Annotated in this window: 45 protein-coding genes (2 of these 45 cut by a window edge); 10 read left to right on the top strand and 35 right to left on the bottom strand. The window is 60.6% G+C overall.

All coding sequences use genetic code 11. The annotated features are described in order from the left end of the window. Positions 1 to 390: the final stretch of an SGNH/GDSL hydrolase family protein gene (locus tag ACFOTD_RS21185; protein WP_378121928.1), read on the top strand. Its footprint begins 915 nt before the window's first position; the window shows 390 of its 1,305 coding nt (coding positions 916–1,305); its start codon lies beyond the left edge, outside the window; it ends in the stop codon at positions 388 to 390. Positions 391 to 547: 157 nt separating this feature from the next. Here ACFOTD_RS21185 and ACFOTD_RS21190 read toward each other — a convergent pair whose 3' ends face one another. The 4 genes from ACFOTD_RS21190 to kapB all read right to left on the bottom strand — a co-directional run bounded on the left by ACFOTD_RS21190 (position 548) and on the right by kapB (position 6,670). Beyond that, positions 548 to 2,791: an Ig-like domain-containing protein gene (locus ACFOTD_RS21190; protein ID WP_378121929.1), complete on the bottom strand. Its 2,244-nt coding sequence runs from the start codon at positions 2,789 to 2,791 to the stop codon at positions 548 to 550. Positions 2,792 to 3,376: 585 nt separating this feature from the next. Continuing rightward, positions 3,377 to 5,482: a YhgE/Pip family protein gene (locus ACFOTD_RS21195; RefSeq protein ID WP_378121930.1), complete on the bottom strand. Its 2,106-nt coding sequence runs from the start codon at positions 5,480 to 5,482 to the stop codon at positions 3,377 to 3,379. Positions 5,483 to 5,570: 88 nt separating this feature from the next. Further along, positions 5,571 to 6,164: a TetR/AcrR family transcriptional regulator gene (locus tag ACFOTD_RS21200; protein WP_378121931.1), complete on the bottom strand. Its 594-nt coding sequence runs from the start codon at positions 6,162 to 6,164 to the stop codon at positions 5,571 to 5,573. Between the two features lie 122 nt (positions 6,165 to 6,286). Next, positions 6,287 to 6,670, bottom strand: coding sequence for a sporulation phosphorelay system protein KapB (kapB, locus tag ACFOTD_RS21205; RefSeq protein WP_378121932.1), 384 nt, complete (start codon positions 6,668 to 6,670; stop codon positions 6,287 to 6,289). Positions 6,671 to 6,851: 181 nt separating this feature from the next. Here kapB and ACFOTD_RS21210 point away from each other — a divergent pair, with 181 nt between their 5' ends. Continuing rightward, positions 6,852 to 7,991, top strand: coding sequence for an MGDG synthase family glycosyltransferase (locus ACFOTD_RS21210; RefSeq protein ID WP_378121933.1), 1,140 nt, complete (start codon positions 6,852 to 6,854; stop codon positions 7,989 to 7,991). A 62-nt stretch (positions 7,992 to 8,053) separates the two neighbouring features. On the opposite strand, the gene ACFOTD_RS21215 is transcribed toward ACFOTD_RS21210, so the two are convergent. From ACFOTD_RS21215 to ACFOTD_RS21240, 6 genes are all read right to left on the bottom strand, one after another. After that, positions 8,054 to 9,424 (bottom strand): SH3 domain-containing protein, encoded by a 1,371-nt coding sequence (locus ACFOTD_RS21215; protein WP_378121934.1) that lies wholly within the window; start codon positions 9,422 to 9,424, stop codon positions 8,054 to 8,056. A 310-nt stretch (positions 9,425 to 9,734) separates the two neighbouring features. Further along, positions 9,735 to 10,631 carry a glycoside hydrolase family 43 protein gene (locus ACFOTD_RS21220; RefSeq protein WP_378121994.1) on the bottom strand — a complete coding sequence of 299 codons (897 nt, stop codon included), beginning with the start codon at positions 10,629 to 10,631 and terminating at the stop codon, positions 9,735 to 9,737. A 15-nt stretch (positions 10,632 to 10,646) separates the two neighbouring features. Then, positions 10,647 to 12,302 (bottom strand): MGH1-like glycoside hydrolase domain-containing protein, encoded by a 1,656-nt coding sequence (locus ACFOTD_RS21225; protein ID WP_378121935.1) that lies wholly within the window; start codon positions 12,300 to 12,302, stop codon positions 10,647 to 10,649. Positions 12,303 to 12,499: 197 nt separating this feature from the next. Further along, positions 12,500 to 13,852, bottom strand: coding sequence for an ABC transporter substrate-binding protein (locus tag ACFOTD_RS21230; protein ID WP_378121936.1), 1,353 nt, complete (start codon positions 13,850 to 13,852; stop codon positions 12,500 to 12,502). A gap of 139 nt (positions 13,853 to 13,991) precedes the next feature. Continuing rightward, complete coding sequence (locus ACFOTD_RS21235; RefSeq protein ID WP_378121937.1) at positions 13,992 to 14,834, bottom strand: carbohydrate ABC transporter permease; 843 nt, start codon at positions 14,832 to 14,834, stop codon at positions 13,992 to 13,994. A 6-nt stretch (positions 14,835 to 14,840) separates the two neighbouring features. Next, positions 14,841 to 15,755, bottom strand: a complete 915-nt coding sequence (locus ACFOTD_RS21240) for a carbohydrate ABC transporter permease (RefSeq protein WP_378121938.1) — start codon at positions 15,753 to 15,755, stop codon at positions 14,841 to 14,843. Positions 15,756 to 16,043: 288 nt separating this feature from the next. On the opposite strand from ACFOTD_RS21240, the gene ACFOTD_RS21245 reads away from it, so the two are divergent. Then, entirely contained in the window at positions 16,044 to 16,355 is a 312-nt protein-coding gene (locus ACFOTD_RS21245) for a hypothetical protein (protein WP_378121995.1), read from the top strand. A gap of 72 nt (positions 16,356 to 16,427) precedes the next feature. Here ACFOTD_RS21245 and ACFOTD_RS21250 read toward each other — a convergent pair whose 3' ends face one another. The 4 genes from ACFOTD_RS21250 to ACFOTD_RS21265 form a co-directional block, all read right to left on the bottom strand. After that, positions 16,428 to 18,002 (bottom strand): response regulator, encoded by a 1,575-nt coding sequence (locus tag ACFOTD_RS21250; RefSeq protein WP_378121939.1) that lies wholly within the window; start codon positions 18,000 to 18,002, stop codon positions 16,428 to 16,430. Further along, positions 17,977 to 19,800 (bottom strand): cache domain-containing sensor histidine kinase, encoded by a 1,824-nt coding sequence (locus tag ACFOTD_RS21255; protein WP_378121940.1) that lies wholly within the window; start codon positions 19,798 to 19,800, stop codon positions 17,977 to 17,979. Before ACFOTD_RS21255 ends, ACFOTD_RS21250 begins: the two co-directional genes overlap by 26 nt. A 199-nt stretch (positions 19,801 to 19,999) precedes the next feature. After that, positions 20,000 to 21,619 (bottom strand): ABC-F family ATP-binding cassette domain-containing protein, encoded by a 1,620-nt coding sequence (locus ACFOTD_RS21260; protein ID WP_378121941.1) that lies wholly within the window; start codon positions 21,617 to 21,619, stop codon positions 20,000 to 20,002. Beyond that, complete coding sequence (locus tag ACFOTD_RS21265) at positions 21,616 to 22,587, bottom strand: MBL fold metallo-hydrolase (protein ID WP_378121942.1); 972 nt, start codon at positions 22,585 to 22,587, stop codon at positions 21,616 to 21,618. The genes ACFOTD_RS21260 and ACFOTD_RS21265 overlap by 4 nt, the downstream gene beginning before the upstream one ends. Before the next feature lie 167 nt (positions 22,588 to 22,754). Between ACFOTD_RS21265 and ACFOTD_RS21270 the strand changes: the two genes are divergently transcribed. From ACFOTD_RS21270 to ACFOTD_RS21280, 3 genes are all read left to right on the top strand, one after another. Further along, positions 22,755 to 23,945, top strand: a complete 1,191-nt coding sequence (locus ACFOTD_RS21270) for a conserved virulence factor C family protein (RefSeq protein WP_378121943.1) — start codon at positions 22,755 to 22,757, stop codon at positions 23,943 to 23,945. Between the two features lie 372 nt (positions 23,946 to 24,317). After that, positions 24,318 to 24,743 carry an SRPBCC family protein gene (locus tag ACFOTD_RS21275; RefSeq protein WP_378121944.1) on the top strand — a complete coding sequence of 142 codons (426 nt, stop codon included), beginning with the start codon at positions 24,318 to 24,320 and terminating at the stop codon, positions 24,741 to 24,743. After that, positions 24,743 to 25,075, top strand: coding sequence for an ArsR/SmtB family transcription factor (locus ACFOTD_RS21280; protein ID WP_378121945.1), 333 nt, complete (start codon positions 24,743 to 24,745; stop codon positions 25,073 to 25,075). The genes ACFOTD_RS21275 and ACFOTD_RS21280 overlap by 1 nt, the downstream gene beginning before the upstream one ends. A gap of 97 nt (positions 25,076 to 25,172) precedes the next feature. On the opposite strand, the gene ACFOTD_RS21285 is transcribed toward ACFOTD_RS21280, so the two are convergent. The 10 genes from ACFOTD_RS21285 to ACFOTD_RS21330 form a co-directional block, all read right to left on the bottom strand. After that, positions 25,173 to 27,491, bottom strand: coding sequence for a putative bifunctional diguanylate cyclase/phosphodiesterase (locus ACFOTD_RS21285; protein ID WP_378121946.1), 2,319 nt, complete (start codon positions 27,489 to 27,491; stop codon positions 25,173 to 25,175). A gap of 128 nt (positions 27,492 to 27,619) precedes the next feature. Further along, positions 27,620 to 28,243, bottom strand: coding sequence for a molybdenum cofactor guanylyltransferase (gene mobA / locus ACFOTD_RS21290; protein WP_378121947.1), 624 nt, complete (start codon positions 28,241 to 28,243; stop codon positions 27,620 to 27,622). A gap of 77 nt (positions 28,244 to 28,320) precedes the next feature. Continuing rightward, the gene (pflA, locus tag ACFOTD_RS21295) at positions 28,321 to 29,073 is read right to left on the bottom strand and encodes a pyruvate formate-lyase-activating protein (protein ID WP_378121948.1); all 753 of its coding nucleotides are present in this window, start codon (positions 29,071 to 29,073) and stop codon (positions 28,321 to 28,323) included. A gap of 71 nt (positions 29,074 to 29,144) precedes the next feature. Then, a complete protein-coding gene (pflB, locus tag ACFOTD_RS21300) occupies positions 29,145 to 31,415 on the bottom strand; it encodes a formate C-acetyltransferase (RefSeq protein WP_378121949.1) in 2,271 nt (756 codons plus the stop codon). Positions 31,416 to 31,445: 30 nt separating this feature from the next. Beyond that, positions 31,446 to 34,052, bottom strand: coding sequence for a bifunctional acetaldehyde-CoA/alcohol dehydrogenase (gene adhE / locus ACFOTD_RS21305; RefSeq protein ID WP_378121950.1), 2,607 nt, complete (start codon positions 34,050 to 34,052; stop codon positions 31,446 to 31,448). 112 nt (positions 34,053 to 34,164) lie between these two features. Beyond that, complete coding sequence (locus tag ACFOTD_RS21310; protein ID WP_378121951.1) at positions 34,165 to 34,713, bottom strand: DoxX family protein; 549 nt, start codon at positions 34,711 to 34,713, stop codon at positions 34,165 to 34,167. 162 nt (positions 34,714 to 34,875) lie between these two features. Then, the gene (locus ACFOTD_RS21315) at positions 34,876 to 35,403 is read right to left on the bottom strand and encodes a hemerythrin domain-containing protein (RefSeq protein ID WP_378121952.1); all 528 of its coding nucleotides are present in this window, start codon (positions 35,401 to 35,403) and stop codon (positions 34,876 to 34,878) included. A gap of 536 nt (positions 35,404 to 35,939) precedes the next feature. After that, a complete protein-coding gene (locus ACFOTD_RS21320) occupies positions 35,940 to 37,013 on the bottom strand; it encodes a PAS domain-containing sensor histidine kinase (RefSeq protein ID WP_378121996.1) in 1,074 nt (357 codons plus the stop codon). Between the two features lie 37 nt (positions 37,014 to 37,050). Beyond that, the gene (locus tag ACFOTD_RS21325) at positions 37,051 to 37,704 is read right to left on the bottom strand and encodes a response regulator transcription factor (RefSeq protein WP_378121953.1); all 654 of its coding nucleotides are present in this window, start codon (positions 37,702 to 37,704) and stop codon (positions 37,051 to 37,053) included. A gap of 84 nt (positions 37,705 to 37,788) precedes the next feature. Then, entirely contained in the window at positions 37,789 to 38,250 is a 462-nt protein-coding gene (locus tag ACFOTD_RS21330; RefSeq protein ID WP_378121954.1) for a hypothetical protein, read from the bottom strand. Positions 38,251 to 38,499: 249 nt separating this feature from the next. On the opposite strand from ACFOTD_RS21330, the gene ACFOTD_RS21335 reads away from it, so the two are divergent. Together ACFOTD_RS21335 and ACFOTD_RS21340 are read left to right on the top strand one after the other, a co-directional pair. Further along, a complete protein-coding gene (locus ACFOTD_RS21335; protein ID WP_378121955.1) occupies positions 38,500 to 39,249 on the top strand; it encodes a Crp/Fnr family transcriptional regulator in 750 nt (249 codons plus the stop codon). A gap of 888 nt (positions 39,250 to 40,137) precedes the next feature. Beyond that, on the top strand, positions 40,138 to 40,407 hold the full coding sequence (locus ACFOTD_RS21340) for a hypothetical protein (protein WP_378121956.1): 270 nt from the start codon (positions 40,138 to 40,140) through the stop codon (positions 40,405 to 40,407). An 85-nt stretch (positions 40,408 to 40,492) separates the two neighbouring features. Here the strand turns inward: ACFOTD_RS21340 and ACFOTD_RS21345 are convergent, their stop codons facing one another. Continuing rightward, positions 40,493 to 41,134 carry a TVP38/TMEM64 family protein gene (locus ACFOTD_RS21345; RefSeq protein ID WP_378121957.1) on the bottom strand — a complete coding sequence of 214 codons (642 nt, stop codon included), beginning with the start codon at positions 41,132 to 41,134 and terminating at the stop codon, positions 40,493 to 40,495. A 74-nt stretch (positions 41,135 to 41,208) separates the two neighbouring features. Next, entirely contained in the window at positions 41,209 to 42,330 is a 1,122-nt protein-coding gene (locus ACFOTD_RS21350; protein ID WP_378121958.1) for a transglutaminase domain-containing protein, read from the bottom strand. Between the two features lie 115 nt (positions 42,331 to 42,445). Between ACFOTD_RS21350 and ACFOTD_RS21355 the strand changes: the two genes are divergently transcribed. Beyond that, the gene (locus tag ACFOTD_RS21355; protein WP_378121959.1) at positions 42,446 to 43,330 is read left to right on the top strand and encodes a helix-turn-helix transcriptional regulator; all 885 of its coding nucleotides are present in this window, start codon (positions 42,446 to 42,448) and stop codon (positions 43,328 to 43,330) included. A 107-nt stretch (positions 43,331 to 43,437) separates the two neighbouring features. Next, complete coding sequence (locus ACFOTD_RS21360; protein ID WP_378121960.1) at positions 43,438 to 44,571, top strand: glycoside hydrolase family 88 protein; 1,134 nt, start codon at positions 43,438 to 43,440, stop codon at positions 44,569 to 44,571. 69 nt (positions 44,572 to 44,640) lie between these two features. On the opposite strand, the gene ACFOTD_RS21365 is transcribed toward ACFOTD_RS21360, so the two are convergent. The 9 genes from ACFOTD_RS21365 to ACFOTD_RS21405 all read right to left on the bottom strand — a co-directional run. After that, positions 44,641 to 45,303 carry an SGNH/GDSL hydrolase family protein gene (locus ACFOTD_RS21365; RefSeq protein ID WP_378121961.1) on the bottom strand — a complete coding sequence of 221 codons (663 nt, stop codon included), beginning with the start codon at positions 45,301 to 45,303 and terminating at the stop codon, positions 44,641 to 44,643. A gap of 97 nt (positions 45,304 to 45,400) precedes the next feature. Beyond that, positions 45,401 to 46,312: an aldose epimerase family protein gene (locus ACFOTD_RS21370; protein WP_378121962.1), complete on the bottom strand. Its 912-nt coding sequence runs from the start codon at positions 46,310 to 46,312 to the stop codon at positions 45,401 to 45,403. A 6-nt stretch (positions 46,313 to 46,318) separates the two neighbouring features. Then, positions 46,319 to 48,064 carry a hypothetical protein gene (locus ACFOTD_RS21375; protein WP_378121963.1) on the bottom strand — a complete coding sequence of 582 codons (1,746 nt, stop codon included), beginning with the start codon at positions 48,062 to 48,064 and terminating at the stop codon, positions 46,319 to 46,321. An 87-nt stretch (positions 48,065 to 48,151) separates the two neighbouring features. Continuing rightward, positions 48,152 to 49,033 carry a carbohydrate ABC transporter permease gene (locus ACFOTD_RS21380; RefSeq protein ID WP_378121964.1) on the bottom strand — a complete coding sequence of 294 codons (882 nt, stop codon included), beginning with the start codon at positions 49,031 to 49,033 and terminating at the stop codon, positions 48,152 to 48,154. 25 nt (positions 49,034 to 49,058) lie between these two features. Beyond that, positions 49,059 to 49,991 (bottom strand): ABC transporter permease, encoded by a 933-nt coding sequence (locus ACFOTD_RS21385; protein ID WP_378121965.1) that lies wholly within the window; start codon positions 49,989 to 49,991, stop codon positions 49,059 to 49,061. A 239-nt stretch (positions 49,992 to 50,230) separates the two neighbouring features. Further along, entirely contained in the window at positions 50,231 to 51,283 is a 1,053-nt protein-coding gene (locus ACFOTD_RS21390; RefSeq protein ID WP_378121966.1) for a response regulator transcription factor, read from the bottom strand. Continuing rightward, a complete protein-coding gene (locus ACFOTD_RS21395) occupies positions 51,276 to 53,030 on the bottom strand; it encodes a sensor histidine kinase (protein ID WP_378121967.1) in 1,755 nt (584 codons plus the stop codon). Before ACFOTD_RS21395 ends, ACFOTD_RS21390 begins: the two co-directional genes overlap by 8 nt. A gap of 115 nt (positions 53,031 to 53,145) precedes the next feature. Beyond that, complete coding sequence (locus ACFOTD_RS21400; protein ID WP_378121968.1) at positions 53,146 to 55,380, bottom strand: hypothetical protein; 2,235 nt, start codon at positions 55,378 to 55,380, stop codon at positions 53,146 to 53,148. A gap of 46 nt (positions 55,381 to 55,426) precedes the next feature. Continuing rightward, a protein-coding gene (locus tag ACFOTD_RS21405) for a glycoside hydrolase family 2 protein (protein WP_378121969.1) crosses the window boundary here: on the bottom strand, positions 55,427 to 57,671 show its 3' portion. The gene runs 458 nt beyond the window's last position; only the last 2,245 of its 2,703 coding nucleotides appear in the window; its start codon lies off the right edge, out of view — the gene reads right to left on this strand; its stop codon occupies positions 55,427 to 55,429.

Here is a 57,671-nt window from a genome sequence, read left to right on the forward strand (position 1 = left end):
GAGGTTGTTCCTTCGGACAAAGCGGCGAATCCCGCGCCGACCGTCCACATTAAAGGCAAGCTGCTCGCGACGCAGAACAAGCCTCAACTGAAGAGCAACACGACCTTCCTCGCCTTGAGCGACATCGCCGCAGCGACCGGCGCCGAGCTGCAGTGGGACAACAAGACCAAGACCGCCACGTTTAAGCAAAACGGCCGCGAAGTGAAGCTCGCCATCGGCGCGAAGACGATCGTCGTGGACGGCGTGAAGCAGCCGCTAAACGTGCCCGCCTATTTGCAGACGGTCGGCAAAGTAAGCAAAACCTACGTGCCGCTCGCCGCAATCACGCAAGGCCTTGATTATCAGGTGGTCTACCAGGCCAAGCTGCATACGGCATTCATTAATTCCTGATTTCTTCCTTTTAAAAGAGCTTTGCCGTAAACCTTCATATCTTAAAGGATGGCATTTGCAGCGAGTAACTATGCAAGCTAGACGTTTTGTAGCAGACTGAAGGCCGCCTCGCGTCCACCCGGACGTAAGGCGGCCTTTTTTTTCATAGCCGACGCTTTTATTTTACTTTTACGCGCACGTTAACCGTTTTTCCGCCATAAGCGGCTTTGACTGTCACGCTGCCTTTGCCGACCGCCGTCACGACGCCTCCGGTCACCTTGGCGACCTTGGTGGACGAAGCCGTCCAGGCGGAGTATGCGGTAACGTCAAGCGTCCTGCCGTTTTCGTACACCGCCGTCACCTTGACCGAGTCGGTCGCGCCGACAGCCAGATCCAGCGACGTATCCGAGACAGTCAGCTTGGTCAGCTTCGCCTTTACATTCACGGGCACGGACAACGACTTGCCTTGGTAAGTAGCCGTCAGCTTGGTAGAGCCCTCAGCCAGCAGCGACTTCGCGGAGCTGCCCTTCACCGTAGCGATCGTCTCGTCTTCGGACGCCCACACCATGCGGGAGCTCAGGTTGATGAGCTTGCCGGACTTGGTCTTGCCGGTTACCTTGACGCTCTGCGACTTGTTCAGCGTGAGCGACACGGCGGACGGCTCGATCGTGTAGCTCACATACTCTTCCTCGACGGTAGCCGTTACCTTCACCGTCTTGTTCAGGTACGTGCCGGTCAGCGTCGTCTTGACCGCCAGCAGTCCCTTCAGCGTCGCGTCCTTGACGAGCACGCTCGTGGAGGCTGACTTCCAGACGATGTTCGCGCTGATATCGGACTCGTCGCCGTCTTCATACACGGCGGTTACCTTCGGAAGCGATACCGTTTGCCCGATAATCAGGCTGACGTTGTCTTGCTCCGGCAGCAGCGTGAGCAGCTTTTTGCTCACCGTTACTTCGATTGTGTCCGTGTAGGTGGAGCCCGACGTCACCGTCGCGGTCAACGTCACCTTGCCGGCCTTCAGCGCGGTCCACTTGCCGTCTTCTCCGATGCTGACGATCGAGGTGTCCGAGGACGTCCACTTGGCCAGCTTGGTGACGTCGGCCGAGCTTTCGTCCAGGGCCGTACCCTTGACCTGAGGCAGATCGGCGGTATCGTCTACGTACGCTTCGAGCTTGTCCTTGACAATCTCGATCTTGCTGACCGTCGGATAGACCGTTACGGTCAGTTCCTTGACCACGCTCTTGTACGTCAGCTTGACCGTTGCCGTTCCTTTGCCGCGCGGCGTGACGGTCGCCGTTGCGCCTGTGCCGCTGACGGAGATCACATTCAGGTTCGTGGATTCCCATTGGGCGCCCTCGAGCACGGAGTCCGTCGCGGCGCCGTTAACCGTCTTCGCCGTAATTGTCACCGGCGCGCTGGACAGCGCGAGATGCTGCGCCGTGCTTGGCGTGAAGAGAATGGCTTCGAACGGCGTGCGCACGGCGACCGTGGCTGTAGCCGTTACGCCCAGGTAGGTTGCGGTGATCGTCGCAGTGCCTGCGGCTACCGGCGTGAGCGTGCCGTCTTCGTCTACGGTCGCCACGGCTTCGTTGCTGCTCTTCCATGTGGCCTTGTCGGTTATCGAATCAGTCGGTCCGGAAGCGCTCAGCGCCTTTGCGACAAGCGACCGGGCAGCTTCGCCGACCTGCATTTCGAAAGGTCCTTTGGCGCCTTCGGAATCGGCGATCGACATCGACTTATAAGGCGACGTCACCGTCAGGTCGATCGTATCCGTGCGGCCCTGGTACTTGGCCGTAATCGTCGTCTTGCCGGCTACGTTAATGGTAAGCTTGCCTGCGCTGACGCTGGCGACGGACGTATCCGAGGAGGTCCAGGTCGCTTTGTCGGTCAGCTCGTCCAGCGCGCTGCCGTTAACGCCGAACGCTTGAAGCGAGATTTCGTCTCCTACCTTCACTTCAAGTTTGTCTCCGGCGTCGGTAGAAGATCCCTTGGTCCGGAGCTTTAGCTCGGAGTAATGATACTTGGCGTTAAGCGTCACGCTCGCCGAATATCCTTGGTATTTGCCTGTAATGACGACGTTGTTCGCTTCGCCCGTCGCGGTCACGATGCCCTTGGAAACGGAGACGGCCGAATTGGAGGATACCCATGTCGCGTCGTTCGTCACGTTGCTCGTCGAACTCCCGCCGGTCGTGCTATCCGTGGTCGTGGCCCATAGCAGCAGAACCAGCGTCCCGTCGTCGACATATATCGTTTTTTCGTTGTCGCTCAGCTCGTCCAGCTTGACGGACGTAATCGTCGTAGCAGCCTTGACAGCTCCCGTGGTGCCCAACACTCCCGAAAACAATAGCGCGGCCAGAAGCGCCGCCGTCAGCCGTCCCAGTCTTCCGATCCGGCTTCGCGGCGGTCTTTGGGTCATCATCATCTTGTGTTCGTGCCTCCTAATCTTGAATTCCGGTATTGGCAAAATGGACAGTCTTATTTTCATTAACGGCTTGCGCGCGGCAGAAATGAATAAAAACGCCGAAAATCGGGACATAAGTCTCAAAAATCGAGCAAAAATCAAACGTGATTTGAAAATAAAAAACGCAACTCTTGGCCAGCTCAAAAAGAAACCGTCAGGGTAGAATTGCCCTGACGGTCGCTTTAGATTGGAACGATATCTCAAACTTGATTCGGGCGTAACGCTGTCGATGGCTCATCCGCCAGCCTTTCCGACAGGTTGGGCTATCGGCGCCTGCACTTGATCTCTTGCCGCCCGCGTTGTTCTCTCGACGTAATGCCTGCAAATATACATCTTTTTTCGCTGATGTCGGTCCTTTTAACCACGATAACTGCAAAAGCGCAGTTATTTTCCTCCATCAATCCCATCTCCGGCTCGCGCTTCGAATTTACCTGCACATTTGCATGTATTTAATTAAATGTCGTTCGTCGACCGAAAATACATGTACATACGCAGGTTTTTTTAATGCGCAACAACCCGCAAAACGTCCCCCGCCAGCCCCCGGCACTAGGCCTGCAGCGTCCCAAGCTCCGCCTGCGCCGGCCGGATCTTGCGGCTGCGAAGCGCGAACAACCCGAGCGTCAGCGCGACGAACACCGCGGCAAACGCAGCCAGATCGAGCAGCTGCTCGCCGATCAGCGAGGCGGAACGGCCCGCGAGCGCGAGGCGAAGCGCTTCGATCGCATGCGTCATCGGCATCCATTCGCCGATCGCTTGCAGCCAGTGCGGCAGCAGCTCCTTGGGATACGTACCCTCGCTCGCAGCCAGCTGCAAAGTAAGCAGGACGACGGCGACGAAGCGCCCGACCGTATCCGCCAGCGAGACGAGAAATTGCACGATCGTCATGTAGGTCAAGGCGATGACCGCGCTGATGCCGTAAAAGGCGGCGACGTTCGGCACCTTTAATCCAATGCCGTAGATCAGCACCGTATCCGCCAGCGCCACCTGCAGCAGCACGACCGGCGCGAACAGCAGCAGCTTGGACGCGTACCAGGTCCAGCCGTTTTTCACCTTGCCCGCGGCGTCGCGAAGCGGCAAAATGACGGTGGACATAAGCACGCCTACGTAGAGGCCCAGCGCCAGGAAGTAAGGCGCCATACCCGTGCCGTAGTTCGGCACGTCCGTCAGCTTGTGCTCGGAGACGGCGACCGGATCGGCGAACATCGCCGCCTGATCGTCCCCGCTCTTCACGCCCCCCGCTTCGGCGGAAGCATCCTGCAGCTTGGCGCCCAGCTCGCTGGAGCCGCTCTCCAGCTTCTGCAGCCCGTCCTCGAGCGATGCCGAGCCGTCCGCCAATTGCGTCGCGCCGCTCTTCACCGTACCGGCGCCCGAGCCGGCGCTCTCGATGCCGCTAGCGAGCGTGCCCGCGCCTGCGGCCAGCTTGCCCGCGCCATCGGTCAGGCTAGCCGCGCCGGACTCCGCCGCGCCTAGCTTCGCGCCGAATTGCCCCAGCCCCTTGCTAAGCGCGGCCGTGCCCGCCTGCAGCTGATTGGCGCCTTCAACCAGCTGTCGCTGTCCGGCCGACAACTGCTCGGCGCCCGCCGCTGCGGACGCCGCCCCCTGCTGCGCCTGCGTCGCGCCGTCCGCCACGCGCTGCGAGGCGGCGACCAGCTGCTGCAGCGCTTCGTCGTCGGGATGCGCCGCCGCGTACTGCTTCAGCCCGTCGGCTAGCTGTCCCGCGCCGTCGGCGACCTGGGCCGCGCCTTTTTCCGCCTGACCGGCGCCCGAGGCCAGCTTGGCAGAGCTGTCGGCGAGCTTGCCGGCGCCCGCAGCCAGCTTGCCGGCGGCCGAATCCGCCTGCGAAGCGCCCGCAGCCAGCTTGCCTTGCGCCGCGGCCAACTGCTTGAGGCCGCCGTCCAGCTCCGCGGAGCCGCTGGCCAGCGCGCTCGCTCCGCTCTCGAGGCTCGCCGCGCCGCCGGCCAGCTTGCCGAATCCTTGCTGCAGCTTGATCGTGCCGTCCGCCAGCTTCGCCAGATTATCGTGAAGCGTTTTTACGCCTCCCGCCGCGTCTTTGGCGCCGTCCGCGAGCTGCTGCGCGCCTTCCGCCGCGTCGCCGAATCCGCTCGCCGCCTGGCCTACGGACTCGAGCGTCGCCTTGGCATAAGCCTTCGTCACCTCGCGGCCGACGTCGGTCTTGAGCTTTTCCGCCGCGGATTCGCCGATCCGGCTCGTCAGATAGTTCCAGCCGTCGTCGACGTAATACTGAACGTTCGCCTGCTGCGGGGCTTCATCCTGCAGCGTCGCGGTTTTCGCCGAGAAGTCCGCCGGCACGACGAACGCCAGCGAGTAGCGGTGATCCGCCAGCCCGTCCATGGCGTCCTTCTCGTCCGTGAACACCCACTTGAATGCCGTACTCCCCTTTAACTCCCCAACCAGATCGCTGCCGACCGTCAGCTTCTCGCCGTTCAGCTCGGCACCCCGATCTTCGTTAACGACCGCGACCGGCATGGCGTCCAGCTTGCCGTAAGGATCCCAGAAAGCGCCGATCAACATGCCGCTGTACATGAGCGGAATCAGCGCAAGGCCCAGAATCGAGATCATGGCCATTTTGCTGCCCGTCAGCCTCTTGAATTCGCCGGCGATAACGCCGCCGGCCGCTTTGATTTTTCCCACGATACATCTCTCCCGATCTTAGATTAACGCACTTGAACAAAATGACCATATTCCTCATTTGGTCATTATTAACCAAAAAAAGAAGCGATCAATCGACCGCCAATCCTTCCAGGCAGTAAAACCGAAAACTCGCAAGCACCTGCTCCGCGTCGAGCGCCTCGTGCAGATGGTCGCCCTCGGCAGCCAGCGCCAGGTACATTTTCAGCATCATGTACGCCGTCAGAGCCGGATCGGAGCGCCGTACCTCTCCTTTGGAGATCGCGGCCTTCACATGACCGGCGATATAATCGACGATCGAGCGCTCTACGGCCTCGAGACCGCCGCTGGCCATCGGCGTGCCGAACTCCTTGACCTCCTGAGAGAGCTTGACGACCAGCCCGTGCCGATCGCGATAAGCCAGCACCTGCTGAAGAATGCGCAGCAAGTTGTCCGCGAAAGGGAGCGCGGGATCGAGCGTCCGCTCCGCGACCGCCTTCAGCTCGGCGATCAGATCCTTCACGATCTGCTCGAACAGCTCTTCTTTGTTGGAGAAAAAGGTATAAATCGTCCCTTTGCCCACGCCGGCGGCCTTAGCGACCTGATCCATCGTCGTCGCCTTATAGCCGAATGCGGCAAACGAACGCGAAGCCGCCTCGAGCACTTGCTTGCGCCGGTCCGTCGGCTTGCGGTCGGTCGTCTCCACTGCGCTCCCTCCTTTGCGCGTTTCAATATTGACCAAATTAACGTTTTGGTCAGTTCGTTCTGAACCAACATTATCACACTCGCCGCTAGGTTTCAATCCCTCATTCCGGCTCGGCGCTTCCCTTATGCCTTGTCCTTCAGGCCATAATCCGTCCCGAGCGTATCCAGGCACGCCAGACACTGCTCCGCCCAGCGCCGCATCCGGTCGATCCTGCGGATCTCGGCCTCCCACGCGGCAGCGAGCGATTCCCGATAAGTCGGCACCTCTCCGGCAAAAGGGACGGCATCCCGCAGCATGACCCATACTTTTTCCCGCTCCGCCGAAGCTCTCCGCTCGTGAAACAGCGCCGCGTCCGGATCGTAGGCGCTATGCAGGTCCCCCTGCTGCGGATGCCGCAGCACAGCCATGATCTCCACCAGTACCCGGCGCTCGTCTGCGCTCGCAATCTTTCCTATATATTGTCCCGTCTTGTGCTCCGCCTTCACGATTTGTCCGACGTCCAGCATCTCGTCCAGCCTCCCGAATTCTTATTGCAACCATTGTACAGGAGAAGACGCCGGAATGCATGGCTGGCGATGTCTATTTTTGTCTAATGCGCGTAATTGTTGTAAACGTTATCCGACGGACTTGTACGAGAGCTTCCATATCGCGTAATATGGTAGTAGGTAAAGTGGGGGATCTCTTCCGATGCGCAAAAAACGAATTCTACTGCTCTCCGAGGGCTTCGGCACCGGACATACGCAGGCGGCTTACGCTCTATCCGTAGGGCTCAGACAATTGTCGCCCCGCGTGCAGACGAGGGTCATCGAGCTGGGGACTTTCCTGAACCCCGTCATCGGACCGCTCATCCTGTCCGCCTACCGCAAGACCGTCAGCAAGCAGCCCAAGCTGGTCGGCAAGCTGTATCGCGGCCACTATCACAAATCGCTGAACAGACTGACCCGCTTCGCATTGCATCGCCTGTTCTACAATCATGTTTCGGACGTCGTACGTCAGCTTAAGCCCGATATGATCGTATGCACGCATCCATTTCCAAACGCGGTCGTCAGCCGGCTCAAGCGCCTCGGTCTCGACGTGCCGCTCTATACATTGATCACGGACTACGACGCGCACGCCACCTGGACCAATCCCGAGGTGACCGCCTATCTCGTCAGTTCTCCGACCGTGCGCAGCCGGCTCATCTCGCAAGGCGTGGCGCCTTCGCAGGTGGTGGTCACCGGCATTCCGGTGCACCCGAACTTCTGGCATCCGCACGACCGCGCGGAGATCCTGTCCCAGTTCAAGCTGTCGGACATGCCGACGGTTCTGGTGATGGGCGGCGGCTGGGGACTGATGGCGGAGGAACAGAGCGTCGAATACATGACCTCGTTCGCCGATCGGGTACAACTGATCATCTGCATGGGCAGCAACGACAAGGCCAGGGAAAAGCTGCTCGCGGACCCCAGGTTCCAGCATCCGAACATCAAGCTGCTTGGCTTTACCAAGGAAGTATCCAAGCTGATGGACGTATCGGACCTGCTCGTCACGAAGCCGGGCGGCATGACATGCACCGAAGGCATGTCGAAGGGCATCCCGATGCTGTTCTACGAACCGATTCCGGGCCAGGAGGAAGAAAACCTGGAGTACTTCGTGACCCACGGCTTCGGCGAGCCGCTCACGTCCACGGATTCGATCGACCGCTGGTTCCGCCTGATTCAGGAGCCCTACGCTTCCGATCAGCACCGAGGCAACCTGCTTGCGCTTCGCAACGCGGAGTACAACCCCGCCAAGTGCTCGGAGGCGGTCCTGTCCTTGCTGCTGGAGGACGTCGCGCCGGCGGCGGAATGACATACCGGCTTGTACGACAAACAGCCTGCGTCCAATGGACGCAGGCTGTTTTTGTTTTGGATCTAGAGCGCGCTGCCGCCGAAAAGGAAGCGGTACTCCCAGTGTTTGCCCGCGATGGAGTCGATGCGTACGCCGCCCGATTCTACGGAGTACGTCTGCAGCACCTGCCCGTTCCCGAGATAGATTCCCGTATGGGTAACGGTCTCGCCGAACGGCTGCTTGCCGTCGTAGAGCGAAGCTTTGGAGCCCTTGTAGCTCATGAAAAACATGATATCCCCGCGCTTCAGTTGATGCCAGTCGGTCGTGACGCCTTTCGCGTTGTCCCTTACATAGGCCGCCTGCTTGCGGGAATCGGCCGGCAGCATGAGACCGAGCGCGTCCTTGAACGCCTGCCTGACGAAGTCGGAGCAGTCGAACGTCAGCGTGTTGTTCCTGTCCGAACCGTATTCGTAAGGCGTGCCGAGGTACTTCAACCCGGCTGCGATCACCGCTTCGACCTTCGCCGAATTGGAAGCCGACGGCGTCGGTGTTGGCGTCGGTGTCGGCGTCGGTGTCGGCGTCGGTGTCGGTGTCGGTGTCGGTGTCGGCGTCGGTGTCGGTGTCGGTGTCGGTGTCGGTGTCGGTGTCGGTGTCGGCGCCGTCGCGTTCAAACGAAGGTACGCGTCGGAGGAGCTGACATACCCGGAGACGCTGCCGGCGTCGCGGACTGCGTACCAGTAGCCGTTGGGCTGTCCGGTCACGACAACGGTCTCGCCCGCCTTCAGCATGCGGATCTTATCTCCGGAAGTGGACGGCTGCGTCCGGAACGTAACCGTAGCCACGATCGTAGCCGTCCGCGAAGCAGCAGCCGTCGGTGTCGGTGTCGGTGTCGGTGTCGGCGTCGGCGTCGGTGTCGGCGTCGGTGTCGGCGTCGGTGTCGGCGTCGTCACGGCGCCGTTCAAGCTTATGTATTCTTCGGAGGCGCTGACGTAACCTTCGGCGCCGCTTGCGTCGCGAACCGCGAACCAGTAGCTGTTCGGCACGCCGGTTACGACCACGGTTTCGCCCGGCTTCAGCATGCGGATCTTGTCGCCCGACGTGGAGGGCTGCGTCCGGAACGTTACGGACGCCTTAACGATCGCCGTCTGCGCGGAGGCAGCAGGCGCGTTCGAGGTTTTCACGTACTTTTCGTTCGACGATACGTACCCGATCTTGCCGCCGGCATCCTTCACCTGCAGCCAATAATCGTTTACTTCCCGAAGCAGCGTCACGGATTCTCCCGCCTTCAGATACCTGACCAGATCGCCGCTCGTGCTCGGCGCATCCCGCAGGCTAACCGTCGCTACGACCTCGACCGTCGCCGCCTGCGCCGGTGCAGCCGAAGCCATCCCCGGCACGGCCGTCATCAGCATCGTCGCCAACATCAACCCTGCAGCCCAACGTTTTCTGTTCATGCCAACGCCTCCCATGTTGCTTTTTGGAGAAAGATGTCGAATCCCTCTCCGCTTCATTATAGAAGGCGTCCCGATTCCCTCCCATCATGCGGAGTGCTCAGGCCGGGCTGGATATGTAGGAAGACAGTTCCATGGGTGCATAGGAAAAAAGATGCAAGGCCTAGGCCGCCCAACATCTTCCGATTTCCAATTTCATTAATTTACCAGATTTAAAATGAGAGCAATTGGGTATAAGCGCATTTGTATTCGGTTGCAAAACGCGAAAAGACGCCCCCGCATGATGCGAAAGCGCCTGTTTCTCACTCTCCGCCTAATCGTTCAGCAGCTGGCCGATCTTGATCGTCCCCTCGCTTTCGGTCAGCTCCAGAAATAAAGGCCGTTCCTCCGGCGTCCGGTTGGGCGCATGGATCGCAAGCGCGCGCCGTCCGTCGAACAGGCGGAACACCATCCCATGCCCGCCGTCGTTGCGATAGAGCGCCTCCGGCTGATGCGTCCACGGGCCCAGGATCCCGCCGCTCTCCGACCTGGCTACGCCGAGAGCGTACTTGTTGTCGATGAAGCTGGCCCAGAGCATGTACAAGCCGCCTTTATTCCCCCGGATTAAATACGGTCCGTCGGTCACGTAGTTAGCCGTATCCGGATAACGCGGCGACACGTACGGCGTCGTCCACGGCGCCTCCGAAGCGCGAAACAGCGTGACCGGATCGCCTGCGGCACGCGACAGGTCGGCGGTCAGCCGAACCGCGCATACTTCCCCGTCCCCGATCTGCTGCCACTCGTGGCAGAACGCCATCCATGGCTCGCCCGCGTCATCGACGAACAAGCTGCCGTCCAGCGAGCTCCAGGCTTCCGGCGTGACAGGGCCCTCGCTCACCGGCTCGAACGGTCCCAGCGGCCGTTCTGCGGCGAGCGTCGCCGTGCCGAGCCGGCCGTTGTCCTTGCGGCGAAACGTCGCAAACATATAGTAGCGTCCGGCATACGCATAGACCTCGGGCGCCCAGAAGTTCGTGTCCGCAAAGAAGTCCGCGGACGGTCGAAATACGGGATGCGGCCCCTCCCAACTCGACAGATCTTCGCTGACGTACGCGTCGAAGCCGGTTCCCGGTCCCCAGATGTTTTTGTCGGTGCTGCCGAACAAATAATAGAGGCCCTCCGCCTCCAAGGGGAGTACGAAAGGATCCCGAATCTGAATGTCCCTGCCGTTCAGCACAGCCACTCCTCCTTAATCGTAAGTCGGATAAACGAGCCCGATATCGAGCACGCTCTCGAAACTCCCATCCGCAAAAGCGAGCAACTCGTTGCCCTTAACGCTGAAGGGCACGGCCTGCCCGTCCCATAGCAGCTCGCCCGCGACCTTGCGCGCGCTCATGCCGAGCAAGCCGGTCAGCCGGCCCGTACGGTCCGTGATCGCGCGGACGCCGGACGGGAAGGTCAGCCACGGACGCTCGTCGCGGTATACATGCGAGACTTCGCGCGTGTTGACCAATTCATAGACAATGCCGTCCACCGTCCGGCTATAAGCCGTTTCCCCCGTCGCCTCTTCCCCGTGGTCTCTGGCGTCGGGCAGCAGCCCCGTGAACCAGAGCTCGCCTTCGGGCGTCGGCAGGATGCCGCACAGCCTCTCTACATAGTCGAGCAGGCATAGGATCGAAGGCGAATAGGCTTCGGTGAAGCCCGCCTCACCGGTCCAGGGGCTCACCGTCTGCGCGAAGCGCGGCGCGCGGGCGAACGACGACAAAATCGGCTGCAGCGCCCAAGTCAGCTCCGTATGGCGGCCATGATGCTCGAACGCATGCGGCGCACGGATCAGGCTGAGATAGTTGGACGGTCCGGCCCAGCTGTTGTAATCGGAAAAGGGATCGAACCGCGGATCGTCCATCGCAAGCGAAGTGAACGGGTATTTGGCGAAAAACTTCCTCGCGTTCAGCAAATACCGCTTCAGCATCTCGTCGAAGAAAGCCCGGTCGCCCACCTCGCACGCCATGACGCGGAGCAGAATGTCGGACTGCACGCGCACCAGTCGCCCGTGCCGGTCGCGGTCGTAGAAGAAGTGGTCCCCTTCGTCGAAGCACGCCCGGAACAAGCTTTGCAGGCTCGCGCCGGCCTTCTCCCGCCATGCGTCGCCCGGCTCGCCCAGCTCCTCCGCGATCCTCGCCAGGTACAGGCGCTGGCAGTAGACGTTGGCCGTCAAGTCCGGCGCGAGAAACGGCAGCACCGGCGAATCCGGATCCCAGCGGGAGGCGTCGCCCCGGTAAGGCGCATCCGGCGCATGCCAAAAGCGCGGCGACAGATCGTGCCCCGTATCGAAGGCGCTGAACGCCTCCACGCAGCCGGTGCCGCGCGTGTCGCGGTTCTCGGCGAGCCAGCCGTCATACCGGGCCATCGCGTCGTACATTTCCCGCAAAAACGTCTTGTCCCCACCCCTGCTTCCGCCGTGGAGCGCATAATGGTTCCATACGCTGCGGGCGAGCGGCGTGACGAGCTGGATCTGCCTGAAGGACGGGCCGTTGTCCGTCAGCTTGTAGGGGAATAAGCCGTCGGCGCGCTGATGCCGCGCGAACGACAGGTAGGTCGCCTCCGACACCTCCGGCAGGAAACGGGAAAGCAGCTCCGCGTTGATCGTCCCCGTGCTCTCCAGCCAGCAGCCGAAGTAGATGCCGCCCTCCTGCAGGATCGGATCGCCGGCTTCCGTGGGCTTGATGCATTCCATAAGCTGACGCATCGCAAGGTAGTAGACGCCTTCGAGCCGTCCCTCCGAAGCCGCGAACCCGACGCCGGATCGCCGCAGCGCTTCGGGAATGAGGCGTTCCCGCCCGTCGCCGTTCTCCTGTCGCAACCTCCTTAACTTGTCGAGCAACCGCTCCGCTTGTATGACCATCCTGCTACCGCCCCGCTTTCATCAAATAAGAATCCCCCGCGATCGCGAGCCGGCGATGAAGGCCGAACCGCAATGACGGGGGATGATTCGTGCATCTAGGCACTAGGCCCGCGTCCTCACCATCGTGGCCTGCAGTCGCGGCAGCGACGGACCGTATCCGGTCCGTCGCTGCCGCGGCTCGGAACGCCATTTCGCCATCAAGAATTGTTGTTGCTGTTAAAAATCTTGACCGTGCCGCTATAGAACTCGGCGACCGCCTTCTCCACGCCTTCCTTGCCGAAGCCGATCTTCTGTACCGTGTTATCCGACAGCTTGATGAACTCCGCGTTCCCCGGCGGGTTGTAGCTGATCGCGAACGGCTCCTTCTTGTTCGCCTCTGAGACGCGGCTCGTGAAGTCGTACACGATCTTGTCCGCAGCGGTCGCGTCCGCTTCCAGCGCCGCGCGGCTCGAAGCCGTCACCGGCACGCCGCGGTTGCTGCCCAGAATTTTCGCCGCCTCGGGATCGTTGATCCAGAAATCCATGAACTTGGCGACTTCGGCCGGATGCTCGGTCTTGCCGTAGCCCGAGATACCCTGGCTCGATTCGAAGACGACGCCCGTCCCCTTAGGACCGCGAGGCACCTGCAACATCGTCAGCTCGTCCTTCGTCGTGCTCTGGAACGAAGCCAGCATGTTGGACGGGAGCAGCGTCATCGCGACCTTGCCGGTAATGATCAGCGATTTACTGGCATCCGTCGGCGGATTGGACACTTGCAGGTCCGGCGTCACCACGCCGCCGGCCTTGGACGCTTTATCCCAGAATTGGAACCACGGCAGCAGGTCGGCTTCCTCGAAGCCCAGCTTGTTGTTCGCCATGTCGTACAACTGCTTGCCGTTTTGCTTCAGATAGATGTCCAGGCTGTCGGTCGTGAAGTTGTAGGAGCCGTAATAGCCCTTGCCCAGCTTATCCGAGATTTCCTTGCTGATGCGGGCGTAGTCATCCCAGTTCCAGCCGTCCTGCGGCACCTCGATGCCGGCCTTCTCGAACATCGTTTTGTTGACGACGATGCCGCGGGCGTTCGCGCCGGCCGAGATGTGCACCAGCTTGCCGTCTAGCGTGCCGTACTGCACCATCGTCGTGTCCATATCGGACAGGTTCAGTTCCTTGTCCTTGTACGGTCCCAGATCGAGGAGCACGCCCTTGCTGGCGTAATCGACCACGTTGCCGCCCAGGAAGAAGATGTCTGGCGCGGTGCCGGAGGCGAGCTGGGTGTTCAGCTTGTCGAAGTAACCGTCCGCCGGACCGAATTCGCCGGTAATCGCGATGCCCGGATTTTTCTGCTCGAACAGCTCGATCGCCTTGTTCGTCAGATCGGCGCGTTTCTGGTCGCCCCACCACATCATGCGGAGCTCGACCTGCTTTTGCTCTCCGCTTGCGCCGCCCGCATTCGTCGAGCCTGCCGTCGAACCGGAACCTGCCGCGTCTTTGCCGGCCCCTCCCGAATTGCCGCAAGCGCTGAGCGCTACCGCCATGGCGGTCACCGCGATCGAAAGCCATCTTTTTTTCATCGTGAGCTCTCCCCTAATCGTATTGAGATGAGAAGCGTTTACATTGCTCATCCTACTTGGAATCGCAAGCCGCTTGAATGTCATTCCTTCGGCTGTTCGCTATCAATTTTTTCAGGCGGCTTCCGGAGCGCGCCTCGATTCACTTCAGCCCCGTCGTCGCGATGCCTTCCAGGAAGTAGCGCTGGAAGATCAGGAAGATCAGCGTGATCGGGACGAGCGACAGGACGGAGATGGCCATCAGCGCCCCCCAGTCCGAGGTGCCCGACGGATCGAACAGCGCCCGGATGCCGAGCTGCACCGTGAACAGCTTGATATCGCTCAGGTAGATCATTTGGCTGAAAAAGTCGTCCCACGTCCAGATGAAGGTGAAGATCGCGGTCGTGATGAGCGCGGGCGCCAGCAGCGGCATGATGATGCGGAAGTACAGCTTCTGCTGGCTGCAACCGTCGATCGTCGCGCTCTCGTCGAGCTCCTTGGGAATGCCGCGGATAAACTGGACCATGAGCAGGATAAAAAACGAATCGTGCGCCAGCCACTTCGGCAGAAACAGCGGCAGGTACGTATTGATCCAGTGCAGCTCGCTGAAAATGATGTATTGCGGCACGAGCGTGACGTGGTACGGCAGCATGATCGTCACCAGCATCATGGCGAACCATACCTTTTTGAACCGGAACTCCAGCCGCGCGAACGCGTAGGCCGCGAACGAACACGTAACGATGTTGCCGAGCACGGCCAGCACGGACACCAGCGCCGAATTGCCGAAGAAGCGGGCGAACGTAATGCCCTGGAATCCTTTCCACCCGTTGCGGTAGTTATCCAGCGTCCATGTGCTCGGCCAGAGACCGGTATTCGTGAAAATATCCTGGTTGGGCTTGAACGAGCTTGCGAGCAGCCACAACACCGGGTAGAGCATCGCCAGGCCGATCAAAATGATGAGCAGATGCCGCAGGCCGCGGCCGGAATAGCGTCTAAGCGTCAGCATGCCCGATTACCTCCCTTCCTTGCCGTCGCCGTAGAACACCCAGAACCGGGACGTGGCGAAGACAATGCCCGTGAAGGCGGCGATAATGACGAGCATGATCCAGGCCAAGGCGCTGGCATAGCCCATATCGAAGTAAGAGAAGCCCTTCAGGTACAGATACAGCGTGTAGAACATCGACGCGTCGAGCGGCCCGCCGTGTCCGTCGCCGATGACGTAAGCCGGCGTGAACGCCTGGAAGGAATTGATGATGCTCATGATCAGGTTGAAAAAAAGAACGGGCGTCAGCATCGGCAGCGAGATTTTGAAAAACTGGCGGACCTTGCCCGCGCCATCCACCTGCGAGGCTTCGTACAGGTCGGCCGGAATCTGCTTGAGTCCCGCGAGGAAGATGACCATCGCGGAGCCGAACTGCCAGATCGACAGCGACACGATCGGGTAGATCAGGTAATCGGGGTGGGCGATCCAGGCGGGACCGTGGATACCGAACCAGCCGAGGAAGCCGTTGATCAGGCCGTCGGTGTCGAAGATCTGGCGCCAGACGATCGAGATGGCAACGCTGCCTCCGAGCAGCGACGGAATGTAGTAGACGGTGCGGTAGATGCCGAGCGCCCGGATCCCCTTGTTGAGCGCCATAGCCACGAGCAGCGCGAAGATCAGGCGCAGCGGCACCGACAGGATGACGTATTTGAACGTCAGCTTCAGCGAGCCCGTGAAGGTTGAGTCGTCGGTAAAAATGGTTTTGTAATTCGCGAAGCCGATCCACTCCGGCGCGCTGAGCAGATTGTACTTCGTCAGCGACAGATACAGCGAGCCGAGCATCGGCCCGAGCGTCAGGCAGAATAGGCCGATCAGCCAGGGCAGCAAAAATAAATAGGCCGTACGGTTGTGGGGGTAAAGCCGTTGCCGGCGCGCAGTACGCATATCGCGACGCCTCCTTTGCGATGATGATAAATTCATCATAAGCATCGGAGGCGGCAGGATGAATTCTATTTCTTCGGCAATTCGCTATCAATTTTTCCGGATGCGGAGGCACGCTGCCTGTAGTCGGACGGCGTCACGCGCATGTAAAAATGATTTTACACCAGGTATACAAATTAAACCTCAATTGGTTATACCTATTTCTATCGCCAAATAACGCCAATTGTTGTAGAATTGTAGCACATACATAGGAGCAAATACCTCATCCGATGAGGACTTTTTACGGTGATCATGATGAGAATAAGTCTTAGGCACTCCTCCGGAGTTACCAAGCAAGTAAAGCTTGGATTCTCTTGGACCTTCTTTTTCTTCGGGCTTTGGGTTCCGCTGTTCCGTGGCGACTTTCGCAACTTTTTCCGTATTTGGGGTCTTAGCATCGTAACGCTAGGAATTTACGGAATCATTTCCTGGTGGGCTTACAATGGGCATTATGTGAGATCCCTCCTTGAAAAGGGTTATGGCCCTGCCGACGAATGGGCTAAAACAGCCCTCGTCGATCGCCGCATCATCACTTCCAATGCGCCGCTCGGCAACGCTGTATAATTATCTTTCCCCGGCGATAGTCGCCGGGGATTTTTATATTCTCTTCCGGCATGGGGGAGTTTTCTTGCCCATTTACTTGAAGCCCTTCCGATAATCCGACGGCGTCACGCCGTACATGCGTTTGAACTTCGCACTAAAGTAGCTGGCATTGGAGAAGCCCGTCAGCTCCGCGATATCCCACAGGCTCAGCTGCGTCCCTTCCAGCAGCCGGATTGCCTGCGCCATCCGGGCGTCGGTGACGTATTGGATAAACGTCTTGCCGACCTTGCTCTTGAACATCTCCGAGAAATAGGACGGATTGTAATTGAAGCGTTCGGCCAGGTCGGTCAGGTTCAGATCCGTCATATAGTTTTCGTCGATATATCGCAGCACGGCATCGATGAGCGCATGGTCGTTTTCTTCGGCTTCGTGACGATGCTGCCGTGCCACTTTATCGGCGATCCGCGTTAAAAATTCGATGGCCTTGTCCGCCGAATCCAGCGCGAGCGCCAGCTCGGGGCGCAGCCACAGCTGTTCCGCATGATCGATCGCGATATGCAACTCGAATGCCTGAGACTCCAGCGCCAGATACAGCTGAAAAATGACCTTGACGAAGCCGGCCTGGGATGCCGCGAACGCTTCGTCCAACGGCTGCCGGATCGCGCGCTCGAACGCATTGAGCTCGCCACGCGCCAGATAGCGCTCGAGCACCTTGAGCTCCTCGCCGGTCAGCGCGGTCCGGCCGGCTGGCGTCCGGCGGTCCTCCTCGGCGAGCCCACTCTCGGACAGGTTCCAGGCGAGCAGCGCGGAGAGATAGCCTTCCTTCCACTGTCCGAAGCCTGTCGCCGGCCGTCCCAAGCCGACGGCCAGCTCGAAGCCGAGCAGCGCGGCCGCCTGCTCCGCGAGCCGCTCCGCGAAGTCCCGCTGCCAAGCCTCGCTCTCCGCGGTCGCGAAGTGCACGAGACCGGGATAGCTCGCGTCGCGAAACGCCTCGCAAGCCCCGCCGCTCTCCTGCGCCCGCTCCCTGCAAATCAGCTCAAGGGCCAGGCGGAACTGGTCCGGGCTGCGATCGGGCGTCCTGGCCGCCGTCCGCCGGCGCAGCCCGACGGTCAGGAAGCGAACTTCCATCCCGGACCACGCGTCCAGCCCGAACTTGCGCGCCCGCTCCAAGGCCGCCGCCTCCCGGTCCGCCTCGCCTTTAATCAGGCGGACGATGAAGTGCTCCTTCATCTCTTGATAGTATTGCGAGAGCTCCCACTTGGTCCGCTCCTCGCGCGCCGTTTCCTGCCGCTCGCCGTCCAGCTCGGCGGTCACCTTCGCGAGCACGTCGGCCAGCTCGTCCGCGGCGACGGGCTTGAGCAGATAATCGCTGGCCTGATGCCGGAGCGCGGCTCTGGCATACTGAAAATCCTCGTAGCCGGTAATAACGACGAGACGGATGTCCGGGTGACGCTCGCGGCACGCTTCGAGGAACGATACGCCGTCCATGACCGGCATGTTCATATCCGTAATGACGATGTCGAAGGCTTCGTCCTCCAGGCGTTCCAGCGCCTCGACGCCGTTCGAAGCTTCACCGGCCAGCTCGAGTCCCAGCTTGTCCGCGTCAATTTTCAGCTTAAGGCCTTGCCGGATCTCCGGTTCGTCATCCACGATCAATACTAGGTACATCGCTGGACGCCTCCTGTAAGGGAATGATGAGTTCGATGCGCGTGCCGGTGCCGTCAGCTGCATTGATGCGCACTTCGAATAGAGAGCCGTAATACAAGCGGCAGCGCGCGAGCACGTTGCCCAGTCCGATTTGCCGTTCCCGGCTGCTCAAGATCTCGTCGAGCCTGGACGAGGCGGTCCCCTCGATCAGTTGCAACCGCAGCTGCTCCGGCATGCCGGGTCCATTGTCGGCTACGCACAGATGCAGACGCCCGTCCGACCGGAACACCCGCACTTCCACGATCGCCTCCGGATGCTGCCTGAAGCCGTATTTTACGGCATTTTCGATGAGCGGCTGCAAAATGAATTTCACGACGGTCAGCGATGACAGGTCGCCTTCTTCCACGACCTGTAGCCGCAGCTTGTCGCCGAAGCGCACCTGCAGGATGGACGCGTAGTCCCGCACGTACTTCATCTCTTCCTTCAGACCGACGAGGTCGTCGCTCAGGCGAAGCGAGAAGCGCAGCATTTTGCCCAGCGACACGATGACCTTGACCGTGTCGTCCGTCCGCTTCTGCATGGCCAGGCTGCTCAGCAGCTCTAACGTATTGAACAGAAAATGCGGATTGATCTGCATGAGCAGCGCCTTATATTCGGCTTGCTGACGCAGCAGCTTCAGCTCGAATTCGCTCTGGATATGCTGGCGGAGGCGTACGATCATGTTGCGGAAGGTCGCCGTGGCGAAGCCGACTTCGCTTCGGACGCGCCTTGCGGGCGGCAGCCGGCTCTCGGCGCTGTCGAAGTCGCCCCGCTGCACGTGGCGCATCGCGGACACGAGCCGCGAAAGCGGCTTGGTGACGCCGTGCGACAGCCAGAAGGCAAGGAACAGGGAGACGGCCAGCAGCAGCGCGAACAGGAATAAGATGCTGTTGCGCAGCTTGAGCAACTGCGCGTACAGGTCTTTCTCGGATACGAAGCCCACCAGCATCCAGTCCGTCAGCGCCAGCTTTTTGTAAACGAGGATTTGAGGCTGCCCCTGCTCGTTTTTGAAGTAGAGGACGCCTTGCTTGCGCCAGCCTTCCCGCGCGGCTTCGACTTGGCTTTGCGCTTCGCCGTGCGAGCCGTACTCGCTCTGGGAGAGCATCGGGCTGCCGCCGCGGTCGAGCAGGTAGATCGTGCCGTTCTCTCCGAGGTGAATCCGGTTCAGCGGCTCGAGGAAATAGTCTGCGCTTACATTAACCTTCAGCACGTTGCGCGCCTGCGAAGGCTCGAATACGCCGAGCGGCATCAGCATGCTGACGACCGGAAGCGAGCTGCCGCGGATCTGCAGTTCGACGTCGTCGGTGTGCGCCGGCAGCCAGCGCTCGTTCGCGGTCTTGAAGCTGCGGTACCATTCCTGGTCGAGAAACGCTTTGTCGCGGACGACCTGATTGCCCATGCTGACCCACATTCCCTCCTGGCGATAGATCGCAACGGAAGAGACGCTCGAGTAACTATTGTTCGTCTGCGACAGATATTTGCTCATCTGCAGATGCGCCAGCATCTTTTCGCCTTCCGGCAGATTCGGGTCCGACGCAGCCTCGTCCCACTCGTCCGTCAAGTCGCTGTTGAAGACAAGCGATGCGAGGTCGTAGATCTGCGTCTGAACCATATCGACGTAAGAGCCGTACTCGTCCATTTTTTCCAACGCCGACGATTCGATGTAGGAGCGGATGATCGAGCGGGATTCGTTGAAGATCAGCACGGACAGCGCGCCGAACGACAGGACGAACAACAGGACGAAAAAAGCGATCAGCCGGTTTCTCAGCGAATAGAACATAGGCGTCCCCTTCATCGCGGTATAAGTTTAAACATCATACCACAAAAAAAGAGAGCCTCCGGTATCCGACCGGAAGGCTCTTAAGAAAGATATATTGAAAAGGGGGGTCACTCATACATTGTACAAAACGACCGCCATTGAAACGGAAACGCACATTACAATTGTATTACAGAAATGTCGAAGCTTTTTTCAAGCCCGATCAGGCCGGCAGCATGCGCGCGCGCAGCGCGGCGATCTCCGGATTCTCCAGGTATTCGTCGTACGTCGTCATCCGGTCGATCAAGCCGTTCGGCGTAATCTCGATTATGCGGTTGGCGATCGTCTGGATGAACTGATGGTCATGCGACGTGAAGATCATCGTCTCGTCGGTGTCGACGAGCGCATTGTTCAGCGCCGTGATGGACTCGAGGTCCAAGTGGTTGGTCGGCTCGTCGAGCAGCAGCGTGTTGGCGCTGGTCAGCATCATCTTGGACAGCATGCAGCGGACCTTCTCGCCCCCCGACAGCACGGAAGCCTTCTTCAGCGCTTCGTCGCCGGAGAACAGCATGCGGCCGAGGAAGCCGCGGATGAACGATTCGTCCTGATCCTTGGAATACTGGCGCAGCCAATCGACGAGCGAGTCGTCGTTGCCTTCGAAGTAAGCCGAGTTGTCCTTGGGAAAATACGCCGGCGTGATCGTAACGCCCCATTGCACGGAACCTTCGTCCGGCTGGATCTCGTTCATCATCACCTGGAACAGCGCGGACTTCGCTTGGCCGTAAGGACCGACCAGCGCGATCTTGTCGCCTTTGTTCACGACGAAGGACACGCCGTCGAGCAGCTTCTCGCCGTCGACCGTCAGGCTGACGTTGTCGACCGTGACGATCTGCTTGCCCGCTTCGCGCTCCGGCTTGAATTGGATGAACGGATATTTGCGGCTCGACGGACGGATGTCGTCCAGCGAGATCTTGTCGAGCATCTTGCGGCGGCTGGTCGCTTGCTTGGCCTTGGACTTGTTCGCCGAGAAGCGCTGGATGAACGCCTGCAGCTCCTTGATCTTGTCTTCCTTCTTCTTGTTCTGGTCGCGCATCAGCTGCGTGGCGAGCTGGCTCGACTCGTACCAGAAGTCGTAGTTGCCCACGTACATCTGGATCTTGGCGAAGTCGATGTCCGCGATATTCGTGCAAACCTGGTTCAGGAAGTGCCGGTCATGCGATACGACGATGACAGTACCCGTATAACGGGACAGGAACTCTTCGAGCCAGTTGATCGATTCGAGGTCCAAGTGGTTGGTCGGCTCGTCGAGCAGCAGGATGTTCGGCTGGCCGAACAAAGCCTGCGCCAACAGGACGCGAACCTTCTCGTTGCCGCCCAGTTCGGACATCTGCTTGTCGTGCAGGTCGGTCGTGATGCCGAGGCCGTTCAGCATTTCCGCCGCGTCGCTCTCGGCTTCCCAGCCGTTCATTTCGGCGAAATCGGCCTCGAGCTCGCCCGCGCGCATGCCGTCCTCGTCGGTGAAGTCGGCCTTCGCATAGATGGCGTCCTTCTCCTTCATGACTTGGTACAAGCGCTCGTAGCCCATAATAACGGTATCGAGCACCTTGAATTCGTCGTACTCGAAGTGGTTCTGCTTGAGCACCGCGAGGCGCTCGCCCGGCGTGATGAACACTTCGCCGCTCGAAGGCTCCACTTCGCCCGACAGAATCTTAAGGAACGTCGACTTGCCCGCTCCGTTCGCGCCGATCAGGCCGTAGCAGTTGCCCGGCGTGAACTTGATGTTGACATCCTCAAAAAGCGGACGCTTGCCGAATCTGAGGCTGACGTTATTAACTGTGATCAATCCAATCCATCCTTTGCTTCGTTATCGATGACATGGCTCTGCGAGAAGCGCATGGTCTCTCCGTGCTGGAGCAGGAAGATCTTCTCCTGCGGAATGCCGAGGCGCGCGCGCTCCGCCTCAAGCCTCTCCAGCGCCTCCATCGGCGTGTCGTCCGACAGCTTGAAGGCGCCGTAATGCATAGGAACGAAAATATCTGCTTTCAGGTCCTGATAGGCCCTGAGCGCCTCTTCGGGGCTCACGTGCTGCGCAGCCATGAACCATTCGGGATCATAGGCCCCGATCGGCATCAGCGCCACATCGATCTTGAAGCGGCGGCCGATCTCCTCGAATCCCCTGAAGTAGCCGCTGTCCCCCGCGAAGTAGATCGTGGGACCGTGATGCGTCTCCATCACCCAGCCGCCCCAGTGGGAGTTGTTCATGTCCCAGGGATTGCGACGGGTCCAGTGCTGGGCCGGCACGAAGGTGAACTTCACGCCGTGCACGGTACAATTCTCCCACCAGTGCATCTCGTGAACCTCGCCGAATCCCCTGATCGCCATCTTGCGCTTCAGGCCGGCCGGTACGTACAGCCGCTTGGGTCCCCGCAAGCGACGCAGCGATCCGAAGTGAAGATGGTCGTAGTGGGAATGAGAGACGAGCACGAGGTCGACGGACGGCATATCGGACAGCTCGACGCCGGGCGGCGCCAGCCGCTTCTGCAGCGCCATGCGGCGCGCCCATACCGGGTCGGTGACGATATTAAGGCCGCCCATCTGCAGCAAAAACGTAGAATGCCCAATCCAGGTAACGGACGGCTCTTGACGGTTATGATGGAGGAACGGCAGATCCGGCTTCACGTTCGGGACGCATTCCAGATAGCCTTTGTTCCTCATCTTCTGCAGGCGTTCCTGACGCCATCGCGCGAACTGGTCCTTCCCCGCGGCGCCCGCGCGAATGGCATCCAGGTTGCCGAAGCGGCTCTTAGGCATGGTACCCCTCCGTTGACGTACTAATCTTACTATAGCAGGAATCAGGCCAATGTACCAAGACCGATATGTCACTTAAATACCCTTCCTTTGGCAATACGGAACGCGGTGCGGTATTGTATAGAGAGAGAACGGCGAGATCACCATATGCAAAGCGAGGTCGTGTGTACATGAAGCTGCTGTCAATTGAGCCGACGCCCAGCCCGAATTCAATGAAGCTGAACGTGGACGAGGCGCTGCCGGCCGGCGAACGCCATACCTATACGATGGACAAAAAGGACCAGCTGCCGCCTTTCGTGGCGAAGATGCTGGAGATTCCCGGCGTGAAGTCGGCGTTCCGGACGGCCGACTTCTTCGCGCTGGACCGCCGCCCGAGCGCGGACTGGGCCGGCATCCTTGCGGCCGTGCGCGAGCTGTTCGGCGCCGCCGCGGACGGCGGAGGCGCCGGTGCGGGCGACGACGCGCTGGCATACAGCTTCGGCGAAGCCCGCGTGCTCGTGCAGATGTACCGCGGCATCCCGATGCAGATCCGCGTGCAAAGCGGCGGCCAGGAATCGCGGGCCGCGCTCGGCCAGCGGTTCACGGATGCCGTGAACGAAGCCGCGGCCGGCACGTTCATCCGCGAGCGCCGGCTCGCGGAGTTCGGCGTCCGCTACGGCGAGCCGCAGGAGATCTTGGAGGAGGTCGCGCGCGAGCTGGACGCGGCATACCCGGACGAGCGGCTGCGCGAGCTGATCGCAGCCGCGCAAGCTGCTGGCGCGGGCGAAGGCGCGGCCGGGGCGGACGGGCCCGAGGGCGTCGCCGCGGCGAGCCGGGCGACGACGCCGGACGAGCTCGAGGCGGCGCTGCGCGCGCCGGACTGGCAGACGCGCTATGCGGCGCTGTCGCGGGCGAAGCCCGACGCGGAGCTGCTGCCGCTGCTCGCGCAGGCCGCGCGCGACCCGCAGGTATCGGTGCGCCGGCTCGCCGTAGTTTACCTCGGCGATCTGCGCGTTCCCGAAGCGCTGCCGCCGCTGCTGGCCGCGCTCAAGGATTCGTCGGCGGCCGTGCGCCGCACGGCGGGGGACACGCTCTCGGACATCGGCGATCCCGCCGCAGGTCCGGCGATGGCGGAGTCGCTCGGCGACGCCAACAAGCTCGTGCGCTGGCGCGCCGCGCGCTTCCTGTACGAGGCCGGCAACGAGTCCGCGCTTGAGGCGTTGGAGCGCGTGGCCGCAGCCGAGCCGGAGTTCGAGGTGAAGCTGCAGGCCGAGATCGCCATCGCTCGCATTCGCAGCGGCGAGGAAGCCGCCGGCTCGGTCTGGCAGCAGATGACGCGCATGCGCGAGCAGCAACAAGGCGAGAACGAAGCGCAAAAATAGACCGCAGCGTTACAAGCGGTGCATGCGCAAAAATGGAAGTTTCGGCTGAAGCAACGGTATTTTCGCGCGCTTGAACAATATCCCCTTCGGTCAGGATCACTTTCAAACCTCCAGCATCGAAGTCCCGGCAAGCTCACCATTTTAAACGCAGCAAAGCCTGTGGACTGCAGGTTAGGCCAACAAAGAAAGCGAATGCGGACAATACCCGCATTCGCTTTCCTGTTTGAAGGGGATACTGTTAAAACGGGAAAAACGACGTTGTACCCGCATGGACATATTTCTCCATTGACATGAAACCATTTGGTTTCGTATGATGATCATGCGAAAGAGAAACCAGATGGTTTCCTATTTATTTTGAGGAGGTCCAATGACATGAGCAATTCCCGCAAACTCCCCGATATCGTACGTACCCTTGAGCTCAACGCGCCCATCGAGAAGGTCTGGAACATGGTATCCACGGCCGAAGGCATCTCCGCCTGGTTCATGCCGCCGATCGGTTTCGAACCGGTCGTCGGCCATGAATTTACGCTCAATGCCGGACAGTTCGGCATGTCGCCGTGCAAAGTGACCGTATTCGATCCGCCGGAGCGGTTCTCTATGAACTGGGGCAAGGACTGGACGCTGTCGTTCGAACTCAATGAGCTGCCGGACGCGCGCACCGCGTTCACGCTCACGCACGGAGGCTGGGACGAGGACACGCTGACAGAGTTCGGACAACCGCACGGCATCATCCGCGAACATATGGCAGGCGGCTGGGACGGCATCGCCGCCAAGCTGCAGCGGCTGCTCGAAGCCTGATGGGACAGCCGCTGCCGCAGCACGACGTCTACCAGGCGATCGCGGACCCGAGCCGGCGGCGCCTGCTGCGCCTGCTGACGCAGGGCGAGCAGCCGTTGTCGGCGCTCAGCGGACAGTTCGAGATGAGCCGGACCGCCGTCTCCAAGCATTTGCGGGTCCTGCGGGAAGCGGGGCTCGTCACCGAGCGGCGTGCCGGACGCGAGACGCGTTACGCCTTTCGCCCCGAGCCGCTGACGGAGCTTAAGGATTGGCTCTCTTACTTCGAGCAGTTCTGGGACAACAAGCTGGCGATGCTGAAGCATTTGGTGGAAGAACAAGACAACGACGCATAATGAGCTGCGAAAAATCCCCCCGCGCACGAGCAGCGCGGAGGGATTTTTGGCGTGCGCAACGGCAGGAAGTTACTTGCTGCGTCTTCAATTCATTGCATTATGCCTTCCAATGCTCGAGCAGGATTTTCCGGATGAGCTCCGCCGGCTGCGGTCGGTAGAACAGGAAGCCCTGAATATCGTCGCACTCGTGTTCGGCGAGGAAGCGGTATTGCGCCTCCGTCTCGACGCCCTCGGCCACGACGGACAGCTTCAGGCGCCGGGCCACGAGCATCATCGCGTGAATGATCGCCTCGTCCCGTTCGTCTTTGCCGATGCCGCTGACGAAGGAACGGTCGATCTTGATGCGGCTGATCGGCAGCGTCTTCAGGTAGCCGAGCGACGAATGCTGGGTGCCGAAGTCGTCGATCGACAGCGTGATTCCCATATCCCGCAGCAGCTCGAGCGTCGGGAGATTCTCGTTTTTCATGGCCATATTCTCCGTGATCTCAAGCTCCAGATATTGCGGATCGAGTCCCGACGATTCCAATGCGCCGCGGACGGACGCAGCCACGTCGCCCGAAGCGAACTGGCGTGCCGACAGGTTAACCGCGATTCGCAGCTCGGGGAATCCCGCCTCCTGCCACGCTTTGTTCTGCGCGCAGGCGACGCGGAGCACCCACTCGCCGATCTCGACGATAAGCCCCGTCTCCTCGGCGAGCGGAATAAATTGCTGGGGCGAGACCGGTCCCAATTTGGGATGATTCCAGCGCAGCAACGCCTCCATACCGACGAGGTTGCCGCTCCCTGCTTGAATCTGCGGCTGATAATACAGCTCAAGCTCGCCGCGCGACAGCGCCTTGCGCAGGTAGCTCCGCAGCTCCATCAGCTCGCCGGCGCCCGACTGATCCGCGCCGTCATAGCATTTATACCGGTTTTTCCCGGCTTCCTTGGCCGCGTACATCGCTTTGTCGGCGTTTTTGATAAGCGTCGGCGCATCGGCGCCATGGTCGGGATAGATCGCGATGCCGACGCTCGCGGTCAAGTAATATTCGGCTCCTTTGAGGAAGAAGGGTTGACGGAACAGCTCGATTACCTGCTCCGCAAGCTGCTTGCCGGCTTCCGGATCCTCGATGAGCGGAAGAATAATCGTGAACTCATCCCCGCCTATTCTGTAGAATGCCAGCCCGGGGTAAGTTTCGTTCTGAATGCCTTGCAGACGCGTCGCGGCTTCTTTCAGCAAGATATCTCCGAAAGTATGGCCGAGCGTATCGTTCACCAGTTTAAACTGGTCCAAGTCCAGATACAGAAGCGCCAGTTTTCTTGACATACGTTCGGCTGCGGACCGTTGTTCCTCGAGGTGCTGGTTAAAATAGGTCCGGTTGTACGCACCCGTTACCGCATCGTGATAAGCCATATAACGAAGCGCCTGCTCCTTGCTCTCGAGCACCCGGTTCTGCTCGCGCAGCTCCTCTTCGATCGCGATCAATTCCTCGTTCGAGGCTTCGATCATCTCGTTCGCCCGCTGGAGCTCGCTCGTCCGCTCGCGAACCTTGACGTCCAGCTTGGCTTTGCCTGTAAGTTGCACGTAGAGCAAATACAGGATGAGCGCCACGCAAATCATGCAGATCGCCCGGATCAAGAGAACCTTGCCCTCGATCTCGCGCAGCCTGCTCTCCTTCAGCTTGCCGGCGAGCGCCCATTCGCCCTCCGGAAGCCTGACCATCTCTCTCAAGCCTTCTACGTCGAAAAGCTTTTCGTCGCCCAGCAGGAGCCGGCCGTTGGCCCTTAAGGCGATGTCCAGTTCGCCGGTATCCGTAGGACGGATGCCTTCCCGGATCAGCGCCGGCACGTCCAGAACGACTGAGGCAAAGCCCCAAAAGCGGCCGTTTACGAAGATCGACTGCCGCGTCAACAGTCCGAGTCCGCCCTGCGTTAGTTCCAGCGGCCCCATGAGCGTGACTTCTTCGATCTTCATCGTGCGCGTGGCATTATCCCGGACCGCCTGATCCTTGTGCTCGAACAGATTAAGCCCGAGCAGCGCTTCGTTCCCCTTTAAAGGATATACGTAACGCGCGATGCCGGCCGGGTACAAGGATATATTGCGAACGTCCGGAATTTTAGGCACGAAATGAGACGCGAATTCGTTGAAGCGCGCGTCGTCGATTTCTTTGCCGTCCATGAGCTCCGTATCCGCAAACGCCTTGAGACTCTCCGCCAGAAGCAGTCGTCGCTCGACTGCGAGCCTGAGTGAATTGGCTTGCGAGGCAAGCTCCGCTTCGGCATCCTGGTCGGCCTTGCGCACGATTCTGTCCTCGTAGAGAGACGTGCTCCAGGCGATCGGAACGGAGAGAAGAACAAAAATGACAAGAAGCAGCGCCCAAACGCCCAGCGCTGCTTTTCTGGCGGATGTATAATGGATCGGTTCAGCTGAATGCATAAAATGACTTTCCCCCGGAGTCGGACTGTACATAGCTATTTCAACATAAAACGACATAATCCTGCACGGGCGTCGAACGTCGTCTTGATTCGTTTCGAAATAGCGTTTCCAGTGAAGAGCAGGCCCGCTTAGCCGGTAGAGCGCGCGACGTGCAGCAGGCTCTTGGCGCGCTCGTAGTCGGCCTCGCCCTGAATCTCGAACGAGAACATGGGCGTATCTTGTCCCGCTTCTCCCTCCGACGGCACGCCAAGCCAGGGCATCCGTCCAAGCAAGCTCTCCATGCTCTCTCCTCCGGCTGACAACAGCGCAGCGACCGTCTCCGAGCAGCGGCTGTCGTACAGCCCATGCAGCGGGACCGGCCGCTCGCAGGCGATCGGGATGACGGCTTGAACGCCGTCCGAGAAGCCCGTCATCAGCCGGCGGGCTTCCTCGGCCGAGACGAACGGCATGTCCGAGCCGACGATCCATACCAGCGGATTGCGCGCGAGGCGCAGCGCCGAGTGCATGCCGCCAAGCGGTCCCCGACCCGGATAATAGTCCGTAATGATGCGAACTGACGAATCCAATACGTCAAAAAAAGGCTTCGGCGTATCGGTAACGACAATGATTTCTTTGCACAGCTTGCGCATTTCGCGCACTTGCCTGACGATCAAGGCCTCCTCCTGCAGCGGCAGAAGCGCTTTCAGAGTTCCTCCGAACATTGCCTTGGTGCCGCCTGCAAGAATCGCGCCGGTAACGGATGTAGTGGACATGTCATGGTCTCCTTTCTCGATGGAACGCACGAGGACGCACCTCCCCGGTCCTCGCCGGGAAGAAGCGTCCGTCCGCTTTACTTTGAAGCCTTTGAAGCCTTTGCAGCTTGCATGCCTTGCTCGATCAATCGATAAGCCCGCATGACCTCTTCAGGCGACGGCTCCGGCACGCCTTCCAGCCTGTAGGCTCTGCCCAGCTGCTCCCATTTGTACACGCCCATCCGGTGATAAGGCAGCACTTCGATCTTGTCGACGCCGCGCAGCTCGCCGATAAACTCGCCTAGCGCCAGCAGCTCCGTCATCCCGTCGGTCCAGTACGGCAAGAGCACGCGTCGGATCCACATCTTGATGCCTGCATCCGACAGATGCCTTGCAAAGGCCAGGATGCGATCGTTGGGCTGCGAAGTCAGATGCTCGTGGCCGGCGCGATCGATCATTTTCAGATCGAGCAGCACGAGGTCCGTAGCGTCGAGCAGCCGCTTCGCATGGTGCGGATCGCAGAAGCCCGACGAATCGAGCGCCGTGTGCAAACCCCACCGCTCCTTGCATTTTTCGAACAGCTCGGCGACGAATGGCGCCTGCAGCGTGGGTTCCCCTCCCGTAACGGTGATCCCTCCGCCCGACCTTTTATAGAAAGGAACGTACGGTTCGATCTCGGCCAATATGTCGTCGACCGTTCGCAGCTGTCCGGCTTTGGTATCCCAGGAATCGGGATTGTGGCAATAGGCGCATTGGAGCGCGCAGCCCTGCATGAAGAGCACGAAGCGGATGCCCGGACCGTCGACCGTCCCGAACGTCTCCAGAGAATGTATCCTTCCGGCATGATGCATCGTCGAGTCCCCCTCTGAAGTATCGATTGACCGAAGCTAGGTCGAAAGCATCCGGGCTCGCCGCCGTCCGGTCAGATCGAGCCGTGGAATGTCCGATTGATGACGTCGAGCTGCTGCTCCCGGGTCAGCTTGATGAAGTTGACGGCATAGCCCGAGACGCGGATCGTCAGCTGCGGGTATTGCTCCGGATGCTCCATCGCGTCGAGCAGCTGCTCCCGGTTGAACACATTGATGTTTAAGTGGTGCCCGCCCTTGTCGGCATAGCCGTCGAGCAGCGACACGAGATTGCCGACGCGCGTATCCTCCTCGCGGCCAAGCGCCTTCGGCACGATCGAGAACGTGTTCGAGATGCCGTCGAGGCAGTTGTAGTACGGCAGCTTGGCGACCGAGCTGAGCGAGGCGAGCGCGCCTTTGCGGTCGCGGCCGTGCATCGGGTTCGCGCCTGGCGCGAACGGCTCGCCGGCCTTGCGGCCATCGGGCGTGCTGCCGGTTTTCTTGCCATAGACGACGTTCGACGTAATCGTCAGCACCGACAGCGTCGGCATCGAGCCGCGGTACGTCTCGCGCTTGCGCAGCTTCGACATGAACGCGTCGGTCAGGTCGACCGCAATATCGTCGACGCGCGAATCGTTGTTGCCGAACTGCGGATATTCGCCTTCGATCTCAAAGTCGACGGCCAGCCCCTTTTCGTTGCGAATCGGCTTCACCCTGGCGAATTTGATCGCGGACAGCGAGTCGGCGACGACCGAGAGGCCTGCGATGCCGGTGGCCATCGTGCGCAAGATTTCCGTATCGTGCAGCGCCATCTCGATGCGCTCGTAGCTGTACTTGTCATGCATGTAGTGAATGACGTTCAGCGTGTTGATATACAGCTTCGAGAGCCATTCCAGCACCTCGTCGTACCTCGCCATAACCTGGTCGTAATCGAGATACTCGCCGGTCAGCGGAGCGAGCTCGGGACCGACCTGCACGCCCAGCTTTTCGTCCTTGCCGCCGTTGATCGCGTACAGCAGCGCTTTGGCAAGGTTGGCGCGGGCGCCGAAGAATTGCATTTGCTTGCCGATCCGCATGGCCGAGACGCAGCAGGCAATACCGTAGTCGTCGCCGTAGATCGGACGCATGAGGTCGTCGTTTTCATATTGGATCGAGCTCGTGTCCACGGAAACTTTGGCGCAATAGTCTTTGAAGCCCTCGGGCAGTCCGGTCGACCAGAGTACCGTCAGGTTCGGCTCGGGCGCCGGACCGAGATTGTACAGCGTGTGCAGGAATCTAAAAGAGTTTTTCGTGACGCGCGTCGTTCCGTCCTTGGCCATGCCGCCGATCGACTCGGTCACCCATGTCGGGTCGCCGCTGAAAAGCTCGTTATAGTCGGGCGTGCGCAGGAACTTGACCAGCCGAAGCTTCATAACGAGGTGGTCGACGAGCTCCTGGGCCTGCTCCTCGGTCAAGGTGCCTTCCTGAATATCCCGCTCGATATAAACGTCGAGGAAGCTGGATACGCGGCCGAGGCTCATCGCGGCGCCGTTCTGCTCCTTGATGGCGGCGAGGTAGGCAAAGTAGAGCCACTGGACCGCTTCCGCCGCGTTCGTGGCAGGTCCCGAGATGTCGTAGCCGTAAGAGGCCGCCATCGCTTTGAGCTCGCCGAGCGCCCGGATCTGCTCGGACACTTCCTCGCGAAGACGGATGAGATCTTCGCCCATGACGTCCTTTTCGAGCGCGGTCAGATCATCCAGCTTGGCTGCGATCAGCTTGTCGACGCCGTACAGCGCCGCCCTGCGGTAGTCCCCGATAATCCGGCCGCGGCCGTACGCATCCGGAAGGCCGGTGATGATAGCAGCTTTGCGTGCAAGTCGCATCTCGGCGGTGTAGGCGTCGAATACGCCCTGGTTGTGCGTCTTGCGGACGTCGGTGAATGTGCGGACCATCTCGTCCGGCAGCTTGTAGCCGTACGCTTCGCATGCATCCTGTGCCATCCGGATGCCGCCGAAAGGCTGGATCGAGCGCTTCAAGGGCGCGTCGGTCTGCAGGCCGACGATCTTCTCCAGCGCTTTGTCGATGTAGCCCGGACGGTGCGAGACGATGGTGGACACCGTCTCGGTGTCGACGTCCAGCACGCCCCCGTTTTCCCGCTCCTGTTTCATCAACGCCAGCACTTGCGTCCACAACTCGCGGGTCGCATCCGTCGGTTCGGCCAGGAATGCCGCGGAGCCTTCATATGGCGTAAGGTTGCGCGCCAGGAAGTCGTTCACGTCTACAGCCGTTTGCCAAGCGCCCGTTTGAAAACCTCTCCAGCCGTCCAACCGGCCGGCGGATTCCCCGATCGTCTTGTTCAGAATGCTCATGAGCGTTGCCTCCTAATGATCGATCTCCGCTTAGAACTTGCCGTAAAATGCGTTGCGGTACACGTCTGCCAGCTCGACGACGAGCGGCAATCGCGGATTTGCTGTCGTGCATTGATCCTCGAACGCCCGGTCTGCAAGCTGATCGACCCGCGATTCGAAGTCGGCTGCGTCAAAGCCCAGCGCCTGGAATGACTCCGGAATCTGCAGCGACAGGTTGAGCTGGCGTATCGCGTTGATCAGGCTGGTGACGCCTTCTTCCGTCGTGCGGGCCTGCAGCCCGAGCAGCCGGGCGATGTCGGCGTAACGCTTGTCGGCGACGAAGTGGCTGTATTTCGGAAACGAAGCGAACTTCGTCGGCTGCTGCGCGTTGTAACGGATGACGTGCGGCAGCAGGATCGCATTGGTGCGGCCGTGGGCCGTATGGTACTGTCCGCCCCACTTGTGCGCCAGGCTGTGGTTGATGCCGAGGAACGCGTTGGCGAACGCCATGCCCGCGATGGTCGACGCATTGTGCATCTTTTCCCGCGCGACCGGGTCCGCCTTATGGAACGACGCTTCCAGATTGTCGAACACGAGCTGGACGGCTTTAAGCGCGAGACCGTCGGTAAAATCGTTCGCCATCACCGAAACGTAAGCTTCGATCGCGTGCGTCAGCACGTCCATGCCCGTGTCCGCGACCGCTGTTTTCGGCAAGCTGTACACATAGTCCGGATCGACGATGGCGACGTCCGGCGTCAACTCGTAATCGGCAAGCGGGTACTTGGTGTTGCCTTTGTTCTTGTCGGTGATGACGGCGAACGAAGTTACTTCCGAGCCTGTGCCCGACGTCGTCGGAATCGCGACGAACTTGGCGTTCTTGCCTAGCCGCGGATACTTGTAGATGCGTTTGCGGATGTCCATGAACTTCTGCTTGAGCGAGTCGAAGCTGGTGTCCGGATACTCGTAGAACAACCACATCGCCTTCGCTGCGTCCATCGGCGAGCCGCCGCCGAGCGCGATAATGCAGTCCGGCTTGAACTGCGCCATCATGCGGGTGCCTCGCTCGACCGTGTCGACCGACGGATCGGGCTCGACGTCGCTAAAGATCTCGACCGACACCGGATCCTTGCGTTTGCGCAGGTAGTAGGCGACCTTCTCCACATAACCCAGCTTCACCATCGCCTCGTCGGTCACGATCATGACGCGGCTGATGTCCGGCATCTTCTCGAGATATTGCGTGGCGCCTTTTTCGAAGTAAATTTTCGGCGGCACCTTGAACCATTGCATATTGACCGTGCGATACGCCACGCGCTTAACGTTGATGAGGTTGACGGCGGTCACGTTCGAGGTCGTCGAGTTGTGGCCGTACGAGCCGCAGCCGAGCGTGAGCGAAGGCAGGTTCGTGTTGTAAATGTCGCCGATCGCCCCATGCGTCGACGGCGCGTTGACGATGATGCGCCCCGTCTGCAGCCGCGCCGAGAAAGCCGCGATGACCGCCTGATCGTTCGAATGAATGACCGACGAGTGGCCCATGCCGCCGAATGCAATGACTTGCGCGGCACGCTCGATGCCTTGCTCTGCCGTCTTGACTTTGTAGCAGGCGAGCACGGGGCTGAGTTTCTCGGCGGACAGCGGATATTTCTCGCCGACGCCGGTCAGCTCGGCTACCAGCAGCTTCGTCGACGGAGGCACTTGAATGCCTGCCATTTCCGCGATTTTGACGGCCGGCTGTCCGACGATGACGGCATTGACCGCGCATTTCTCGGGGTTGATGACGAGCCGCGAGACCGCCTCGGTCTCCTCTTTATTGAGGAAATAACAGCCTTGACGGGACATCAGCGCCTTCGCCTGGTCGTAAATCGGCTCTTCAAGAATGACCGCCTGCTCGGATGCGCAGATCATGCCGTTATCGAACGTCTTGGACAGGATCAGATCGGTTACGGCCTGCTCGAGATCCGCCGTGCGTTCGACAAAGCATGGGACGTTGCCCGGACCTACGCCAAGCGCCGGCTTGCCGGTGCTGTAGGCCGCCTTCACCATCGCGGAGCCGCCGGTCGCCAGGACGAGCGCAATGTCCTTGTGATTGATCAGCAAGCCCGTCGCCTCGACGGAAGGGTGCTCGATCCACTGAATGCAGTGCTCCGGCGCGCCGGCGGCGACCGCCGCCTCAAGCAGCGTCCTCGCTGCGGCCGCACTCGACTTCTGCGCCGAAGGGTGGAAGGCGAAGACGATCGGATTGCGCGTCTTGGCGGCGATCAGCGACTTGAACATCGTCGTCGAAGTCGGATTCGTAACCGGCGTGATGCCGGCGATGACGCCGACCGGCTCGGCGACCATGCGATAATTCTCGTAGACGTTCTCTTCGATCACGCCAACCGTTTTCTCCGCCTTGATGCTGTGATAGATATATTCCGTCGCAAAAATGTTTTTCGTGATCTTGTCTTCGTACACGCCGCGTCCCGTCTCTTCGACTGCGAGCTTCGCGAGCGGCATGTGCTGGTCGAGTCCCGCGAGGGCCATTGCCTGCACAATCCGGTCGACCTGCTCCTGATTCAGTCGCATGTACGCCTCGAGCGCCTTGTTGGCGCGCTCCGCCAGCAGATTCACCTCGTCATGCGCGGAAATGAATTCGGCTTGCGCCTTTTCCTTCGTCGCCATCCTCGTGGCCTCCCGTCAAGTATCGCTTCTCTCCATCCGGTCTCGGCGGCCGGACGATATGGACGGCGGCCGGAGAGCTCCGGCCGCCGTGTCAACCAGTCAATGCGATGGATTAATGCGCGACGGGCTTGCCGTGCGTACCGTCGTTATTCTTTTTATCCGCGACAGTGTGCTTGATCTTACCAAAGCCCTTGCGGATAAGCGGGAGCAGGTAGTAGTCGAGTCCGAAGCGTCCGGCATTGGCGCCTGCCGTGAAGACGATGAAGCCAAGGACCAGCAGCCAAGGGTTAGTGCTTACAGTACCTGCGAAGAGGAACAGCGTGTTGAGCAACATTCCGAAGAAGGCGGCCGTGACTGTGAGTCCCCCGACGATCAGCCCTACGCCGATCAGGAACTCGCCCAGCGGGATCAATACGTCGATCAGCTTGACGTTCGGCAGTGCGAAGTGCTGGATGAAGTACGTGTAGTTAGGGAAGATGACTTCATTCGTCGCGTGATCGGCTACCGGCTTGGTGACCGCTCCCTGCAGGAATCCCTTTGCCGTGAAGCCGCCCGTCAGCTTGTGCCAGCCCGCGTCGATCCACTGCCAGCCGACATAGATGCGAAGAAGCGTGACTGCGACTGCCGCCCATACGTTTTCTCTGAACCATTTGGTGACCATAATGGCCATCTCCCTTTTCGCCTTTTAGGCGTTTATTAGTGGTTGTCGGTTGTGTTGCTTGCCTTGCACCTTCATTATGAGGGACGCGACGGATGCCGCATGTGATGGAAATCACATTTTCGAGCTTTTTCTTGTGAAAATTTTCACTTTGTCATGCAGCGCTTAGAAGCTGTATACATTCGAGCGATCACCCAGCGTGTCGATAATCTCCTGTTCCTCGTTCAGCCGATTTTTCAAGCAGGCATAGGCTTGCAGCAGACGGGACGAGAGCGCCTTCGCTTCTTCCGGAGAGATCGGGAGGACCGCCTTTTCCAGCGTATTCAGAAACGAGCCGATGAACCGCTCCGCAAGTCCGTAATCCAATTCCATTAAAGCGAACAAGTCGGGCTCGGTCTCCAGATACCATGTCGCGTACGGGAAGAGCTCCGTCTTCTCCCACTCGATATGCGCGCTCCATTCCGTCATGAAATGTTTTACGCGTTCATTCAAGATCCGGACATTGGCGTTCAGATGAACGATGTCCTCATCCTTGCGTACCGTGCAAGCCTGCGCATACAAGTCTGCCAGCTCCGCTTCCAATGCGTCGTGCTCCTGTTGGGCTCTGACGACCGCTTCGCCAAGCAGCGTATAACGTTCGTCTCCTCCGGCGTTCGGCTGCGATGCGCGATTATCTTCGTGGTTCGTTTTCATCGTGGCGTGCCTCCTTTTCGATGTTCGGGGCGTTGCTTCTTTTGATGCTTTTAATATACAGCTTGCGTGAAGCTATTAATGTGAAAAAAATCACATATTGAACGCGGACAAAATATCGACACATTTACACTCGGAGGCGGCGGAGCATTTTGTGCGAAAACACGTCGCCGGAGTAGTTGCCGACGATCGCGTAGAACGGCTTATAGGCGTCCTGCGCGAAGCGGCCGACGTACAGGCTAGTGGTGCCACTTCTTTTTGATGTGGAGGGTGGGACATGCGATTTGAGAATGCTCGGATAATGGCCTGAAATTCGAAGCAACTGACCTAAGGGCGGTTTCGAGGAGGCGGGAGTTTTTCGGGATATTTTTCGCGACAAGCGTGGAGTTGGATTGTTTTGTTCGACCCACTCGTCACTGCCCATGGCCGCCAGCCATGCAGCGGTCGAGCGCGCTTTTTCCTGACGCAACGGGATATTGTTAAAACGTGCGAAACATGTGAATGGTGCATTCCCCTGTTTCGCATGTTTTAACGACGCGCTAAGCGAGCGGGATGTTTAACGTTACTGTCGTGCCGCGGCCGAGCTCGGATCGCAGCTTCAGCTCGCCCAGCAACGCCCGTGCGCGTTCTTCCATGCTGAAGAGGCCGACGCCGGATCCGGCCGTTGCGCGGATGAAGCCGACGCCCTCGTCGCGGATGACCGCGCGGACTTGCTCGTCCTCCTCCCGCAAGGATACGAATGCTTCGGACACGTTTGCATACTTGCCGACATTCGTCAGCGCCTCCTGTACGACGCGGTAGATCGTCGTCTCCGCAAGCAGCGCCGGACGGCGCTTCAGGTCGCATTCGAAGTGCACCCTGATGCCGTAATGGCTCTCGAAGTGTTCGATATAGGTTCGGAGCGCCGGCACGATGCCGAGGTCATCCAGCACGGAAGGGCGCATTTCCCACGCGAGTCCTCTAACCTCGGACATAAGCTGAGACACCTGCTGCCCCAGCATCTCGAGCCCCTCGTCTTCCCGCTCGGCAAGCAGGCGGTCGATCGTGATTTTGAAGAAAAAGAGGCTCTGGCCGATTCCGTCGTGCAAATCCCGCGAGAAGCGCCGGCGCTCCTCCTCTTGAATCTGCATCATCTGCGCCAGCATCGACTGCAGCTCGGCCTCGGTCTCCTTGAGGCGCGTCACCTCATGACGGATCGCCAAATACTGATAAGGGGCGCCGTCCCCGTCCACGAACGGAACGATCGTCGTATCGACCCAATATTCGCGGCCGTTTTTCCCCCGATTTTTAATTTCTCCGCGCCACACCTTGCCTGACGAGATTGTCGTCCACAGCTCATTCATGAAGGCTTTGCCGTGATAACCCGAATTGACGAGGCGGTGGTCCTGCCCGAGCAGCTCGTCTCTGCTGTAGCCGGATATCTCGCAAAACTTGTCGTTCACGTAGCGGATCCTGCCCCTGCGGTCGGTTATGGCGACGATCGCGGACTCGTCGAGGGCGAACTTGACGTCCGCGAGCTGCTCGAGCGAGCGGCGCAGCTCCTCCCGATACTCGGCGTCAGCCACGCCGGCGTCAAGACCCGCGAGCAGTCCAGTCACCTGGGCAGCCAGCATCTCCGCGTGATACTCGGGCCTGCCTTTGCTTTCCGGTTCAATCAAAAGTCAGCAGCCCCTTCTTCATCGCGAATTTAACCAGATCCGGTCTCGTACGCAGCTCCAGCTTTTCCATCAGATTGCTTTTGTGCGACTCTACGGTCTTGACGCTGATGACGAGCTGCTCCGCGATTTCCTTGTTGGAGTAGCCTTGCGCGACTTTGGCCAGAATCTCTTTTTCCCGATCGGACAAGGATTCGTAGGTCCCTGCATGCTCTCCGTTTTTCAGCTTGTCCAGGTAATCGCTCATCAGCCGCTTGGTCGCGGTCGGATACAAATAGGCCTGGCCCTCGGCCACATGCCGGATGGCGGTGAGCAGCTCCTCATGCGGCGCGCTCTTCAAGATATAACCCGACGCGCCGGATTGGATCGCCCGGAACAGGTACCCTTCGTCGTCGTGCATCGTCAAGATCAGCACGGCCGTCTCCGGAAGCGAGCGCTTGAGCTCGGCCGCAGCCGTGAGGCCGTCCTTGCCGTGCGGCATGCTGAGGTCCATCAGCACGACGTCGGGACGAAGCGCCTGCGCTTGCGCAATCGCTTCGTCACCGTCCGCCGCTTCTCCCACGACCTCCATGCCCTGCCTGCCGTTCAGCAGCATCATGAGCCCCGAACGTACGACGGCATGATCGTCGACAACCAGAATCCTGACCATCTCTACTCCTCCCAACAACACAGCTCCGCTTTTTTACCCATTCTACCATAGGCAGCGTTGGAAGGAGCGACCTTCCGTGAAGTCCTAGACGGTTCTCGCGGATGGCAGGTCCGACAATTGGGCTGCGATTCGGTCTGCTGCCGCCGCGATGAGACGACGCTCCTCCGTGCGATAAATTCTCTTTTTCCGATCTCCTACGAGAAGGACTCCCGATTGCGCAGCCCCCCAGCCCAGCGGGACGGCATACGCGGCACGCAAATTTTCCGCGAGGAATAGCGGATACTCCTGCAACTGGCGCGAGCACACCAGCTCGGTCATGCTGAGCGGCATCGCTCTGCCAATCTTCAGCACGGTGGCGGACAGTCCCCTGCCTGGCTTTTCCGCAATGCCCTCGATTCTATCGTTGCTATGCCCGGAAGCCATCGGCCATCTTAAAACGAGTGACGGCATTTCCTTCAAGCCGACCGCGCTGAAGTCGCATCCGATCTCTTTGCGCAGTATGTCCAGACTGCCCAAAATCGCTGAGCGGCTGCTTAGTTCGTCCATCCCGCATCCCTCCATGCCATGCATATCGCATGCTGCTCCCTCCAGTTTACCGGACCGGCAGCTGTCCGTAATTCGGGGAACTCCCGGAATTATGCATAGGGAAACTCCTGATTCGAAGGGCCGCTGTGATCATTCTCACAAAAAGATAAGGGAATTCCCGCTTCATAATCAGGAAGTTCCCCGATAAAAGACGAATACGAGTTGCGGTATGATTAAGTCATCAAAAGGATTCGGATGGGGGACGCGGTCATGGGCGAAGCGCTGAAAAACAGGACGGCCACGGAACGGCAGCAGGATAACGGACTAGGCATTCATCGCTTCTTTTCGGAGGATCAGTTCGCTCGTCTCGAAGAACTGATGTACCCGAAGCGTGCGGAAAAGGGCAGCTATCTGTTCTGGGAAGGCGATGCCGCCGGCAAGCTGTACTATTTGCGCTCGGGTAAGGTGAAACTTCGGAAATCGACGGACGAAGGCAAAGACTTCACCTTGTCGATCATGCAGACGGGGGACTTGATCTGGGAGCCTGAGAACGGGCTGACGACAGTCCACTCGTTCAGCGCCGAAGTGCTCGAAGACGCGGAGCTTGGCGTCGTGCAGTGGAAGGACCTCGAAATTCTGCTGTACCGGTACGGAGACTTCGCGGTTCGATTCATGAACTGGATGGCGATCGGGCAGCGCGTAAGCGAATCGAAGTTCCGCGACCTGCTGCTGTTCGGCAAGCCCGGCGCGCTCGCTTCGACCTTGATCCGGATGGCCAACACCTACGGTGTCGCCGTGCCGGAGGGCATCAAGATTACGTTGAAGCTGACCAATACGGAGATGGCGGACCTCATCGGGACTTCGCGGGAAAGCGTAAACCGCATGCTGAACGACCTGAAGATCGAGGGCATCATCGACATCCGTCAGGGCCGTATCGTCATTCTGCGTTTGAACGCGCTGCGCGAAATCTGTCATTGTCCGACGTGTCCCGGTTGTCCCAAGGAGATTTGCCGGCTCTAAATCTGGAGTCAGACGGTTCAAGGCTCGGATTGTAACGCAATCGTAATATAGCTTTCATCTTACCTTCATCTTCGGCGGTTACAATACAGACATGACCCCCCTTTTCAATAATATATCTTTTGGGCTTGCAGCTTTCGCTGCAGGCCCGCTTTTTTTTGTCCCGAGTTCCTCCGCACCTTCTTCTGGGCAGGCGCATATCGTACCTTAGCGACATTCGCCCAGCCGAGGAGGAATTCATGCATGACAAATAAAGGGCAGAAACGTCGGCAGCCCGCAGCCAAGCAAGCGGCGAAGCGTAAAGCGACGCTCCACGCCAAGGCTCCCGCGAAAAAAAAGACGGGTATCGCCGTTAAGCAAAGTCCGCAATCGGCGTCTTTCGAGCCGGACATTCCGGTAAGACAAATCCCCTGGTGGTTCACGCCCGAGCACCAACGCGCGCATGGACCGGGAGGCGGCGCTCACATAGGCGGCTTGCTCCCGCCGCGGCCGCCAGGAGCGGGTTTTCACCCGGGTCCTGGACATGGCCCGCACCCGGGACCCGGTCCGCATCCGGGACCCGGTCCATTCCCGCCAGGACCAGGTCCGTTTCCGCCCGGACCGGGGCCATTCCCGCCGCCAAGACCGCCAGGACCGTTTCCCCCAGGACCGGGACCTTTTCCGCCTGGTCCGTTTCCACCTGGCCCCGGACCGTTCCCGCCAGGACCCGGACCGTTTCCGCCAGGACCAGGGCCGTTCCCGCCAGGACCCGGACCGTTTCCGCCAGGACCAGGGCCGTTCCCGCCAGGACCGTTCCCGATTCCGATTCCGATCCCGCTGCCGATTCCCGTTCCCGGACCTGTGCCCGTCCCAGTTCCCGTTCCGCTCCCGGAGCCTACAAGCTTCGTTGCCGTGACGATCGAAGGCGGCCTCGGCTTCCCGAACATATCCGGCACCAGCTACGTGACGTTCTACCCCGGCATGACGCTGCGCCAAGCGCTTTTTGCGACCGGCAGGGTACAGTTCGGGCCGGGCGGCTTCATCGTCAGCGTCGCCGGCATTCCGGTCGGCGGGCAGATCGGATTGACGGTTCGCTATAACGGACGCGTCATTCCGCAGACGCTGCTCGATCAGCCGATTACCCCAGGCAGTACGATTACGCTTAGCCTCTTTTACTTTTAAGATCTCGGCCAACGCAAAAGGAACCGCACCTTAACGGGTACGGTTCCTTTTGTTGGTTGCATGTTAGCGTCGATGCCGGCTCTCGCTAACCTACCTCGCGTCTCACTCGCCGCTTTAACAGCAGCGGGACGAGCATCGCGGCGGCGAACACCGCGACCGCCAGCGCGATCTCCCGCCAGTCGCCCCGCGTCAGGCTCGCGCCGAGAAAACAGAAGGCGAACGTGCCCGGCAGCGTGCCGATCACCGTCGCGGGCACATACGCGCGCAGCGGCACCCTGGCGGCTCCGGCCGCATAGCTGACGAGATCGAACGGCACGAACGGCGCGATGCGCAGCATGAGCACCATCGGAAAGCCGCGGCTCTGCATGGCGCCCTCGAGCTTGCGCAGCCGCGGATCGTCGCGTCCCTTGAAAAAGCCGAGCCCGACCTGGCGCGCCAGCAGAAATGACAGCACTGCGCCCGGGATTTCGCCCAAAAACGTATAAAGCATGCCGTACCACGTGCCGAATGCAAGCCCGCCCGCCAGCGTCAGCACCGACGCGGGAAACAGCACGAACGGCCTGGCGACGAACAGGCCGATGTAGACGGCGGGCGCGATCCAGCCGAAAGACAGCATCCAGTCGCGCAGCTTGTTCGGCGTAATTTCCAGGTAGTGGAAGTTGACCCACAGCAGCGCGCACGCAACCGCGGCGATGGCTAGCGACAGCAGAACGACTTTGCGGCTCACATGAACACTCCCGTCTTGAGTCCCATGCAAGCATCATACAAGATGTGTAAGCCTTTTTCCAAATTTGGACGAAGCTACTGACGAAGCTTGAACTTCACGGTCAGCATGCTGTCTCCGTCCTCTCCGCCCGCGAGCGACTCCATCGTATAGCTGACCGAGGACAGCTCGGGCATCAGCTTGAGCAGCGCGTCGAGGTCGGGCTTGGCCTGTGACGTGTAGCGCATCTTAGCCGTCGTCTGGCCGGCCGCGGCGGCAGCGCGAATCTTCGCGGCGATCTCCTTGACCGTGGACACCGAGCGGGAAGGATCCAGATAGTCGAGCCCCATGTCCTCGCGCAGGTCTTCGTAAAATGCCGTGCGCGTCTTGTCCTTCGCCATAAGCGCGTCCAGCGTGTTCTTGTACGAGGTGACGGCCTGCGGATAAACGGGCTTCCAGGCATGATCCTTTTTCAAAGCGCTGTCCGTCACGAGATAGTAACCGTACGTCGTCCTTCCCTTGACGTCCGGCACCGGGTCGTCGAACGTCGTGTCCAGCTGGTACCAGACGCCGTCCAGCTTGACGAGATTCCACGTGTGCGCGCCTGTGCTCACGGTGCCTTCGACGATGCGGGCGGGAATGCCGGCGTCCGTCAGCAGCCTGTAGGTGAGCGAGGCGTAGCCCTGGCAGACGGTCAGCCCGTTCTTCAGCGCATCGTAAGCCGAGTGGCGGACGAGCGAACGGTCGTAAGCGACATGTTGCAGCACCCAGTCGTGGATGGCTTTTACCTTTTGGTGGGCGTTCATGCTCTGGGAGACGATCGACGCGAGAATCTGCTTCGAGCGCGCATTCACGTAAGCGGTTTGTTCCGCGTTTTCCCAATATTTCATATTCACGCTTAAGGTGGAGGTGGAGCCGTTGGAGCTGACGGTATAACGATAGGAGCGGATCGCGTACTTCAGGTAATCGTCGGCGGCGAAGACGTTGTCGAACGCCTTGGTTACGTCGGCGGTGGCCAGCTTGCCCTTGAGCACGACGCTGAAGGATTCGCTGCGGGCGCCGAGCTTCTGCTTCAGATTGCCCTGGAGCGTCGTCGCTTCTTCCGCCGAGACGGCGGCGACGGCCGTGTCGCGGTACGGCCACATCGAGGAGGCCAACAGCAACGCGGAAGACAATAAAAATCCGGTGATGGCTCTCAGCTTTCGTTTGGACGCGGTCATCTCTCGCACTCCTTCCGGTCTGCATGCTTTATGTAGCGATTCGCGGCGCTTCGTAACGTTTGCACCCTTACATGGTATAATCTATCATGAATGCACAGGCGGGGGGATGGGCCGTTTGAATCGAATTATGACGTTGAACCTGGGACCGGACGCTTTTTTTTCTTCTTATCGGCAGACGACGGGCGATCGGGACTGGCTGGCCTATCACGCCCATCAAGGCATCGAGCTGCTGTACGTCCACCAGGGACTCGGAGAAGCGATGACCGAGGACGCCCGCTACCCGATCCGCGCCGGCACGCTGCTGCTTTTTTTGCCCTACCAGCTCCACAAGGTCGAGGTACCGTCCGTACCCGGCGCGCCTTATATCCGGTCGCTCGTGAAGTTCGATCCCCGGATCGTCGAGCCTTATCTGGCGCCCTACCCAGGGCTTGCCCGCTGGTTTCTGATGCTGAAGCGCGGCCTGCTGTCCCGCTCCTTCTGCGATCTGGGGACGTCGGAGCGTCTGCCCGCCCTGCTACGAGACTTCCACGAGCTCTACGGCGCGTCCGGTCCGGACAAAGAGGAGGAGCGTTCCCTGTTCCTCGTCTCGCTGCTCCACGAGCTGCGGCATCGGGCGTTCCCGGAAGGCAGCCGCGACGTTTCGCCCGAAGCCGAAGGACGCTCTCTTCATATCGATCGGATCATGGACTGGATCGAAGCGAGATATGCGCGACCGTTCGATCTTCAGTCGCTCTCGGGCGAGCTGCATCTGTCGCCGTATTACCTGTCGCACCTGTTCAAGGAGCACACGGGCAGCAGCCTGCGGGACTACATCACGGCCCGCCGGATCCGCGAGGCATGCAGGCTGCTCAGCTCGACCTCGGATTCGATCCGTTCGATCGCGGAGCAGGTCGGGGGCTTCGGCGCCTCCCACTTTTGCCAGCTGTTCAAGAAAAGCAAGGGAATGAGTCCCGAGACGTTCCGCCGGACCGTGCAGCAGGGCTTCTCCGCCGCCCCCTGACTTTGGACCGCCGACCGCAACTTAGCCATATACTCCCGCAACCCGCCCGAAGGACTCCTCTATATAATGGGGGTGAAAAGAACTTCGGATCAGGGAGGCAATACGATATGTGGCAGCAAGCGATAGACGACGCGCTCGGCATCACCGCCCGCAACCTCGAACGGTTCGGGGACCGATTCCCCCATGTCAGCGACGGCTCCAACAAGTACGTGCTTAACGACAACACCGACTGGACCGACGGCTTCTGGTCCGGCATTTTGTGGCTCTGCTACGAATATACGGGAGACGAGCAATACCGCGAAGGCGCCGTCCTGACGGTCGGGAGCTTCCGCAACCGGCTGGCGCAGTTCGGCAATCTGGATCACCACGATATCGGCTTCCTCTACTCGCTGTCGGCCAAGGCCCAATGGATCGTGGAAAAGGACGAGTCCGCCCGTCAATTGGCTCTGGAAGCTGCAGACGTGCTCATGCGCCGCTGGCGCGCGGATGCCGGCATCATCCAGGCCTGGGGACCGAAGGGCGATCCGGAAAACGGCGGCCGCATCATTATCGACTGCCTGTTGAATCTGCCGCTCCTGCTCTGGGCAGGCGAACAGACGGGCGATCCGGAATACCGCCGCGTCGCCGAGGCGCACGCGCTGAAGAGCCGCCGCTTCCTCGTACGCGGCGACGATTCGAGCTATCATACGTTTTACTTCGATCCGGAAAACGGAAACGCCATCCGCGGCGGCACGCACCAGGGCGACACGGACGGCAGCACGTGGACGCGCGGCCAGGCCTGGGGCATCTACGGCTTCGCGCTGAACAGCCGTTATCTCGGCAATGCCGATCTGCTGGAGACGGCAAAGCGCATGGCCCGGCACTTCCTCGCCCGCGTGCCGGAGGACGGCGTCGTCTACTGGGACTTCGAGGTGCCGCAGGTGCCGTCCTCGTACCGCGACAGCTCCGCCTCCGCCATCACGGCATGCGGCCTGCTGGAGATTGCGAGCCAGCTCGACGAGAGCGATCCCGAGCGCCAGCGCTTCATCGACGCGGCGAAGGCGACTGTCTCCGCGCTGCGCGACGGCTACGCCGAACGCGACGACGGCGAAGCCGAAGGCTTCATCCGCCGCGGCTCCTATCATGTGCGCGGCGGCATTTCGCCCGACGACTACACGATCTGGGGCGACTATTATTACCTGGAGGCGCTTCTGCGCCTCGAGCGCGGCGTGACCGGGTACTGGTACGAGCGGGGACGCTAAGCTCCCGGCAACGACAAAGAGCATAAAAAAGCCGGCAGGATCAAGGAGATCCTGCCGGCTTCTTGCGTTTTAACGAATCGCCCAAATGCCGCGTTGAACGACGTCAAGCCACTCGTTCGCGATCAAACGGTTGCCCGCCGCCGTCGGGTGAACGCCGTCGAAGATCCAATCCGAAGCTTTGGTGCGCGCAGCCGCCCGGTCGAACGGTTCTTGAAGCGGAACAAACTGCGCTTGGAACTCCCGCGCCAGCTGCCGGACGATCACACGGTAATCGTCGATTCGGGTCCGCCACGCGTCCCAATTCTCCTCGGTGGCGCCGCCTTTCAGAATAAAAGGTTCGCAAAGCACCAGCCCGGCGTCGGGCAGTACTTCTCTCGTTTCCTCCAACAGGTGGCGGTACGCCCGCTCGAACCGGTCCGTCGCCCCGCTTGGCTCGCCCGCCATGATCCGCCAGGCGTCGTTGACCCCGATCAGAATGCTGATCAAGTCGGGCCTTAAATAAAGCGCATCCTCATTCCACCTCGCATACAAATCGGACACGCGGTTGCCGCTCACGCCCCGATTGACAAACCGATGACCGCTATCCGCATGCTCGCAGCCGAGCTGCGCCGCGATCAAGTACGCATAGCTGTGGCCGAGCGCCGCATTCGGGTCGTTGCCGTCGCGCCTCCAGCTGCCGTCCGTAATGGAATCTCCCTGAAACAAAACCGTCCTGCCCTTTCCGCCGCTCATGCGCCCCACTCCGTTTCGTTGTCCGTACCGTCAATGAGAGAAAGCTTGCTGCCTGACCGAAGGGTCGAGGGAAGTAAATGACCAAGAGAGCAAATGATCAAGGAAGCAATACCCGAAACGCCAAACTCGCGTTAACCGTACCGTACGGCTCCAGCCGTACGGCCGTCCCGGCAGCGATACTGTCCTCCAGCGTTGCCGCGGGCGGCGAGGAGAACATCTCCAGCCCCACGTTGTAGTGGCTACCGAAATAGGGCGGGCTTGCCTCGCCGCCATGGTCCCGCCAAAACCAGAGATACGGCCATACTGCGGCATCCCAGCTCACCTCGGCGCCGATGCCGTCCGGCCGCCTCAGCGCGTAGCGGCCAGCCCCGGCCGGAAGCACGCCGAACCCTCCCGGACTCCCCTTTGCAGGCAGCTCATAAGAGGCATCAGAGACATCCCCGTCCGGCAACGAAATGAGCGTGCCCGGAACGAGGAAAGGCTCGCCGAACGTAATGTGATGACCCCAATCGGCATGGATGACGGCCGGCGAAACGTTCGTCAGCCGCTCTTCCAGGCGAAAGCCGGCTTCGCCGCTCATCATCTCGATGCTTTTCTCGATCGCCAGCGGCAGCGACCGCAGCTCCAGCCGGAAGACGACGCGGATGCGCATCGGGCCGTCTTCCGCAATTTCGTAGCGCCAGGACGACAACGCCGCTTCCCCGTATGCGGGCATCTCCGCGCCCCGGTGCACGTGGCGGCCGCCGAGATTGGGGAGGATCTCCTGCCATCCTCCCTCGTATTGGCTCTGAAAATCGCTGAAGGCCGCCTCCTTCGGGCGAAGCCCTAGCCGCGTAAACCACGCGAAGTCGGTATCCGTCGGCTTATGCAGCAATTCGATCAGGTCCGTGCCCTTGCCGGGCAGCACGGTCAGGCGGAACGCCTCGTTTTCCATAACGACGGCTTCATAGCCCTTGTAGACGAGATCGCGCTTGATCCGGCAGCCGAAGTTGCGATCGTCCGCTCTCACGCCGCGTTACGTCCCGCTCTGCTGCGCGAGGAACGCCTCGACCTGCTTCTTCAGCTCCGCCTTGATCGCCGCGATATCGCTTTGCAGCGCTTTGTTGCCTTCCCATTTGGCTTGCAGCTTCTGCAGGCCGTCCGCAGGCGTCTCGACCATCCCGAGCTGGTAGGCCAGCGTTTCCGTGGAAATCTTGGCGAAGTCCGGGTTGGCCAATTGGTTCTTCACAGGCTCCTGGTTAAAGGCGAAGCCCGCAAGCGCAGAACGGACGTAGGACTTCTCGTCGGCGACGTACCGGTAGTACGCGACCAGATCGTCAGGGACATTGGCCGACAGCCGGATATAGTTCGGATTCCAGGTCAGCATGTAGCCCGGGAACGTGTAATTTTGCAGTGTATCGATGCCGTCGGGGTACTTGAATTTATCGTCGCCGACGGGCTCCCAATGCTTGCCTTTAATGCCGAGCTCGAACAGGTCGTGGTTGTCCTGGTTTTCGAAAATCCAGTTGATGAACGCCATGGCGCGATCGGCGTTGGCCGACGTTTTCGGAATACAGAGGAAGTTCCAGACGCGGAAATCCGAGATCAGCGTAGGGTTCGGCTGAACCATGTCGCGCACGGTTTTCTGCACGACGAACATGCCGAGCTCCGACGACGGAACGCCTGCTTTGAGCTGCGCGTTGACGGCGTCCAGGTTGGCCACGCCTTCCATCATCGAAGCCGCCTTGCCGGCCGTGAACGTGCCGCGCGCATCCTTGCGGACGATCGGCTCCTTTTCGATATACCCTTTGTCATGCCATTCGCGGATGGTCTGATACGTCGTATAGTCCGGCTGATTGAAGGGCGCGGGAAATGCCGCGGAGCTGTCCGCTTTATCGCCCGTCAGCTTGATGCCCTTGACCGTCTTGCCGTCCAGTTGGAGCGTCGCGACGACGTTCGGCGCCAGGTTCAAGTCCCACAGTCCCGCCTCATACTTCACGGGCAAGTCCTTGTTGAAGTCGATCGCGGCCGTCGCGCCGTAGTTTCCGTCGTTGCGAATGACGAACGGAATCATGTTTTTGTCGTTCGCCAGCACTTGATCGAAGTAGGCCGTCAGATCCTCGTAGGACTTGATGTCGCTCATCCCGTATTTGGCGGCCAGGTCCTTGCGGTAGTAGATGACCGCCATATCGCTCAGATATTGCCCCAGCGGCACGCCGTAAGTATGCAGCTGACCGTCGGCGCCGGTGAACTTGTTGTTGTCCAGGTAGCCGCTGCCGAAAGCCTGCTTAAGTCCCGGATATTGGTCATTGTTGAAATAGCCGTCGAGATTCGTATAGTTGTCCTTGGCGATAAACGCGTTCATATTCATCCAAGGCGCGTCGAACGCGATATCGACCTGCTCGCCCGCCGCCAGCTTCAGCTTCAGCTTGTTGACGTAGTCCGCCTGCGGCGTGAACGTAACCTTCAGCTTCAGGTTCAGCGTGTCCTTCGTCCGGCGCTCGAACTCGGCGACCACCTCGTCGAACTGCTTCGGCTTGTCGCCCCACAGCATAACGTTGAGCGTCAGCGGCTCCGGCGTCGCCGTCTTTTCTCCGGCAGCGCCTGCCGTCTGTGTCGCCGCCGCGCTGCCGGACGCGCTTGCTTTGCTATCGGTCCCGCTCGCGGCGGTTCCGCTGGCGGCATTGCCGCCGTTTCCGCCGTTGCTGCACGCCGCCAGCAGACTCAGCGCCAGCGCGGATGCAAGCATCGGCGCCAGCTTTCCTTTTACGCTTCTCTTCATGTTTAACCCTCCCGGTTATGAATGATTCCGTCTAAGCCGCATCGAATTGCCTTGCTGAAGCTATGTCAACCGGCCTTGCGGCCGCGCTCAGCCTTTAATAGCGCCGACCTTCAGTCCCCCGACGAAATACCGCTGCAGGAATGGATAGAGGAATATGATGGGCCCAACAGTTACCATCGCGGTCGCCAGTCGGACCGTGTAGGCCGGAACCGCCTGGACTGTAGACGGCGTGCCGGATACGGCGATATTTTGCGCCATATCGATGTTGCGGATAATCTGCATGATGATATATTGCAGCGAATACAGCTTCGGATTTTCGATATACAGCATGGCTGGCGCCCAAGAGGACCAGTAAGCCAGCGCATAGAACAGTCCGATCGTGGCCAGCGCCGGCAGCGACAGCGGGAGCACGATGGAGCGCAAGATCCGCAGCTCCCCCGCGCCGTCCAGCTTCACGGATTCGAACAGCTCCTTCGGAATATCGTTGAAAAAATTTCGCATCAAAAACAGGTTCCAAGGCGACAGCACGGCAGGAAGAATGTAAACCCAGATCGTATCCTGCAGGTGCAGATACCGCGTCGTCAGGATGTAGCTGGACACCATGCCGCCGCTGAACAGCATCGTAAAGTAGAAAAACAGGGAGAGCTGCGGCGCGTAACGGAGCCGGCTGCCGGACAGCGAATACGCGGCAAGGCTGGTGACCAGAAGACTGAGCGCCGTGCCGGCGACCGTGATGAAAATGGTGACGAGATAGGCGTCCGGTATCGTATTCGTGCTGAAAATCGCTTTGTAAGCGCTAAGCGAGAAGGCCTCGGGCAGGAGCCGGTATCCGTTGCGCAGCAGCGTCGCTTCCTCCGTAAAGGAGCTGGCGATGACGAGCAGGAACGGATACAGGCATAGGGCGGCGAAAACAATCGTAAAGGCATAGAATAGCACCGCCAGCCATTTGTCGTTGCGGGAATTTTGCATTGCGGCCGTGTCGCCTCCTTGCTGTTTAGAATAGGGCGGATTCGCGATCGAGCTTGGCTGCGATCTTGTTGGCCGTGACGACGAGCAGGAAGCCGACCACGGATTGGTACAGCGCGATGGCCTGCGTCATGCCCAGCGAGCCCGACGTCCTCAGCGCCCTGAACACGTAGGTGTCGATCGTGTCCGTACTTCCGAAGAGGAACGAGTTGTCGCCGACGAGGGAGTAGATCATCTCCAGGTTGCCGCCGAAAATGTTGCCCAGACTGAGCAGGAACAGCATGACGATCGTGCTCTTCAGCAGCGGCAGCGTAATGCGGAAGATGCACTGGAAGCGGGTAGCGCCGTCGATCCGCGCCGCCTCGTACAACTCCCTGTCGATGCCGACGATCGCCGCCATGTAGACGATCGCGCCGAAGCCCGCCGTTTTCCATAGATTGACGAGCACCAGAATCGGCGGCCATACGCCGGGCTGCGTGTAGAAATCGATAGGCGCAAGTCCCGCCGCATGCAGGAACTGATTGATCGCGCCGGTATCCGCCGTGAAGAAGGTGACGGAGAACAGCCCGATGATGGGCCACGAGATAAAATTCGGCAGGATCATGACGGACTGTACGGTTCGAACGACCGCATTGCGCCCGAGCTCGGTCAGCATGACGGCAAGCGCCAGCGCCAGCGCGGTGCCGGTGATAATGAACATCAGGTTGAAGAACACCGTGTGAAACGTAATGATCAGCCAATCGCTGCCCCGGAAGAAAAACCGGAAGTTGTCGAGGCCGACCCACTCGCTGCCGAACAAGCCCGCGAGCGGATTAAAATCCTGGAACGCGATCGCAACGCCCGCCATGGGCAAATACGAGAATACGACGCTGAACAGGACGGCCGGAACGGCCAGCAGGTAAAGGGAACGATTATGAACGATTTCCCGGATGCCTCTATGTTTGTTCGTTATGCGGCTCATCTGCCCGCCCCCTTTCGCACTTTATTGTAACCCCTTTCAAAGGGAGCCCGGGACGGAGCGGTTTGCTGCAATGGGAAGGTTTTTTTGCGCTTCTGCGCCGCAAATAGCAAAAAAACCGGCCATTTAGGCGATAAGATTCGCCGTAAATGGCCGGATGGCACCGAGTTGGGACTGGATGGCACCGGGTCCGTACCGGGTGGTAATGGAGGGAACCGGATCGCCTTGGACGGCTCGAATTGCTATTCGTCTTTCTGCGCCTTGGTTTCATTCCGGCTGCGGAGGCGGTATTCGCCCGGCGTAAGACCGGTCTTGAGCCTGAAGATTTTGCCGAAATACTTTTCGTCCTCGAAGCCCGACAGCTCCGCGATCCGGTACACCGGCTCGTTCGTGTTGCGCAGCTGCTGCTCCGCCTCGCGAATGGACATGCGCTGCGCTGCGGCAACGTAGGAATGGCCGACGATTTCCTTGAAGCATCTGCTGAAATAGCCGACGCTCATCGTCACTGCCTTGCACACGTCCGCCTGGCTCGGCCGCTCGCCCGGCCGCTCGTGCAGCAGGTCCACCGCCCGGATGACGGACCGGATCACCTCTTCCGAGTACATGGTGCCCCGAAGCAGCCGGCGGGCGGCCTTCCGGAACGATTCCGCTTCCTCGGCAAGCTCGGATGCCGAGCTTCCGGCCGGCCATCCCGCTGCAGGTCGCGCCTGCTCCAGGGACGGGCATTTGTCCAGCCATAGATCAAGCGATTCCTCGAGCTTGCCTCGCCAGACGGCCGCAGGCAAAGCGCGCGCCGCGTCGTCAAGCATCTGGCTGTACCTATGATCGTCCACCAGCCAGCTCAAGGTCTCCCATGCGCCGGCGGCGTCCTCCCCTAGCCCGGTTCCGGCAGCGCCGACTGAAGGCTCGCCTTGCTGTTCCTGCAGCCGCCTCGCCACGCGCCCCAGCAGCTCCTGGACCGAATCGTCGTCGAGCTGCGTTTTGACCATATAATCGACCGCTCCGAGTCTCATCGCCTGTTGCAGGTAATGGAAGTCCTGGTGGCAGGTCAGCATGACGGGCAGCATGCGCGGATAGCGCTCCCTTACGATGGCGAGCAGCTCGAGCCCGCTCATGCCCGGCATCGAGATATCGGCCAGCAGCACGTCGGCCTGCACCCGCTTCAGCGCTTCCAACGCCTCTTCGCCGCTCGAGGCTTCTCCGACGAGCGTCATGCCGAACCGCTCGAACGGCATCATGCTCGCGATGCCGCGGCGAACGAGCGGCTCGTCCTCCACCATCAGCACCTTAATCATCGAGGATGCCTCCTTCCGGCCGGACAGGCACCAGGATCCGGATGCGCGTACCCTTGTCCGGCTTGCTGTCGATTTCAAGCCGCGCCGCGCCGCCATAATGCACGTCCAGCATTTTTTTGACGTATTGAAGGCCGATCCCGAGACCCTGTCCGCGTCCGCCGCCCTCGAACAGCTCCTCCATCCGCGACGGACTCATGCCTTTGCCGTCGTCGGCGACGGTAATCGCCAAGCGCTCGCCGCTTTGCTCCCGGATCGTCACGCGGATATCGCCCTGCTCGCTCAGCAGTCCGTGGTACAGCGAATTCTCGACGAGCGGCTGGAGCACGAACCGCGGGATCGGCATCTCGCCCAGCCGGGGATCGCAATCGATCGAGACGTTGAACCGGTGATCGTACCGGACGTTCTGCAGCTCGATATAATCGCGGAGGGCGACGATCTCGTCGCGGATGGTCACGACCATGCTGCCCTTGCCCAGGTTGTAATGCAGCACGCGCGTGAACACCTTGACGAGGTTGTAGATCTCGTCCTGGCCGTTCGCCTTGGCGAGCCACTGGATCGTGTTGAGCGAATTGTGCAGAAAATGCGGATTGATCTGGCTCATCAGCTTCTCGACCTCGAGCTCGCTCCTGCGCTTCTCCTTGCGCTCGACCTCCGAGATGAGATCGATGATCCGCTCCCGCATCGACTGGAAGCTGGCGAACAGCATATCGAACTCCAGCAGCTTCGTCGAGATCGCCGTTTTTCCCGACGGATCGTCGCTGAAGCGCCTGATCGCGCGGTTGATGCGCTGAATCGGATGATACACCATGCGCCATATATAAGAAGCCGCCAATATGGTCACCAAAATGGATAACGCGGCTACGAGCAGAAATTGCCGCTGCCACTGGCGCAGCTCCCTGCGGAAGTCGTCGAGCTCAATGAGCGAGTACAGCTTCCAGCTCCCGTCGCCGACCGACTCGAAGCGCTTGAACGCCTTCAAGCCTTCGCTTCGCGGATCCAGACGTCCCCCGACGTCGGCCCCCTCCGGCCAGTCGCTGTACATCACGGTACCGTCCGCTTGCGTCAGCACGTTAAGCAGGACGTCCTTCGTCTCCGTTCCCGCCGGCCGCAGCAGCTCGCCGAATTCGGCTTCGAGATACATGTAATAAGAGCGGTCCGCGCCGTATTCGACGAGCCGTGTCAGCGAGATGACGGGCTCGTCGTGCCCCGCCAGCGCCGACGGATGCGGTCCGAGAAACATCAGCTGGTTCGCCCGGTACAGCACGTCCTCCGGCCGCGGCCGCAGCAGCGTGTCGGGCAGGTCGGGCTTGATCGGCGCCGATTCGAACTGGTAAGCGCTCGGATAGTCGGGCATGAAAAAGAACAGTCCGTTCACGATCAGATTCGAGTAAGCGATATTGATAAGCGACTTGTCGATGCTGCGGAACAGCGCCGTCTTCTCCACCGGGTCCCCGGCCGTCAGATAGGCGATAATATCGTCGCCAAGGCCGCCGTCCACAACAAGCAGCTGCGATACGCTGCCCAGATTGGCGGCGGCCTTCTCGATGGCGGCCCGCTGTCCGTCGACCATGGATTGATAGCTCGCGACGATTTTCTCGCTCTGGCCCTTATACATCCAATAATAAGAAGTGAATCCAATCAGCACGATCGGCGTAATGGTCACGACGATCAGCAAAATGCTGAGCCGGCCCCGCAGCGTGTCCAGACGGATCGCGCGCCCGAGGCTCGAACCAACGGCACGGCTCATGGCGCTGCTCCTTCCCGTCTACGGCTTAAGTTCCTACAGTATAGAACAGTTCGCCGTGCCGAGTCATCCGTCCCGTTGAATCAGGCATCCGCTCTCGAGCGATCGTCGACGGCCGTTACCCGACAGCCTTCACCCGGACCGTCACCCGCTCGCTTGGCGCGAGCCGCACGGCAACGCGGCCTGCGGCGTCAGGCAGCAAGCGCTCCTCCGCGGCGGCCGCCCCGCGCAGCACCTCGATGACGGTGCCGGCGGAAGGCGAACCCGTCTCCAACGCGCCAATCCTTTCCGTATTCCCGAGGTTCGCGACCAGGAAAGACCGCGCTTCGCGGACGTCGGAACGGCGCACCAGCTCGTAGCCGTCCAGGTTCATGACGTAGATGTCCGGCTCGTCGCAAGACAGCCATTGATCCCACAGCATCGCCGCCCGGAATGTCTGCCCGGCGCCGTAGATTTCCTGGCCCGCATAGCCGGTCTTGTCGTCCTCGAGCGTCCCCAGGTTTTCCAGCGGGATGTATTCGAGCTCAGACAGCCGGAATTTGTCGGGCAGGCAGCGCGGGAAGCAATAGAAGTTGTTGGTCCTCGCCTGGTTAAATGTCAGCAGCAGCCCTTGCGAAGCGTCCCGGTCCTTCAGCGTCGCCGCGATCCGGGCGGTGCATTCGATATTTTCGAAAAACGCGGGATACAGCATCGGCGTGCAAGCCTGGAACATGCCCCAGATCCGGTAATCGGCAAAAGAAGGATCGTCGTACCAATACATCATGCGGAGGTTTTGCGCGAGCAGATAACGGTAAGCCTCCCCGTAGGACGCGTCCCCGGTCTCTCTCTCCAGGCCGTCCGCCGCCTGCACGGCCATCGACAGCAGGAACGACTCCTGGTGCAGGCTGTTCACCGGCAGCTGCAGCAGCACCTGCAGCGAGCGCTCGGCTTCCGCCAGATATTCCGCATCGTTCCTCGCCTTGTACAGCAGCAGCATGAAGTATGCGTAAGCCCCCGCCACCGGGTAGTTGTCGCCGTTGCCGTGCTTGCGAAGCTCCGGCGCGCGGAACGACAGCGGGAACAGATAACCCGTCTTCCGGGCCAGCGGAATGACGACCCGATTCACCGCCTCCTCGATGCGCGCGCAAGTCGCCTCGTCCTCTCTGAACCAGGCCGCCCGCCACCATTCGTGCAGCAGGTAAACGTACTGCCAGGTTCCCCAGATCCGCGGCTGTTCGCCGAGAAACTCGCCTCCGGCGTGGCCGATATATTGCCAGACTTTATCCCGCAGAAGCGTATATTCGGATGCCGGATCCGCTTCCGCGAGCTCCGTGAGCGGATGGATCATCATCAGCGCCGCGTCGAGTCCGGGCTGGTTGCGGAAGTCGATCGTCAGCCCCTTCGCCTTGAACGACTCCTCCCACGCCGGCGATACGCCGTTGACGTAAGGAATCAGCATGTCGCAGCTGCCATTGTTGCTCCAGCAGGCGTTCGTATCCAGCAGATCCGCCGCGCACTTCAAGCCGAACTCGCGCCAGCTTGCGCGATTGGGCGGCGAAGTCGTCTCCTTCGGGACGAAATGGAGGCAAGCTTCCACCAGATCGACCACGGCGCTCTGCTCGGTCGGCGGCGCGTCCAGCGAGAAGCAGCGGATGCCGTAGGAGAATCGCGTGCCCGCCACCGGAATGTCGGCCGAGAACGCGCGATCTCCGATCAGGCCGACCGCCAGCTCGCCCGGACCGTAGCCGTAGGTTCTGCGCAAGCCGCACCTGTAATGCAGGAAGCGCTCGATGCCCGCCTCCGCCATCCACCCCATGGCGGACATATCGAAGAAAAGCATGACGCCGAACTTTTTGTACGAATCGTAATAATAGCAGGCCGGAAAATCGTTGCCCCTCGCTTCGTCGTTCCACTTGGTCGGATTGTCGATGTTCGTCTTGAACCAAACATGGTCGCCGCGCTCGTAAGGCGGCAATTCGCCGAGATTGACGGCGATCTCCGGTTCGAGCGGGCCGCTGCCAATGGCCACTTTGCCTTCGCCCTGCAGCGCGATCTCAATCCGTACCCAACCGGTCGCCGGATCGGATTCGGCCGTTCCGGTCCACTCGTACAGCAGGCGTCCGTCTTCGAATACGGCGCCTTCGAAAGCCAGCGCGCGCGGCGAACGCCGCTCGATTCGCGCCGGAAACAGATTGAACCGCGCTCCCCGCACGAGCGGCTGCCTTGCAGGCGTCATTGCCTTGACCGCTTCGCCCTCCGTAGCCATCAGCGTGTAACCATAGCCGCCGATCGCCTCATCGTATTGCCAGATCAGCTTCGTTTGTCCGCCGCTTGCCAGCTCGTAGTCCTGACGGACCGTTTGAATGTCGTTCAACATGGTTTCCCCTCTCGTTTTCCTTCGCCGTCGTGCGGCTTTGTTTTTATGAACGGTCCCCGCGGTATTCGGTTCTTGCATTAAAACCCTCCGCGCGAAGCGAAGACAGCCTGCCGCTCCCTCCGGACCAGCCGACCGTCCGGCATTCGCCGGGCAGCAGCGTCAGTCCGTTGTCAGTGAAACGAACCAGGCTACCGTCATCGTCCTCTGCCGTAAGCCACAGCTCGACCGCGGCGACGGTTGATTCGTTGTATACCAGAACTTCGCGGTCCCCAGCGGGGGCGGGCATGACCGTCACGGCTCCCGCCTCGGGAAGCGAACGCAGCGCTTCCCAGGCGAAGCTGCTATCCGTCGTCGCGTACACATACGTCGTCTCAGCGAGCGTCCGGCCGTCCGCAGCCGCGGCTTCAAGCCGCAGCAGGAAGACCCGCTCCGCCAGCTCGGGCACGCTCAATGCGATCGCCCCGAGCTCCGCGGACCCCGACGGCAGCGGGAAGGCCGCATATTCCCGCTCTGCGATCGTTGCGCCTTCGAGGGTTAAGACGGTCGCGCGGACGACGGCACCGGCTGCCGGATGCAAAGCTTCGTCATATTCGGCGTGAAGATAAATGTCCGCCCGGAACTTCTCGCCCGACAGGTAGCGCGCCTGGTCGTAGCGAGCCGATACATGCAGCGGCGCGAACGCTTTTTTCAACGCGTAATAAGCGGGCTTCGGCATGCCGTCGTACTCCAGAACCGACGTGTTCGCGTTATTCGGAAACGGCTCGTTGCCCATCCACACGAGGAACCCGGACGCTTGCGGCGCGCGCCTGCGCGTAGCTTCGGCCGAATACCGAAGCGACTCCTTTTGCAAAAATCGGCTGCAGCGCGCGAATTCGTCCAATTCGTCCTCGTCGCGGCGCCATGGCCCGAACGATTCGCTGACGGCATCCCACGGCACCCACCAGCTGCCGCGATGCGTCCAGTACGGATTGTCCGCGGTCGGCGGCCACACGTCGCATGTGCCGCGCAGTCCCCGGAGCAGACCGGGACGGGATGCGCCCGGCGTACCGGTCTCCGAACGGAAGAGCGCGTCGTCCCCGTTGAAAAAGGCGTAGTGTCCGGGACTCCCGGCATAGAGCCACGGGCCGTGCACGTCGTGATGGACGCCGCGTCCGAAATCCTTCGCATCCGCGCAAAACGTCGGCCCCGACGCGCTGGCCGGCAGAAACCGCCGGCCCGGATCGAGCTCGCGGATCAGTCCGGCCAGCATGGCGATGTTCGCGTGACGCTCGTCGACCGGACGGAAGCCTTCCCACATCAATTCGTTGCCCCCGCACCAGATCAGCAGGCTCGGATGCGCCCGCTTCTCGCGCACGGCGGCCGCCGTGACGGCCGACAGCATCTCAAGCAGCTGCGGATCGTCGGGCGGGCAGTTGTCGAGCGCGCTGGACGATTGGAGCAGTTCCTGCCAGACGAGCAAGCCCCGGCGATCGCAATAATCGTAGAACGCGGGCGTTTCGATCAGGCCCCCGCCCCATACGCGCAGCACGTTGACGTTCATGTCTGCGAGCGGGTCGAGCTGGGTCCGGTAGTCCGCCTCCGTCACTGCGCCGTAATAGGGAGAAACAGGCACCCAGTTCACGCCGCGGAGAAAAACGGGAATGCCGTTGACGACGGCCGTGTAAGGCAGCGCGTCAGCCGGCGATCCCGGATTCGCCCGCCACTCGATGCGGCGGAAGCCGATCGTCCTGGCCGCCGCGTCCATGATGCGACCTTCGCAGTCGCGCAGTTCGACGCGCGCCCGGTAGAGCGGCTGCGCGCCCATGCCGGCAGGCCACCACAGGCCGATGCCGGACACTATGGCCGCAAGCGCCAGCCGCGCGGGACCGGCCCGCAGCGTCTCTTGCCGGCGCGCTTGCCAGATCGTGCGGCCCTCCGCGTCCTCGAGCGCGTACAGGCAATCGTACGCGCCGGGCCGCATAACCTCGAGCTCCGTTCGGAAGCTCACCGCGCCCTGCCCGGCCTCTTCCGCAGGCACGGCCTCCGGGTAGAAGTCCCGGACGGCCGCGCCTTCGTAGGTGCGAAGCCGTACGCTCCGCCAGATGCCGACGGCGACCATCCGCGGGATCCAGTCCCACCCGTAGCCGAAGCGCGCCTTCAGGTGACGGATCCGCGACGAGTAGCCGACCTGGCCGTCCAGCTCCGGCGGCCGCCGGAACATCACCTGCAGCAGATTCGCGCCGTCCGGCGCCAGGCTGCCCGTAACGTCGACGACAACCGGCAGGAACGTCCCCTCGAAGTCCGCCGCC

Source organism: Cohnella sp. GCM10012308 (assembly GCF_042649185.1).
Classification (GTDB): domain Bacteria; phylum Bacillota; class Bacilli; order Paenibacillales; family Paenibacillaceae; genus Cohnella.

Bases quoted from the DNA above. Each gene is read 5' to 3' on its own strand.
- ACFOTD_RS21365 (WP_378121961.1), bottom strand. From the start codon at position 45,303: ATGAGCGGCGGAAAGGGCAGGACGGTTTTGTTTCAGGGAGATTCCATT.
- ACFOTD_RS21350 (WP_378121958.1), bottom strand. From the start codon at position 42,330: ATGACCGCGTCCAAACGAAAGCTGAGAGCCATCACCGGATTTTTATTG.
- ACFOTD_RS21250 (WP_378121939.1), bottom strand. From the start codon at position 18,002: ATGTACCTAGTATTGATCGTGGATGACGAACCGGAGATCCGGCAAGGC.
- ACFOTD_RS21285 (WP_378121946.1), bottom strand. From the start codon at position 27,491: ATGCATTCAGCTGAACCGATCCATTATACATCCGCCAGAAAAGCAGCG.
- ACFOTD_RS21395 (WP_378121967.1), bottom strand. From the start codon at position 53,030: ATGAGCCGTGCCGTTGGTTCGAGCCTCGGGCGCGCGATCCGTCTGGAC.
- ACFOTD_RS21380 (WP_378121964.1), bottom strand. From the start codon at position 49,033: ATGCAAAATTCCCGCAACGACAAATGGCTGGCGGTGCTATTCTATGCC.
- ACFOTD_RS21270 (WP_378121943.1), top strand. From the start codon at position 22,755: ATGAAGCTGCTGTCAATTGAGCCGACGCCCAGCCCGAATTCAATGAAG.
- ACFOTD_RS21315 (WP_378121952.1), bottom strand. From the start codon at position 35,403: ATGAAAACGAACCACGAAGATAATCGCGCATCGCAGCCGAACGCCGGA.
- ACFOTD_RS21215 (WP_378121934.1), bottom strand. From the start codon at position 9,424: ATGAACAGAAAACGTTGGGCTGCAGGGTTGATGTTGGCGACGATGCTG.
- ACFOTD_RS21335 (WP_378121955.1), top strand. From the start codon at position 38,500: ATGGGCGAAGCGCTGAAAAACAGGACGGCCACGGAACGGCAGCAGGAT.
- ACFOTD_RS21240 (WP_378121938.1), bottom strand. From the start codon at position 15,755: ATGCGTACTGCGCGCCGGCAACGGCTTTACCCCCACAACCGTACGGCC.
- ACFOTD_RS21280 (WP_378121945.1), top strand. From the start codon at position 24,743: ATGGGACAGCCGCTGCCGCAGCACGACGTCTACCAGGCGATCGCGGAC.
- ACFOTD_RS21235 (WP_378121937.1), bottom strand. From the start codon at position 14,834: ATGCTGACGCTTAGACGCTATTCCGGCCGCGGCCTGCGGCATCTGCTC.
- kapB (WP_378121932.1), bottom strand. From the start codon at position 6,670: ATGCTGGACGTCGGACAAATCGTGAAGGCGGAGCACAAGACGGGACAA.
- mobA (WP_378121947.1), bottom strand. From the start codon at position 28,243: ATGTCCACTACATCCGTTACCGGCGCGATTCTTGCAGGCGGCACCAAG.
- pflA (WP_378121948.1), bottom strand. From the start codon at position 29,073: ATGCATCATGCCGGAAGGATACATTCTCTGGAGACGTTCGGGACGGTC.
- ACFOTD_RS21320 (WP_378121996.1), bottom strand. From the start codon at position 37,013: ATGCTGGCTGCCCAGGTGACTGGACTGCTCGCGGGTCTTGACGCCGGC.
- ACFOTD_RS21360 (WP_378121960.1), top strand. From the start codon at position 43,438: ATGTGGCAGCAAGCGATAGACGACGCGCTCGGCATCACCGCCCGCAAC.
- ACFOTD_RS21330 (WP_378121954.1), bottom strand. From the start codon at position 38,250: ATGGACGAACTAAGCAGCCGCTCAGCGATTTTGGGCAGTCTGGACATA.
- ACFOTD_RS21275 (WP_378121944.1), top strand. From the start codon at position 24,318: ATGAGCAATTCCCGCAAACTCCCCGATATCGTACGTACCCTTGAGCTC.
- ACFOTD_RS21310 (WP_378121951.1), bottom strand. From the start codon at position 34,713: ATGGTCACCAAATGGTTCAGAGAAAACGTATGGGCGGCAGTCGCAGTC.
- ACFOTD_RS21210 (WP_378121933.1), top strand. From the start codon at position 6,852: ATGCGCAAAAAACGAATTCTACTGCTCTCCGAGGGCTTCGGCACCGGA.
- ACFOTD_RS21385 (WP_378121965.1), bottom strand. From the start codon at position 49,991: ATGAGCCGCATAACGAACAAACATAGAGGCATCCGGGAAATCGTTCAT.
- ACFOTD_RS21255 (WP_378121940.1), bottom strand. From the start codon at position 19,800: ATGTTCTATTCGCTGAGAAACCGGCTGATCGCTTTTTTCGTCCTGTTG.
- ACFOTD_RS21225 (WP_378121935.1), bottom strand. From the start codon at position 12,302: ATGGTCATACAAGCGGAGCGGTTGCTCGACAAGTTAAGGAGGTTGCGA.
- ACFOTD_RS21190 (WP_378121929.1), bottom strand. From the start codon at position 2,791: ATGATGATGACCCAAAGACCGCCGCGAAGCCGGATCGGAAGACTGGGA.
- adhE (WP_378121950.1), bottom strand. From the start codon at position 34,052: ATGGCGACGAAGGAAAAGGCGCAAGCCGAATTCATTTCCGCGCATGAC.
- ACFOTD_RS21390 (WP_378121966.1), bottom strand. From the start codon at position 51,283: ATGATTAAGGTGCTGATGGTGGAGGACGAGCCGCTCGTTCGCCGCGGC.
- ACFOTD_RS21375 (WP_378121963.1), bottom strand. From the start codon at position 48,064: ATGAAGAGAAGCGTAAAAGGAAAGCTGGCGCCGATGCTTGCATCCGCG.
- ACFOTD_RS21230 (WP_378121936.1), bottom strand. From the start codon at position 13,852: ATGAAAAAAAGATGGCTTTCGATCGCGGTGACCGCCATGGCGGTAGCG.
- ACFOTD_RS21325 (WP_378121953.1), bottom strand. From the start codon at position 37,704: ATGGTCAGGATTCTGGTTGTCGACGATCATGCCGTCGTACGTTCGGGG.
- pflB (WP_378121949.1), bottom strand. From the start codon at position 31,415: ATGAGCATTCTGAACAAGACGATCGGGGAATCCGCCGGCCGGTTGGAC.
- ACFOTD_RS21265 (WP_378121942.1), bottom strand. From the start codon at position 22,587: ATGCCTAAGAGCCGCTTCGGCAACCTGGATGCCATTCGCGCGGGCGCC.
- ACFOTD_RS21245 (WP_378121995.1), top strand. From the start codon at position 16,044: ATGATGAGAATAAGTCTTAGGCACTCCTCCGGAGTTACCAAGCAAGTA.